The sequence below is a fragment of the Candidatus Baltobacteraceae bacterium genome (genome assembly GCA_036488875.1).
GTDB lineage: Bacteria > Vulcanimicrobiota > Vulcanimicrobiia > Vulcanimicrobiales > Vulcanimicrobiaceae > JAFAHZ01.
Genome location: DASXGW010000003.1, coordinates 1 through 57,281, shown reverse-complemented (window position 1 = coordinate 57,281; position 57,281 = coordinate 1). Strand labels below are relative to the sequence as shown.

The following is a 57,281-nucleotide window of genomic DNA, read 5'->3' as shown; positions in this document are numbered from 1 at the left end:
CGTACGCCGGGAATCCCCGCGAAATCTTGCAATTGCGTGATGCTTCCCTCGACCGTCGCGTCGATCTCGTGCGTCCGCATTTCGACGAGCTCGGTGGTTTGCGACGCGAGGATCTTCAGAACGATTTCGCGCAACTCCGGCGTGCCGCCGAAGTACCGATCGAAACGTTGCAGCGTAATGTGGTCGGCACGCGTCCACTGCACGACGCGAAACGGCCCGCTGCCCACCGGCATCGCGTTGAACGCCGCGTGATTGAGATCGCTGTATCCCCGCAGCAGGTGCTCGGGCAAAATCGGATAGTTGCCGTCCGGTCCGAAGAAGTACGAAAGCACAGCCGAGTTGGGCGCCCGCAGACGTATCCGAACCGTCTGCGGATCGGGCGTATCGATCGACGCGATGCGATCCCAGACGTCGCGCGTCGGAACGTCGTTGCGTGGATTCATCACCTGTCGATACGTAAACGCGACGTCGGCCGAGGTCAACGGCTTGCCGTCTTGCCACAGCACGTTTTTGCGCAGCCGGTAAACGATCGTCTTGCCGTCCGGCGAAACACCGCCGTTTCGTAGCGACGGTACTGCGACGGCAACGTCGGGCGCAAGCGAACCGCCCGGCCCCGCGCCGAGCAGATATGAAAAGACGAGCGGACCAATCGCTGCAGTATCGGCCCCTTGGAGCAGCAGCGGATTGAGGGACTGCACGTCGGCTATCCTGCCGACGACGAGCCGGTCGCGCGCCTGCGTTCCGTTAACGGTTTGGCTACACGCGTTCGCACAAGCAAGCACGAGAGCCAGCACCGCCGGCAGGCGAGAGGAATATTTTGGCATGCATGACAAAATACGCGCACTGCCGTGAAAATTCTTACCGGCGCGCTGATTACCGAGACAAATACCTTCTCCCCCATCCCGACGGGCTGGACGGCGTTCGAACGCTCGCGCATTCAACGCGGCGCCCAAGCGCCGTTCGAGATCTCGAGTTGGGAGTTCGCCCCGCTCGTCCGCTGGCGCGAACTAGCCGAGCGAGATGGCCATATCGTGGTCGAAAGCATCGCGGCGTTTGCCGAACCCGGAGGCCGCACGGTGCGGGCCGTCTACGAATCTCTGCGCGACGAACTCTTGGCTGCCGTCAAAAAAGCGCAGCCGCTCGACGTCGTATTGCTGTATCTGCACGGCGCGATGGCAGCGGACGGGTACGACGACTGCGACGGCGACGTGCTCGCTCGCTGCCGCCAACTCGTCGGGCCCGGCGTCGTGATCGGTACCGAACTCGATCTTCACGGCAACCTCAGCGATACGATGGTCTCGGCGGCGACGGCGATCGTCGCGTACAAAGAGTATCCGCACACCGACATGGTCGAGCGCGCCGAAGATCTCTACCGAATCTGTCTCGGCGCTGCAACCGGCAAGACCACTCCGGTTATGGTGATGGAAGACTGTCACATGATCGGGTTGTTCCCGACCGGCACGTCGCCGATGCGCGATCTCGTCGATGAGGCAGCCGAAGCCGAACGTAACGGCCTGCTGTCGGTCACGCTGATGCACGGCTTTCCATGGGCCGACGTCGCAGGTTGCGGCTCAAAGGTGCTCGCCATCGCCGACGGTGACGCGCAAGAGGCTAAGCGCGCCGCGCTGCACTTCGCCGAGAAGTTCCGCGACGTGCGTCAGGCGGCTACGCTGCACGCCGAATCGATCGACGACGCCATCGACGATGCGCTCGAAAGCGCCGAACGGCCGGTCGTTCTTGCCGACATCTCCGACAACGCCGGCGGCGGCGCGCCGGGCGACAGCACGTTCTTATTGCGCCGGCTGCTCGAGCGCAACGTTCGCGGCGTGATTACCGGTACGTACTACGATCCTATAGCCGTCGAGCTGTGCGCCGATGCAGGAGCTGGTGCTACGATCGACGTGCGGATCGGCGGAAAACTGGGGCCCGCCTCGGGCGATCCGCTCGACCTGCGCGTCACGGTTCGATCCGTCGTCAACAACCACTCGCAAACCGCGATGGATCGGAGCGGTCCGGCCGATCTGGGTCGGTCGGCGTGGGTCAGCGTCGACGGCATCGACATCGCACTCGCATCGGTTCGCTCGCAGGTCTTCTTCCCCGACGCGTTCACCGGCTTGGGAATCCCCCTCGATTCGTGCCGCATTATCGCCCTCAAGTCGACACACCACTTCTGGGCCGGATTTTCGACGATCGCAAAACGGGCAATCTACGTCAAAGCGCCGGGCGCGCTTCAAATCGACTTCGCCAACATGGGTTACAAAACGCGGGAGCTAGACTATTGGCCACGAGTATGACGACGTCTCTCGAAGCATCCATCGAGCGCGCAGTTGCCGATTGGCCGGTCGTGGGCCTCGGCTGCGGCATCATCGCCGGCGGCGAAACGCTGCTTTCGCGAGGCTTCGGCGTGCGGCGGCTGGGCGGCACGGAACCGGTCGACGATCGCACGCTGTTTGCGATCGGATCGGTATCGAAATCGTTCACGGGCGCCGCGGTCGCGATGCTTATCGACGAGGGCCGGATCTCTTGGGATAGCCGCGTCGTCGACCACCTTCCGTCATTCCGGATATTCGATCCGTGGGTGACGCGCGAAATGACCGTGCGCGATCTGCTGACGCACCGCAGCGGCCTCGAACGCGGCGATTTCATGTGGTATAAAAGCGGCTATGACGCCGCCGAAGTGATGCGCCGCGTCGCGCATTTGCAGCCGTCGTGGAGCTTCCGCACGACCTTCGGTTATCAGAACATCATGTACCTCGCGGCGGGCGAGCTCATTACCGCGCTCACGGGCAAATCCTGGGACGATTTCATTCGCGAGCGCATCCTTACCCCACTGCGCATGTCCGATAGTCACGCGTCGGTCGCATCGGTCGATCCCAAAGGAAACCTCGCGCAGCCGCACGCACGCATCGACAACGAGCTCGTGAAAATCACCTCGCACGAAGGATTCAACATGAATCCGGCCGGCTCGATCTACTCCAACGCACGCGACATGCTGGCGTGGCTGCGCCTCGCCATCGACGGCGGAGTTTACGACGGTCGACGTCTGCTTTCAACGGGGGCGTCGCGCATGACGCAAACCCCGCAAATGCTCATCGCACAATCGGCGTGGAGCGAGCTCTTTCCCGAAGCGGAGTTTTTGAGCTACGCGACCGGGTGGTTCGTCTGTTCGTACCGCGGACTCACGGTCGTCACCCATGGCGGGAATATCGACGGCATGAGCGCCGTTGCGGCCGTCGTGCCGGAAAAACGCTTCGGCGTTACTGCGCTGGCGAACGTCAATAGCTGCCGTCTGCCGCAAGCTCTCGTCTATCACACGATCGATAGCGTGATCTTCGATCGGCCGAGGACCTGGCTAGTCGAGTTTCGCGAGCGAGAAGTCTTCGGGCGCGAACGTCTCGACTACGCCGAGGAGGACCGCAAGCGCTCGACGATTCCGGGAACGGCGGCGTCGCGGCCGCTCGAAGCCTACGCCGGCACCTACGGCGATGACTTCTACGGAACGGCGGCAGTCGCGCACCGCGACGGCGGACTGCATTTCGCCTTCATCGGCTTCGAGGGCGCGCTGGAGCACTGGCAGTTCGACAGTTTCACCGTTGCCATCGACGATCCGTATTTGCGTACCTACAAGTCCGTGGTGCGCTTCGAGCTCGACGACTTCGGCGAGCCGGTTGGATTGACGCTCGTCGTCGTTGGCGGCTTACGCATCGGTTTGCAGAAAACGCGTCCCGAACCAGAGCCCGCCGACGTGCCCGTGGACGCGTTGCGCGCGTTCGTCGGAACCTACGTTTCGAAGCCCGCGTCGCTCGCCATCGCGATCGATCTGCTCGGCGACACGCTCAAGGCGACCGTTCCGGGCAGCATCGGCGGCAGCAGCGAAGACTTCGTGGTGAAATCGCTCGTGCCGATCGCCAAGGACCGCCTCGCCATCGCCTCCACGCAAGCCACGCTGCTGCGGCGCGACGGCGGTACGCTGCTCCTGGAGGTGCCGCACCAGCTACCGGTAACATTCGCCCGGGTATGAGAAAGCGGGCCGCCACGAAGAAACCTGACGACGCCTCCCTCCTCACGCCCGACGTCGGAAAGATTCTCGAGCGCGTCCGCACGCAGCGCGGAATGACGGTCCGCGAACTCGCCGATAAAAGCGGACTCTCGGCGTCGTTCATTCGCGCGGTCGAGCGCGGCGACTCCGACATCGCAATCGGCCGCCTCGCCAAGCTGGCGAGCGTCTTTCACTACGATCTCGGCTCGTTTCTCGGGTTCACCGCGCAGCTGACGCGACCGACGTTCGTTACCGCCGGCGATCGTAAGCGCGTCAATCGCGGAAAAGGCGTGGATTACGAAGTGCTGCACCTGCCGGCGCTCGACCTCGACCTGGTCGACGTGCGTTTCGCTCCCGGGACGTCCTTCAAGAACGAGCAGTCACATGAAGGCATCGACGTCGTGTACGTGACGAAAGGCCAGCTGGTCCTCGAAGTCAATCACATCGACTACCCGATGACCGAGGGCGAATGCTGCGTGTTTGCGGCCGGGTTTCCGCACCGGCTCCGTAACGACTCGAAAGCGGCGGCCGCGGCCCTTTCAATTACGACCGGACGGATGTAGCCGGTACCAGTTCGCGACGAAGTTGAACGGCGAGAGCAGCGGCGGCGTATAGCCGCCGAGGTTCGACGGAATCACGTCGACCTCGCTGATCTGGCACAGAAAATCGTATGGCAGATCGTGCGCGATCGTACGCTGCACCGCACGATACGCCGCTGACCGCGTTCCGCGATCGTACGAAGCGGCGGCCTTATGCAGCAGGGCGTCCACCGCCGGATTGCAGTAGCGCGATAAATCGAAGCCGCGCGGCGAACGCTGGTCGCACGCCAGTAACCACGATGCGTCCGGATCGTAGCTGCCCTGATAGTCGTAGAGGGCGAGCTGCGTGCGGCCCTGCATCCACGGCCCTTGGAGCGAGACGAACTGGTTGCGGTCGTACTGCCGCAAGCTCATGTCGACGCCGATCTCCCGTTCGGCCGCCTCAATTGCCGTCGCCATCGACGTCGTCACGTTTGACCCCGTTGGAAAGGCGAGCTGCAAGCTCAGGCGCTTTCCGGCTTTGGTACGAATGCCGTCGCTTCCGGGAAGCCAACCGTCGCGCGTCAGCAGTGCCTTTGCCGCCGCCGGATCGTACGGCACCAGCTTTACTTGCCGATCGTACGCCCACGTGAACAATCCGCGCATCGCGTTGCTCGAGTCGTCGACGCCGAGCGTAATCTTTCGCACGAGCGAGTCGCGATCGATGGCCTGTGAGACCGCCGTGCGTACGCTGAGATCGGCCAGCACCGGAACGTCCAGGTTGAACGAGATCGCATAGAAGTACGGAACCGGCGTCACGATGACGCGGTGGCCGGGAATAGCGCGCAACTCCTCGACGCGCGACGTGTCCGGGAAGAACGCGGCGTCGAGCTCCCCCGTCCGAAGCTGATTGATGACGGTCGAATCGTCGGGGACGAATGGAAGCACCAGGCGTTCGATCTTCGGCTTACCGTGCACGTACGACGGGTTGGCGTCGAGCTCGATGCGATCGCCCCGATTCCATCGGTCCAGGCGATAGGGTCCCGATCCAACCGGCGAGAGATTGAACGGCACCGCGTTGATATTGGGATACCGCGCGAGCTTGTGCGCCGGCAGTACCGGGTAGTTACTGTCGCCGCCGAAAAAGAACGTGAGGATTGGTGAGAAGGCGCGCTTGAGCCGAACGACGACGGTATACCGGTCGGGCGTCTCGAGGCGCGAAACCACGTCGTAGCCGTAGCGCTCTTGAACGTTGTTGGCCGGATTCATTATCGCCGAGTACGTGAACGCGACGTCGCGCGAGGTCACCGGCACACCGTCTTGCCAGCGCGCGTCGGACCGCAGATGGTAGGTTATGGTCCGGCCGTCCGCGGAGACTCCGCCGTTAGCAAGCGACGGCACCTCGCGTGCGAGGTCCGGCGCCACCGCGCCGTTACGATCGTAGGTCGTCAAATACGAGTACAGCAACTCGCTGAAGATGTAGGCATTGATGCCTTCGAGCAGCAGCGGATTGAGCGACTCGGGTTCTTTTCGCACCGCGACCACGAGCGTATTCGGCGCCGCGCGGTTTGGGGCGCCGCTAGCGTGGCAGTGCGAGAGCCCTACGGCCGCCACGCAGACGGCGGCCACGCGCAGGCTCGCTAAAATATTGTGCCTCACGATGGTTTTTTGGCCATCCCGAGAAATACGCCAAAATGCTGGCTATTCTTCTGGCTCTTGCCGGACAAGCGGCTTCCGGCCCCTCGCTAACGCCGCCGCTTCATCCGGCCGCTCAGGCCGCGGCTCCCATTCCGGCTGCCCGCGGCACCGCCGCCCCGATGACGCCCGAAGATTTGAGCGCCTTTTTCGACGGCATTATGCCGTACGCGATCCATCGCGACGGCATCGCGGGAACCGTGGTGGTCGTCGTCCGCGGCGATCGCGTCCTGTTCGCGAAGGGGTACGGCTACTCGAATCTTGAGAAGCGAACGCCCGTCGTTGCCGATCAGACCATGTTCCGGCCGGGGTCGGTTTCCAAGCTGTTCACGTGGACGGCCCTGATGCAGCTCGTTGCGGCCGGCAAGATCAACCTCGACGCCGACGTCAACACCTATCTGGATTTCAAGATTCCGCCGAAGTTCGGAAAGCCGATTACGGTGCGCAACCTGATGACGCACACGCCCGGCTTCGAAGAGACGATTCTGGATCTCTTCGTGGATAAGCCGGACCAGCTCTATCCGCTCCGCGACTATTTGATCAAGCGGATGCCCAATCGGATCTATCCGCCCGGAACGGTCGTTGCCTACTCGAACTACGGCGCCGCGTTGGCCGGCTACATCGTGCAGCGCGTCTCCGGCGAGCCGTTTGCCGAGTACGTCCAACGCCACATCTTCAACCCGCTGCGCATGACGCGCGCGACGTTCGCGCAGCCGCTGCCCGAGCAGTACGAACCTTTCATGTCGCTTGGATATCATACGACGGCCAGCGACAAGCCGACGCCGTTCGAGTTGGTCGAAGCCGCGCCGGCGGGCGCGCTATCCGCGACGGGCACCGACATGGGGCGCTTCATGCTCGCATATCTCAACGGGGGCGCCTATCAGGGCGGCAACATTCTCAAGCCCGCAACCGTCGCGCAGATGTGGACGCTGCAGGTTCGTCCCGCGCCGAATATTTTGGGGTTCGATCTCGGGTTCTATCAGGAGAATCGCAACGGGCTCGAGATCGTCGGGCACGGCGGCGACACCGGCGTCTTCCACAGCGATCTGCACCTGCTTCCGGCGCAGCGCGTCGGCTTCTTCATGTCGGTCAACAGCCTGGGCTTACCCGGATCGAGCGAAGCCGTTCGCCAGCAAATCTTCCGCGGCTTTCTCGATCGCTACTATCCTTACACCGCGCCCCAGCCGCCGACGCTACCGACGGCAAAGGCGGACTCCGCGCGGGCGGCGGGTTGGTACACGAGCAGTCGCCGTGCCGAACGCGCACTGCGCATCTTCTACGCGTTAGGCCAATCCGGCATCACCGCCAATCCCGATGGAACGATCGAAGCCGGCGGGCTCGTCGATCCGGCCGGCAATCCGGTGAAGTGGCGCGAGATCAAGCCGTTTTTCTACCAGGAAGTCGGCGGCCAAACGCACCTCGGCTTCGCGCTTGCATCCGACGGCACTCCGGTGTCGTGGGCGGTCGACGACATCAACGTCTTTAGCTTCCAACGCGTCACCGGCCTGACGGCGCTCGGAACGCTCAAAGTCATGCTGCTCTGCTTCATCGCGATCCTGATCGTCTCGCTGCTCATTCGACTGGTTGCGTGGATCGCGCGCCGAGCGCTCAAGCTGCGGCTCGAGCTCTCGCCGGCGGAACGATGGGTGCATCTCGCGGCACGCATCGGTGCCATCGCGTTTCTCGTCGCGCTCGCCGGGTGGGTCGTCGCATTGTCGAACGAAGAGGTTCTCCTCTCACCGTCGCTTCTACCGATCATGATCGTGCTCTACGTCATCGGGATCGTCGCCGTGCTCGGCGCGATTGCCATGGTTGCCGAAGCCGTCATGCGCGCTCGCGGCGGACCGGGAGGCTGGCTCGTGCGCGGCGGCGAGATCGTCGTCGCACTCGCCGCGATCTACGGCATTTGGTTGCTCGTCACGTTCGGTCTAGTCAGCTTCGTCACGAACTTCTAAGAGCCGCTTGGGCGCTACTATTCTTTAGGTCAGCGGGACGCGCAACGCAAGGACGTCCGAGACGATAACGAGGACGGTCGCGATAACGTAAGCGACGAAGGCGCACCGCAGAAATACCGTCTGCTGCCACCAGTTTCTCGTCTTGAACAGCCACAGAAGGAGGATGCCTACACCCAAGGCCGCGGCTACAATAAACGGGACTCGTGACGCCGGCAGTAGCGCGTGTGCGTCGACCATCGCCAACAAGACAAGCAATCCGATCAACAGCGTCTGAGTGGCGACGTAGAACGGATGCATTCCTCGCGGCGCACGATTGACGTCGGCCTCGCGCGTTTCTAGTGCCGCTACGGAGATCGAGAGCAGCGCTACATAGAGAATGCAGACGGCAAAGGCGAGTGGTAGAAACGGTGGCGTAGGAAACGTGCCGCTCACCGTGCGTTCCGTAGGGTCGACGTCGCGCTGCAGCGCATTCATCGCCCTAGCTAAGGGCGCAAACGTGACCGAGCGAAGGTCGACAATCTGGTCGGCAACGTAGACGTGGCTATCTTGCTCGTAATCAATCGGCCGCGGCGGCTCGGGCGCGATCTGCGCGTCTATGAAGCCTCGCTGTCTGAAAAACGCGACTGCAAGAGACCGGGCTCGATCGCGCTTAGCTTCGGCCCCTGTGCCGGTCCGAGCGACCCCCGTTACCCAGACGTTCGTCTGCAGCGACGGGCTGACTGGATCGGTTGCGAAGATCGCCCCGCGGTGCAAGACGACGACCAAAACTCCCGCGATCATCACGATGCCGGCGATCACGACCGCGATAGGAACGACGCGCGAAACTTGGTTCAACTCTAGGGTCGGTCTCCCCCGCGCGCGCCGCGGTGACGGTCGAGCCGCGAGTTTACGGCCACAAAACCGTCACGCACCTCCCGCTCGATCCGATCGAATCGCTCGTCATGAACGGCAAATCCGTCACGCATCTGCCGCTCTAGCCGGTCGAAGCGCGTGTCTTGAGCAGAAAGGCGAGCGTCGAAACTCGCCTCGATGGAGGCACACCGTGCCTCTATCGAATTGAAACCCATCTCCGTGGCTTCACGCAGGGAGAGTACCGCCTTGAGGACCTCGTCATGCCCGTGCATTAGCGCAGCGTAGTGCTTGGACGTCACCGGCATGTTTCCTAGAGATAACCTCCATTTGGCAGGACCACAAGGCGACGGCAGAGGAGCCCCTTGTAAACGTCATTCTACGGAGGCGCTTCTATGGGTACCCCTCCCGTTGCGTTGAATATCGGCAACACCGGTTTCATGTTATTGTGTGCGAGCCTCGTCATGCTTATGACGCCGGGGCTCGCGTTCTTTTACGGCGGGCTCGTAGCTCGGAAGAACACCCTAACGATCATGATGCAGAGCTTCATGTCGCTGGGCTGGACCACCGTGCTGTGGGTCGCCTTCGGCTACTCGATGTGCTTCGGACCCGATATCCACGGCATCATCGGCAATCCGTTCACGTACTTTTTCTTGCGGGGCGTCACGCTCGCGACGATGTTTACCGGCAACGACGCCGGCATTCCGTTGGTCGTGCACATCGCGTATCAGATGATGTTCGCGATCATTACCCCGGCTTTGATCACCGGTGCGTTTGCAAACCGCGTGACCTTCAAGGCCTACTTCTGGTTTCTGACCGCCTGGCTGATCTTCGTCTACTTCCCGTTCGTGCACATGATCTGGAGTCCGGACGGTGCGCTCGCAAAGTGGGGCGTCGAGGATTTTGCAGGCGGTATCGTCGTTCACGCCTCGGCGGGCTTCGCCGCACTTGCGTCGGTGCTGTACGTCGGCAAACGCTACGTCATCGAGAACAAGCCGCATAACGTTCCGCTCATCGCACTCGGCACGGGCTTGCTCTGGTTCGGATGGTACGGTTTCAACGCCGGATCCGAGCTGCGCGTCGATGCGGTGACCGCATCGGCGTTTCTGAACACCGACGTGGCGGCGTCGTTCGCCGCGATCGCGTGGCTGCTCATCGAATGGATCAACGGACATCAACCGAAGTTCGTTGGGCTGCTCACTGGCGCAGTCGCAGGACTTGCGACGATCACGCCAGCGGCGGGTTACGTGTCACCAGTGACGGCGATTATCATCGGTATCGCAGCCGGCATCGTCTGTTACTTTGCGGTTGCACTGAAGAACCGCCTGGGATGGGACGACGCGCTCGACGTGTGGGGCGTTCACGGCGTCGGCGGATGCCTCGGCATCATTTTGCTGGGCGTGTTCGGTGCAACGGCGTGGAACGCCGCCGGTTCGAACGGGCTGTTGCTCGGGAATCCCTCGTTCTTCTTCAAGCAGGTCTCGGCGGCGGTCGTCTGCAGCGCGTGGGCGTTCTGCTTCACGTTTGCAAGCCTGTACTTGATCAACCTCATCACACCCGTCAGAGTCGGCAGTGAAGGTGAGGAACGCGGCCTCGACGCGCAACTGCACGGAGAGGAAGCGTACGTTTGAACTGTAGCCGCACGCTTGCGGCTCTTACCGTCGCGCTGCTCGCATGCAGCGCGACGGTGGGGGCACAAACCACTTCGACTCCGGCTCCGCCACCCGCACCTTCGGCAACACCGGCTCCACCCTCGGATCCATGCTCCTCGATTCTTTCGATCGTAAATCGACCGACGATCGGTACCGGCGTATGTACGGTACGAGCCGGCCACGTATTGGTCGAGACGGGTTACTTGAATACCGTAACGACGGGTGCCGGTGGGGGGAACTCGAGCGCTTGGGGAGCTTCGCTCTTGCGCTTCGGCACCGACGACTCGCACGTAGATATCGAAATCGCGCCGCCAAACCGAAGCTATTCGTCGCTGGGCGGAACGTCTGCCAACGGCTGGAGCGACGCCGGCTTCATCGCGAAATACGAAGGCGGATATAACGCCAACGCACTTTGGGGCGTCAACGCGCAGGTAACGGTGCCCAGCGGCAACCGGGCTTTCAGTGCCGGCGGTCCGCAGTATACCGGAAACTTCAACTGGGGATACACGCTCTCGCCTGAGTTCGCCGCAAGCGGAACGCTCGGGTTCAACGCGCTCAACGGATACAACGCCGCGGGCACGACGCAAGGCTACTTCGCGTTCATCCCGACCCTCGAGCTGACGGCGGCGATTCCCGGTTCCGGACAACTTTTCGGCGAGTACGCGTACTTCTCGCAAGCCGGCCTCGGCCTCGGCAGCAAGAACGAGTTCGACTTCGGCCTCGAACACCAGCTCGGCTCGCACGTGCTCTTCGACGTGGAATACGGCTTTACGCCCACCGTTCTCGGCGGACAGCAGCAGCATTACTTTGGCGCCGGACTATCCTTTATGAACTAGACCCTGGGCGAGCTAGGGGTGCGGCGAGTTGCAAACCTTGACGACGGCCATGATCGCGATTCCGGCGCTATCTTCGAGCGCGCCGATCTGCGTTCGCGCAATCTGTAGCAAGGTCGCCGGACTTCCGACCGGCGTTTCGATGGTAGCCTTGGCCGGGTCGTTTTTGTCGCGAAAGTCGCCCGGCGCGTTGCGATCCGGGCTGAAGTACGACTCGCCGTTGGCTTGGGCCAGATCTTGAGCCTGGATGTATCCCTCGATCACGTTGAGCGCGTTGACTTGATGCGACGCGACGGCCTGCAGGCGCGATTTCATGAGCTCTTCGGAAGCGACCGTCGCCGGATCGTCATTTTGCGGAAATTTCTGTCCGAGCAACTGCGTGACCGCGTTCAAGTTCACCGCTATGGATTCGGTAAGGCTGCGCAGCGTAACGCGGTCGCTTTCGTTGGCAATGAGCGCGCGATTTGCCCGTTCGAGCAAGTTGTCGTTCTTCATCAGCCCCGTGAGTGCGGGCTGCACGGCTTGGTGCAGCGACTGACAGAGCACGGTGGATGCCGGGTGAGCCGCGGAATCGGCCATCGCGGCGCACGGTAAAACCCCGAGCAAGCCGGCGGAGAGCATGGCGGCAGCGAGCTGGCGACGCCTCACACCCGTTCAACGCACCGGGTTGGGGGACTGTGACGGTGCCGGAGACGAGGGCGCGGGCAATGAGCCGTGCACTTGCGCGCGGCTCCAAACGTTGATGAGCTCTCGGGAATAGTCGAGGGCGTTAGGGACCGGCGTTGCAAACGGCCCCGGCGTCGCCGCGACCGCGGGATTCTGCCAGGTCGTCCCGTCGGCGTACGTGACGCTCACTACGGCACAGGCCGACGGATCGTCGAAGCTGCTGTACACCGTCGCGTGCGCGTCCGCCGGTATATTGGCATGAATTGCATGTTCGATCTTCACGTTCGGCGTGAACGCACCGGAATCGGTAAAGTCGACGCCGCCTCCTCGATACGGCGCACGGAACACGATTTGCCGGACGACTTGCTGACCGGTATTGCGAAAGTCCACGCCCATCGTGGCTCTTCCCCAGAGCCGATAGCTGCAGCTGGAGACCTCGATGCCGCCGGTAGCGACCGGCGCCGGCTTGAGTGCTTTGGCTCCGAGGCCATACGAAGCGGCGACCGGTATGCGAGCGTGCGGCGGCGTGACGTTCGGATTCGTCCACGTATTGCCGTTGGCGTCGGCGGCCGAGACGATCGTGCAGTTCTCGGGATCCTCACTGCCGGCATAGGTCGTGAACTGATTCGGCGATACCATCGGATCGGGCGCACTCGGATTGCCGAACCGCAAGGCGATCAAATCCGCCAACACGTTGCCGGCGCTGACGTGATCTTTGCTGGCTTTGTAAAGAACGAAGTTGTCGACCGGCACGTCGGGCGAAAACGTGCCGTTGTCGACGAAGTCGACGTAACCGTCGCCGTAGGCAGCGCGCCAAACGACGGTCTTGTAGACGTTCTCCGAGGTATTGCTAAAACGCACGGCGAGGCCAACCTCGTTTGTCTGCGGGACGAATACCGTTCCCGAAAAGGTCTGGCACGAATACACGTGGATGAGCGGAGCTAAGACGACGGCGAGCATAGCGGTTCGCGGCTAACGCGGGCAGAGGGAGCGGATGGCATGTATGGCGTCGGCGTCGTCCGATTGGTTAGCGGGCCGGCTGTACAGCGCGAAATACCCTTTGCCATCCTTCACGGTAACGGCGCCCGCGACGTCGACCGGTCTTTTATCGCGTAAACCGTGCACTTCGATCGACACGCCGTCGAGCGTTCCGCCACACAACGAAAGCGGCGCGCGGCGCAGCACCGTTGGATCGGCCAGCATCTTGCTCAAATAATACGTGACGCCGTACGAGAGCCCGCGGTGCTGCTGCATCGGGAGCTCCATCACCCAAATGACTTGCGTCGGGATGGAGTTGGCTTTCGGAAACAGCAGCCATGAGGCGTATCCGCGCTGCGGCGGTTCGAGGTAGCCGACGTCCTGTGCCGCCCAGTTTGCGGGCGCATCCATCGGCGGCGACGCAACGCGTCCGGCGGGATCGCGCGGCGGGCAAAGAGTCGCGATGGATGCGCGGCCTTCCGGTGACGCACCCGGGTAGCCGGGATACGAATACGCTGCAACGTACGCCCGCGCCACCGTTACGCCGTACACGATCGTGAGGCCGCCCCCGCCGGCGTCGTTGTAAGACTGCGTCCAACCCGCGACTCCATCGCAGAGCGGCTGCGCGCCGCTCGACAGCAGCGAGAAACCGGATCCGCGCGAAAATCCGCGGCCATAGTATCGCACGAAGTCGTGGAGCGATAGGCCGTAACTCGGCATCATATCGACGGTCACTTCTTCGCCCGCACTTCCGCCGTGCGTCCAATCGCCGAGGCGCCGAAACGATAGGTTTGATTCGATCCTGTGCAGCTGCCACGTTTTGGGAACCGCGATGAATCCATAGTCCCGTACCGGAATCGCCGTAGCGACGGGTACCGGCGACGGCAGGGTCGAGGGCGATGGGCTTGCAACGAGCTGTGCGAGCAGCAGCGATGCGATCACGATCCAGGCTCCACGATGACGCGCAAGAAGTGGTCCGGGCGCAGCAGGGTGCGCATCGCCGCTTGCACCTGCTGCGGCGTCGTCGCCTGCAGTTGCTTCCAGAAGAGGTCGGATTGTTTGGCCGTCACCTCGTACTCTTGATCGTCGACCAACTGCCTTGCGATGCCCCCGTAGCTGGCCAGCGGCAGCACGCGGTCGGCTAAGAGCACCGCCTTCGCGCGCTCGAGCTCGACGTTAGCCAACGGTGCATTCTGCATGCGCCTGATGACGCCGGCGGCCGCGGCCTGTGCGCGATCGACGTTCTTGGGATCGCTGGCGTACGAGATCGAAAACGTCGCGCCGTCATCGTCGACGCTGACGTCGGAATCAACCGAGTAGACGAAGCCGTCGTGCGTTCGCAACTCGCGAAAGAGCAGCGAACCGGTGCCTTCGCCCGAGAGCATCGTGTTGGCCAAGAGCAGCGGCACGTATTGCGCGTCGGCCTTGTGCAAGGCAACGACTTGCTTGAGCGTCACTTCCGACTGCACCGAGCTCGGCGACTTGACGGTGATCGTCTCGCGCGGAGCGGTTCGTTGGTGCAGCTTGGGATACTGGAAATCCGGCCGCTTGCCAAACGCCTTCCAGTCGCCGAAGTATTTCTTGGCCACCGCGACTGCCCGATCGGGCGTCACGTCGCCGACGATTGCGATCGTCGTCAGGTCGGGCCGGTACGCAAACGCATACCAGCGCTCGACGTCGCCGCGCGAGATCGTTTCCATCGATGCCACCGTCGCACGCCGGCGCCGCGGATCGCCCGGCGGATAAAGCGCGTTCTTTTCGGCGATAGCAGCCTGGCTTGACGGAAGCCGTTCGGCCGCCGCGAGCACCGCTGCCGTGCGGCTTTTCTCAACGTCGAATCCGGATTGCGGAAAGGCCGGGTGCATCGTGCCGTCGGCGAGCAGCTGCATGCCGCGATCGAAGTCCTGCGACGCGACCGACAGCGAGAACGACGTTCCCAACGAGACGTTGGCGGCAATTGTGTCGGCCTGCGCCTCGTACGCTTTGCGATCGTAGCTCGTGGTTCCCCACGGCATCAGCCCGCTGGTGAGATCCGCAACGCCCTCGCGTCCGGCGGGCTCGTAGAGCGAGGCGTCGGTTTGGATATCGCCTTCGACCACGACGGTGCTCGAAACCGACTCGGGTCGAACGACAACGGTCAGGCCGTTGGGGAGGTGCGCGGTCGTCACCGATCCGGTTTGCGGAAAACGCAGCGGTGCGGCGAGCGCCGACGACGCCCACGCGGGCAGCGGCTGCTCGGCAATCGATGCGTAACGCACGTTTTCGGATCCCGCGTTTCGATCGACCTGTGCGGCAGCCTTAAATCCCTTGGGCGACAGCAGCGCCGTAATCTGGTGATCCGGCGAATAGTAGGTTCGCAGCGCACGGTTCACATCGTCGTCGGTGGCTTTGGTAATCGCGTCGTACGCAACGTCGGGGCTATCGCGATGCAAGCCGATGGCGTTCGTCCACAAGAACGCCAGACCCGAGATCGATGCACCGCTATAGAGCTGATCGTTGAGCAGGCGCAGCTTGGCCCCGGCAACGAGATCGGGCGGCAATCCCTTCGTGCGATATCCGTCGAGAACACCGGCAATGAGCGCGGAGGCGTCTTTGGCCGACGAGCCCGGTGCGGGAATGCCGATCAGCGACGAAAAGCCGGCCTCGGGGAGGATTGTCGAAATGTCGCCTCCGGCGAGCAGCTTTCCGGACGCGGAGAGATCGGCAAGCTCCGTTCTTCCGCTATTAAAGACCTGATCGATGATCCGCACCGCGCCGTGATCGGCCTCATTGGCTCCCGGGGTGCGATACATGAGCGCCGCAATCGGCACCGGCAGATCGGCCGAGTCGGACACGGTCGTCGCAGCTAACGGCGCGAGCGTAAACGGCGTTCGCGCGGGGAGCGTGACGCTTGGGATCGCGTCGAACTGGCCGCGGACTTGCGCCACGACGGCGTCGGGATCGACGTCGCCCGCGACGATGAGCGTGGCGTTATTGGGATGATACCACGCGCGATAGAACTGCAGGATGTCGCCGGCCGTCATCTTTTCGAACGAGTCGACGCTACCGACCGTGTCTTGCGCGATGGGGCTATCGCCGTAAAAGAGCGTGCGGAGCTTTCGACCGATCGCATAGCCCGGAAGACTCTCGTGAGCGCGCACTTCTTGCTCGATCGCCTTGCGCTCGGTGGTCCATTCCGACTCGCGCATCGACGCGCCGGTCATGCGGTCGGCTTCGAGATGCAACGCAACGCCGACGTACGATGACGGCAGCGTGAAATAATAATAGGTGAACTCGTTCTCGGTCGCCGCGTTGTACTGCGCGCCCACGCGATCGGCGATCTCGGCAAACTGCGCCGCCGAAACGCCGGACGTTCCGCGATACATCATGTGCTCGGTGGCGTGCGCCAAGCCCGGAATCGTGTCGTCGTTGGAGCCGACGCCATATTCCATGACGACGGTCGCGACGGGAGCGAGCTTGTTGGGAAGCACAACGACGCGCATGCCGTTGGCAAGCACTGTAGAAAGTGCCGCGGCGAGAAGAAACATGGAGACCTTCCTAGGAAAGCAGTCGAGCGTTCCCAGCTTTGTACGAGAGGACGACCTTTTTCCTCGGTACGAAGGTCCCGGCTTACTCCGGTGCGCGCACGATGCGCCGCCCGTTAAACGTAAAATACGCTACGCTGTCGCCGGTCTGCATCATGATACGGCCGTGCTGCAAGCGCACGGTCACGCGACCGGACCCCTGACCGCGGATGAGCCCAACGAAGCGCGGCTCCTCCACATCGCCGGTGCGGACGTAGAGCAAGCCGTACTTGACGTCGCCGACGTCTTCGGTCGTACTTACGGGTACGACGAGCACGGTGCCGCGGCCGTTGGCTAGCGGACCGGTGCTATCGGCATCAAAGACCGTGCACCCCTTCGGATAACCGCGCACTTCGACCGTTCGGTCGAGACCGCCGCAACTGCCTTTTACGCCGACTTTTAACTGCTTGTTGCTCGTCACGAGCAAAAACGCGTTGTGAATGACGGCGACTGCGGACGGAACCGGCGACGGCGACGCGCTTGCGGTCGGCGCGCTGGTCGCAGAGGCGGTCGCAGCAGGCGACGGCGTCGCGGTCGGTTCGGGCGATGGCGTCGCGGTCGGGTGTTTGGTCGGCTTCGGCGTCGGTGGAGGCGGTGTTCGCGGCGGCGGCGTGTTCGGCGGCGGCGTGTGCTTCGGTGCTTTGTACGGCGGCAGCGTCACCACCGCAAAGGCCGACGGCAAGGCCTGCGGCTGCTGCGTCTCCGTTTTAATCTGCGTTGCCGATCGCCACTGCGCGATCATCGCTCCCGCAAAAGCAAGAATAACGAGCGCGCAGCCGGCGATCGCAACGTAGAACGCCCGCTTTGCTTGCGGCGACTTTTGGCGACGAGCATGCGTCGGACCGGTCGCATACGTGTCCGCCATCGCGTCCTTGAGCGCTTCGAACCGCTCTCGGTCATCTTCGGAAGGTGGCATCCTCGCTTCGTTTTCCCATCAGGGCGTGCGAATCTATTCGAGGGCCCGGTCGCTCGAGCTTGAGATGAGTAGATCCTGAGCGCCCTCCCACAACGTCAGCCTTCCAAGCTCGGCGAGGTGGTTCGTTCCGCTTGTCACCGTCATGAAGTGATTCCCCGCCAGCTGTCCCATTTTGCTAGCAAAGTGCACGGCTCCGTAGGCCAGAAGTAACTCCGCTTCGCTCAATCCGCCGGGGTAGAACATCAGCTGTCCCGGGGCCGGATAGCTCGTCGCGTTTTCGACGAGCAGGTTCGACGGCAGATCGCCCAGAGGTACCCAACAACCCTCGCCGCTCCAACGGCAATGAACGAGCTTCCGCGCAAACGGCAACAGGGATTCAAAGAAGCCGCACGTCAGCGGTGCCTTCTCGATTTCGAGCCGGGCCGTGAAGACGAACGGGCCGGCCTCGATCTTAACGTTTTTCATCGACGAGGTTGCGTTTTACCAGCCAGTCGAGCATGACCTCGGGATAGCCGCGGGTATAGCGCACGGGCCGCGCGTTGTCGAAGCCGTTCGCAGTCACCTTCATCGCGTGTCCGGCATCGGCGAACCAATGCACCGTCAGATCGCGCATTCCGGCCGTGCGGAAGTCGGCGACAAGGATCGGAACGTCGTGCCGCGTGTCGACTTTCGTGTCGCGCCTGCCGTAGAGTGCGAGCGTCGGCGTTTGCACCTTCACGAGCGTTGCTGCCGGGTCGTAGGTCACATAGCGGCGCCACCCGCTGAGCGCGGGCTCGGTAAAGCCGGTTTGAATCGGAAATATCGGCAGCAGCGAGTCGTTGAACCACGTCTTTTGCTTGGCTTGCGCGTAGAGCTTCTTGGCGGTTGAGACCGCAACGTGTCCGTCGACCGCGCCGATAACGGCTTGCCACGTCGCGATCGCTCGAGCGATGTCGGCGTCGTTATGCCCTGCGGAGACCATCGCTTGCCGCACTTCGTACAACGTGTTTTCCTCGACGCTCTCGGCGGCGGCACTCTGCAGAATCATAAATGCCAACGGGCGATCGACGGCCACAATCGGCGCGGTCCAGCCGCCGTTGCTGAAACCCCAGACGCCAATGCGCCGGGGATCGACGTGTGCGTCCCCGCGGAACGCGTCGTAGATCGCGTCGACGTCGCGCGCCCGGTCGGGCGGCCCGTTTGCCAACCAGTTTCCCGTCGATTCACCGGTACCGCGCTGATCGTAGCTGATAACGTTGACGCCGTTGCACGCGAAGTACGGTACGATCCAGCCCATCTGTCGCGTCTCCGCATCGGCGCCATGAATGAGGATGACGGTCGTGCGAGGCGCATTGCCGGCGTAATACAACGAGACGCCGAGAACGCCGTCGTAGCGGACGACCCGGCGCTCTTCTTCCACTTTACAGGGCTGCATCGGCTGGGGCGATTTCAACGCACCGGTGGCGCCCGTCCGCGTATCGAGATATTGCGGGAACGGCGGATCGGGCAGCTCGTGCTGCGTTCCAACGTAGACGACGCCGAGGAGGGCGGCTGCAGTGAGTATCACGTTAATGCTACGCTCCTGCAGCAGCTAGGGTTTCAGCGCTACTCCTCGCCGTCGAGATAGTCAAGGCTTTCCGAGCGTACGATGCGCCGGTCGGGATGACGCACCGCGTATTTCTCGCTGTCGGGATAGTACGTCGAGCTGCCGATCGGGTTGTCGGCGATGAGGTACATGACGAGATCCTCCGAGCCGTCGTTGATGATCTGGTGCGGCTCGTTGGGCGCGAAGATGAACGCAGCGCCGGGCTGAATGTCGTCCGTACCATCCGCGTGGCGGACTTTCCCCGTTCCCGACATGACGTGGTAGAACTCCCACTGCCCGCTGTGCGCGTGATAGGGCCAGTTCTTGCGACCGCGCGGTACGCGCACGATCGACACGTCGAACGGATGGCGCTCGAGGAGATCGGTCGAGTCCGCTTTTCGCCCGAGCGCTCCGGAGATTTCGATCGAAGAACATGCAAACGTGCCCTTGGGCGACGACCAGCCGCCCTCGGCAAGTTCGTTAGTATTGGTTTTCTGCATAGTTTACGTATCGGACGTAGTCCGGTGCCGCCGAGCGCAATTGCGCGAAGACGATCGCGTGGCCGATCAGGTATGCCGGCACGAGCACCAGCGGAATGAGCGCCCAGGGCAACGTCGTCATTGCCGACGACCCGACCCCGGCGTGAATGAACTGAATCGGCGAGCCGTTCGAGGACATCACGCCCAAGGTCACGGCGACGACGAGATCGATCGCGCCGAAGACGTTCCACTCCCAGACGCGGACGTCACGAGGATTCTTCGCCGCTAAGCGTGCGACGGGAAGTGCGAAGACGCCGGTGATGATGTCGCCGATGCCGGCCGCATAAGGGAAAGGCCCGTTCATCCGGCACGCAATGCCGTCGAGCAGCATGAAGACACCAAGCACGCGCATGCCGTTGAGCGCGACGATGAGCGGCATCGGAATCGCCAGTACTGCCGAGCGAAACGCCGGAATCGTCGCACCGATACTGGCCGCAAGCAGCGGTAGCGCGAACAGGACGGGCAGCGCAAACGGTTCCTTGTTCACCACGCCCGCGCCGGCGAGGGCGACGACTATTGTAATCCAGCCGCCAATGACGGCGCCGAGAATCAGGCGCGAACCGAGTTTGATCGGCAGCGTCGCGAGTAGTGCGCCGAACAGCGTTCCGGCCGTTACGCCGAGAGTTAAGGTCCGAAGCATCTCCATGACGATCTCGCTTTCCACTGTATGTATCTACATCTATTAGGGCAAAAAAACGTTAGCGTTCCAACGCGGTGATCCGGCGAAGGTCCGCGTCGAGCTCGTCCCAGCTTCGCCCGAGCGCCTTTTTCAAGCGGGTCTGCGCGCGCCGCCACGCCGGCGACGTATCTTCGAGCTTGCGGCGCCCCGACGGCGTCAGGGCTAAGTAGCGTTCCCGGCGATCGTCGCCGCGCGTCTCCTTCACCCAGCCCTCGTTGACGAGCGCTTGCAGCGAGCGCGTGAGCGTCGTGCTGTCGATCGAGAGCACCGAGCCGAGCTGCCCCTGCGTGATCTCGCCCGCGAACTCGAGCGCTTGCAGAAGCGTGAACTGCGTCGAGCGCAGGCCCGAGCCGCGAAGCTCCCGCTCGTACAGGCGTGTCGCGGCCCGCGCGGCGCGGCGCAGACTGCTTCCGACGCACGGCAGCTGAGGAACGGATTCCGGATCGAACATATCCATGTATATACATCTTTCTGTACGACGCGTCAAATTTCCCGAAAGTCGCAAGCAAGCTGGTAGACTGATTGCGGGAGGGATGACGCTATGCTACGAGTGGTTTACGCCGGGGCGGCGGCTCTGGCACTTCTCACGCCGGTGAGCAAGCCGCTGCCGCCGGTTTTAGACGTGACGACCGGTGATCTGCCCAAGACGCCAACGTCGGCCGTCGAGATTCGCAAAGGCACGATCGTACCGGGCGGTACGACGATCTGGCACACGCATCCGTCGCCTACGTTTAACTACGTCGAGAGCGGCAGCGGCACGTGGGAGTTTCGCGGCGCGCCGACACAGACGCGAAGCGCGGGCCAGGCCATAGAAGAACCGGCCAACGCCGTAACGCGGATCGTCAACCATGGGTCGACGCCGCTCGATCTCGTCATCTTCCAAGTGTCGAAACCCGGTGCACCGCTGCTCGTGCCTGCGCACTAGCGCGCTGCGTCAGTTTCCGATTAACTGGCCCAAATGACGGACCAACGCGATGTCAAACGCCGTCAAACGCGAGAGCGGATGCCAAATCAGTTCGCTGATTAGAAGAAGCAGATTGAGGGCAAGATATCCTGTTGCGCCGGCGGATGCAGCTTTTAACGGGTGTAACATCGCAATAATGTTGTACCCTTTTTCGACTTTTCGTTCGCTCGTTTAAAAGCGCCGGGTTAGCGCGCGCTTGTTTTAACATGCGACGATTCGGGTAGCGACACGCGCGGGCGGTAGCGAGGAGGCCGACTACGGCGAGTTCGGAAGGCCGCCGATAAACGCGTTGACGGCACGTAACACATCGGCTTCGTTCGAGAGAAAGACGAAGTGATTGGCGTGCGGCAAAATGATGACTCGCGCCGCCGGCAGGGCATGCTTGAAATAGCTGACCTGTGCGGCAGTATCCGCGTCGAAGGCGGCCGCTGCGGCGGCGCGTTTCTTCGGATCCGCCCCCGAGAGGATCGACAAGTCGTGCGGTAGGGCGAAGATCGCCAGAATCGGACGATCGATCGGCGGCTGGAAGATCTGTTCCCCATGCAGCACGGCTAGCTCCGTTGCCTCGTTGGGATCCTTGGGAAGATCGGCCGGCAGCGCGTCCGCTAACGTCTTTTCCGATTGCAGGCCGCGCTGCAACCGCGGCAATTGAATACCGAGCAGATCGTCGAGTTGCGCCTTTTCCCGCGGTGGCCCGAACGCGAGATTTGCCAGCGCGTGTTGCACGGCCATGGCGTCCAAATATAAGAAGCCGTGCTTTGGATCGTAGAGTGAGTAGCCGTAGCCGGCCTCAAGATACACGAGCGCGGCGACTTTCTGCGGGTATCGTTTCCCGATATCGCTGAGCTCTTCGCCGGCGATCGAGTGTCCGACGAGCACCGGCTTGTCGATCTTCAGCGCATCGATAACGGCGATGACGTCGTCGGCGAGCCGGTCGACGGAGTAATTCCCGGCCGTCGGCACCGGCTTGCTCGATGCCCCAAAACCGCGGCGCGTGATGCCGTAAACCCGATATTTCGCTTTCAGGTCGTTCGCGAACTTGTAGAAGGCGTGCGCGGTGTTTCCGAGTCCAGCTAAGAGCACCACCGGACGGCCGGTGCCGCCCCAATCGAGCGTTTCGAGCTTGACGTTGGGCTGCACCGTCACAAAATGTTGGATCGGTACCGATGGAATTCGCCACAGCGCGGCGGTGTTGGTCACGCGCCGAAAGTTCATCTGACCCGGCGCAAGTCCGGGCGTATACCACCTACCCGTTAGCGTCTGGCCATCGGCGCTCATCGTCGCACGGTAGGTGCGGTGATAATCGAGCCAGGGGTCGGAGTTCATGTCGATCTGAATCGTCAACTGCGATCCGTCCAGCCTAATCGATCTCGGGTGAATCGGAGCGTCGGTTTCATCGGGGCTGTACATGATACCGCGCAACGTGCCGCCTGCATCGCGACTGATTTTCAGCACGCGGTGAACCGGCGGCGGTTCACCCATGAGAACGCCCTGCCACGTTCCGACGATGTCGTTCCTCGTTGCAAACGCCGGCACGTTCGCGGCAACAAGGATCGCTGCCGCGATGACAGCCGTCACCATAAGCCGCAGCATCAGTTGCGATACCACTCAACTGCGCGCGGGAGCGTCGATCGGATCGGCGCGGGCTCAAAGCCGAGCTCGCGCTTCGCCTTCGATGCGTCGGCGTACATCCGGTCGCGCGACATGCGGACGCCCTCAAGCGGTGCGAGGGGGGTCGCGGCGGGATTGAGCCGGCAACGCACTTCGTCGACATAGGCCGCGGTTAGCGCGAGCGCGTATGGTGCCCGCCACGTCGGCATCGGTTTGCCGGTGACTTCTGATAGCATTTGCCAGATCTCGTCCATACTGAGATTCTCGCCGCCGATGACGTAGCGTTCGCCGGACCGGCCCTTCGTGAGTGCGGCGGCGTGCATCTTCGCAACGTCCTCGACGGCTACAAGATTTAAACCGCCGTGACCGGGTGCTTTCGCCGTGATCTTCCCCTGCATGAAGTCGAGCACCATCTTCCCGGTCGGCGTTGGTTTCCAGTCGCCGGGGCCAACCGGTGCGGTCGGCAGCACCGCGACGACGGGGACGCGGCCGGCGAAAGCGGCGCGCTCTTGTTCCAGCTTCGAGTTGTGATAATCGCCGCGCAGCGACTTCAGCGTGATGACGTGATCGGGGTAGGTCGTTTCGTCGGCGGGATTGCCGTTGCGTTCGTGGCCGATCGTAGCCGAGCTCGACGTCAGCACGACGCGTTCGACGCCGGCGACGTACGCGGCGGTCATAAGGCCTTCGGTTCCGACAACGTTCACCGCGTGGATGTGCGCGCGATCGCGCGGAGCGAATGAGTACAGCGCAGCGGTGTGCACGACGTAGCGGCAACCGTCGATCGCGCGCACGAGCTTGCCGGTCGCAAGCATGTCGCCGTCGACGAGCTCGAGGCCCGGTTCGTCGTTCTTCACAATCCAGTTGACTTGCGGTGGAAGTGTACCGCCGCGCACCATCGCGCGTACATGGTAGCCGGCGTCGAGCAACGCGCGCAGTACGTGCGATCCGACGAAGCCGGAGGCGCCGGTCATGAAGATGCGATCAGCCATGACCGTATCTTTAGCGGGCGTGTACCTGACGCTTCTTTCGAACGCGCAGCGATGGAGTGGAGCTGCTGAGCGCGTTAGCGATCGGGCCAGTTGTTGCCGATGCGTTCACGGTGCCCGCGAAGTTAAACACCGGCGTGCTGTCGGCGGTGCCGCCCGACGCGCCAGGGCCGCAAAGCGTTCCTCCGCTTCCCACCGTTGCGGTTGAACCACTCGCGCCGCTGTTCGTCGTGGTGAGCGTGCCGGCGTTCACGAAGATTGCGGGACCAGCGGCCGCACCGCCGCCACCGCCTTGCGAACCACCGCCGCCGCCGGAGACGCTGCCGAGGCCGCCGCCCGAAGTCGAGCCTGCGCCTCCGCCGCCGCCGGGACCGCCGTTCGCGCCGGCGCCACCACCGCCGCCAAAACCGCCGGCGGCGCCGTTTCCGCCGTTCCCGCCACCACCGCCACCGCCGCCAAACGCGCCGGCACCGCCGTTGCCGGTTCCGTCACTCCCAGCGGCGTTGGTTCCGTAACCGGCGCCGCCCGCGCCGTCCCCGATATTCGAATCGCCGCCGCCACCGCCGCCACCGCCGGCGCCGCCGCTGCCTGCGTTTGTATCACCCTGGCCGCTGCCACTGCCTAAGGCGCCGCCGCCGCCTCCGCCGCCATCGGGAGCCGAGCCTCCGCCACCGCTGCCTCCGAGGCCGCCGCCGCCGCTGCTGCTGCCGGAACCGCCGCAGTTGCCACCGTTACCGCCGTGAGCGGCGTCGCTCGAGAAATAGTCGTTAGTAACGGTTACGTTTGCGCTCGCGTTGTTGACGAAGAGACCGGCGCCCAGACCGGCTCCGCCTCCGCCGGCACCGCCGCCCGTCCCGCCATTACCGCCTTGAGCGTTCGCGTTCTGAATCTGCACGTTGGCAATGGTAATGGTTCCGGTGTCGGCAAAAAATGCACGATACGCGCTCGCGCCGTCGATCGTGACGCGTCCGAAGGTGCCACCGTCGATCGTTTGGTTCTGTACGATCGGCGGAAGCGGACCGCCAAGCGTGATCGTGCACTGCGCGGCACCGCACATCGACTGCGTGTCGAACACGATCGTGTCGCCGGCGTTCGCATTGCTCATCGCGTACCGCAGATCGCCGCTGTTTCCGCCGGCGCCCGCATTGCTGTCGGTATTGAGGGTCACAACCTTGGCGCCCGTGCTGGAAATCGTGAACGTCTGCTGCCCGCTGGTTGCAGCCGAGGTGTTTGCCGTAACGTTTCGCGGCCCGGTGTCTGCCGACGCGTCGATGAAGAATGTTGCGGTGATCTTTGATGCGGTCGCGACGACGTTATTCGCGGTGACCCCGGTGCCGCTCACGTTGACGGTCGTGGCGCCCGGCAGGAAGTGTCCGTTGAGCGTTTCGCTGACGCCGGTGCCGATGAGTCCGCTCGACTTCGTGATCGACGTAATGGCGGGCGACGGTGCAAAGGTGGCCTGCCCGCCGGGTGCTCCGGTAGCGCTCGCCGATATCGTCGCGGAGAGAATCGCTGCTCCGGTGTAGCTTAGCTTCGGCGTGTCGCTCGAGCTGATAAGCGTACCCGCCGGCGGGCTGTCGCTGCCGCTAGTGCTAACGGCCGTCGCTCCGCTGGTGTCGCTCGTCGCAACGGTTATCGGGTTGTCGTAGCTTCCGACGATGAGATCGTCGTCGGCATCGTAGGCAACCACGTGAAACGCTTGGGCGGAGAACGCCGTGCCGAGCGTGCCGCTATATAAAAAGCCGACCGATAGAGACGCCACGACGCCGCCCAGCGTCACGTCGATGCTGTTGGCCTTCCCGCTCTTGACCGAAAACGGCGCATCCTTGGCTTCCGAGAGCAGATGCGCACCGCTCGGAATGACGCACGATGACCCGGCGCACGAAACGGCGTCGTAGGTATCGATGGTCGCGGTATATTTGCCGGCGGACAGCGTCACGGTTACCGTGCACTTCGTCGCATCGCCGGTGCCCGAACATCCCGGCGACGATGGCGTCAGCCCAACCGTTTCGGCAAGCGGCGTGGGGCCGGAGAGCAGCAAGGTCATGCCTTTGGTTGCGCTGGAAATGTACTTGGGACGGCGATGATGGCGACGCGGCACGCGAATACTGATCGTCAGCGTCCCGTGTTTGACGTGCCGAGCGTGCTGAGTCCGCGGCGCGATGCCGTCGTTCGTCGCCGACGGCAGCGAGTTACTGGCACTGCCGCCGCCACAGCCGGCGAGCAAGGTGACCGCGCACGCTATGCTCGTCAATTGACGTAAGCGCACGCCTGATGATAAGCGCATCGTCGAGTCGCTTCGGCGCTGCATCAGGAATCCATGCAAGTTGCCGATTCATTGCCTATGGGACGATTGCGGGTTTCCGCGGTCCTGGTCATCTTCGCGCTTTACGCATGCGGTGGGCCGTTTTCGCGGACGCTCTTGCCCGAGGCGTTTGTGCCGAGCGCGAGGAGCGCGTCGGTCCGGCTCGTCGGTTATTGGGACGGCTGGTCGAGAAACAATCTCGTGCGGACGCCGGCCGGCGTGACCGAGATTCCGATCGCGTTCGGGTTCCTGCGCGGTCACACGATCGTCATGACGAACGGAAACTTGACTCGGGGCTACGTGACGGCGGCGGATATTCGGGCGCTGCATGCGCGCGGCGTCGCGGTGACGCTCTCGCTGGGAGGATGGAGTCCGAAAACGTCGTTCAAGTTTGACGGGGACGTGGCGGGATACGAAGCGAGCCTTGCCACGGTGCTGGCGACGCTGCCGTTCGACGGAGTGGATTTTGATCTCGAGCACGGCTCGGCTGCCGGCCGCGTGAAGACCTTAAGCACCTTGATCGTCGCAACACGCGCGTATTTCAACTCGATAGGCAAGCCCGATGCGGTGATCACGTATCCGGCATGGAACCGTCCCACCGATTACGGCGACAACGAGATTCTAACGAACCCCAAGGTCGCCGCGGCGCTGTCGTGGGTCAACGTCATGTCGTATGAAAAAGCCGACGTCGCGAAAGCCGAGAGCGATGTTGCAGCATATGGGGCGATCTTCGATAAATCGCGACTGAACTTAGGCGTCGACATCGATGACAACCCGCACGCGAGCATCGCGCAACTCGGTGCGCTGTCGCAATGGGTTCGCGCAAACGGCTACGGCGGCGTGATGGTGTGGACGGTCAACTCGATGACGCGTCAACAGATGAAAGCGTTGAGGGGAAGCTAAAACGCAGAAGGGCGCCTGCTTACCGACGGTACGGACAACGTGCGTCACGAAAAAGTGGAAAGATCGAGTCGTGAGACTCGACCTGTCCACTAATAGTATTCCCGTCCGTGACGGTTCTAAACTACGTAGCTCCTACTTGACGTTCGGATTTTTGTCGGCAAACGCGCCTTTCGGATTCGGAACCGTCCACATCGCCAGATCCCAGACGGCCGGATGATACATCGCCCAGTCGAGCTTGGCATCCTTGGGCAGTCTGGCGCCATTCGCGCGCAGCTCGCCGGCCGTGATCGTTCCGGTCCGCAGCGCCGGCGTCGCCTTTGCCACACCGTATTTCATTTTGCCGTCGAGCGTATACGCGTAGTGGACGTGCTCGGGAATCTTGACCCAGCGCGCGGGCGCGACGGGAAACGCCGCGAGCTTCGGCGCCGGCGCGCTTCCGGTCGTCGGAAACTCCCAATCGACGCCGGCGAGATTGCCGTGCCGATCGTACCATAAGAAGTTCGGGTGATCCGGCGTAACGCCGGCGAAGCTCATGTTCGTCCAATTGTAGGTGTTGTCGTCACCGATCGTATCGAAGAGCATCGTGAAGCCGGCGGTTTTCGCGGCTGACGTCGTTGGATACGCCGCGTTGAGCGACGCCGACGCTTTAGCGACGAACGCCTTTTCAGAAGACGTGAGGGACGGAATTGCAGCGGCATACGCCGCGCCGGTTAGAGCGAAAGCGAAAGCGGCGATGAGCAATGCGTAGCGCACGTCAGTACCTCCAGGCGAAGCAAAGCGTCCATACGCCTGCCCTTCGACTTCGGCGCTAACGCGCCTACGCTCAGGATGACAACGCCGCCTACGCTCAGGATGACAGCGCCGCCTACGCTCAGGATAACGGAGGCATAAAAAGGCGGAAAGATCGAGTCTTGCGACTCGACCTTCTCCACCAACATTATTCCCGGTCGCAGCGCCTTTAAACTAGTTGCCGAAGGCGGCTCTGATCGATTGCTTGATCGAGCCGGTCGTTTGCAACACGGCGGTTGGTTCGTAGCCGCAGTGCGCCATACAGTTTTCGCACGATTCGTGCTTGCCGCGGCCGTACTTCGACCAATCGGTTTCGTCGAGCAGCTCTTTGTAGGTTTTTGCGTAGCTTTCTTTGCTCATTAGGTAACAGGGCCGCTGCCAGCCGAATACGGTGTAGCACGGAATGCCCCACGGCGTACACTCGAAGTCGGTCTTGCCTTCGAGGAAGTCGAGATAAAGCGGGCTGTGGTTGAGGCGCCACTTCTTGCGCTTATCACCGGCGAACGCTTCCTTGAAGATCTCGCGCGTGCGCTTGACGCCCAGGAAGTGCTCCTGGTCGGGTGCTTTCTCGTAGGCGTAGGCCGGCGAGATCTGCATCATGTCGACTTTGAGGTCGTCATTGAGGTAGTCGAGCACTTCGCGGATCGACTTGGCGTCGTCTTGCGTGAAGAACGTCGTGTTGGTGAAGACGCGGAAGCCCTTCTCCTTAGCGACCTTGATGGCGCTGATCGCTTTTTCGAACACACCATCGCGACAGACGGACTGGTCGTGGCGATCTTTCATGCCGTCGAGATGGATCATCCACGCGAAATGCACGCTGGGTTTGAAGAGATCGATCTTCTTCTCCAGCAGCAGCGCGTTGGTGCACAGGAACACCCACTTCTTACGTTTGACCAGCTCGTCTACGATCTGGGGCATCTCGTTGTGGACCAGCGGCTCGCCGCCGGCGATCGACACCATCGGAGCGCCGCACTCTTCGACCGCAGCGATGCATTCCTCGACGCTCAGGCGCTTGCGTAGGATGTCGTCGGGATGGTCGATTTTGCCGCACCCGGCACAGGCCAGGTTACATTGCAGGAGCGGCTCGAGCTCGAGGACGAGCGGATACTTCTTCTCGCCTCTCAGGCTCTTGCCGGCGATGTACTTGGCGACGGCGAATTTTTGTTGCCAGGGCATGCTCATACGCTCAGGGTTTCCTCTTTGGAGTTGGTTTTTCCGGTTCGGGTGACGTCGGCGGCCAGGGCCATGACCGGGAAGACGTGCCGATACAGGTGGTAGTTAATGTAAAAGTCTCGTGGGAACCCCGTGCCCGTGCACTCGGGCTCATCCCACGTACCGTCCGCTCGCTGACGGCCGCATAACCACTCGAGGCCACGCTGGGTTGCCGCGTGCTGACCGTGGCCGGCAATCTGCAATGCGTTGACGGCCCACGCCGTCTGCGACGCCGTGCTTTTCCCCACGCCCGCGAACGACTCGTCGACGTAGCTGTGGCACGTTTCGCCCCAGCCGCCGTCGGGGTTCTGCACCGTCAGGAGCCATTGCGCGCCGCGCTCGATCATTCCCGTGACACCGGCTTCTTCAGCGAAATGCTGCAGCGCGCTGATGACGCACCACGTGCCGTAAATGTGGTTGACGCCCCAGCGGCCGTACCACGAGCCCCACGGCTTCTGCGTTCCCTTTAAATATGCGAGGCCGCGCGCGACGGACGGATCGGTGCGATCGTAGCCCAGCGCCGCCATCATTTCGAGCACGTGCGCCGTAACGTCTTCGGTCGGCGGATCGATCATCGCGCCGAAATCGCTAAACGGCATGCGGTAGAGCAGTTCGCGCGTGTTGTCGCGGTCGAACGCCGCCCACGCGCCGTTCTTGCTGCGCATCGCAAGCGTCCAGCGCGTCGCACGTTCGATGGCGTCGTTGACGTCGTTTCGATGGCCACCTTCGAGCAGCGCCAGCACGACAATGGTGGTGTCGTCGATGTCGGGATACGCGTCGTTGTCGAACTCGAACGCCCAGCCGTTGCCGTCTTTGAGCGCGCACTTTTCGCGCCAGTCGCCGGGCGCGTTGTCGGGAATCTGCTCTTTGAGCATCCACTGGATCGCGCGTTGCATCGCCGGATGCGTTTTGTCGAAGCCGGCCCACGCAAGTGCACGCACTGCCCATGCGGTGTCCCACACCGGCGACATGCACGCTTGGAACTGCCAGCCGCGATCGTCGTGAATCGAGAAGCGCTTCATGCCTTCGAGGCCCTTTTGCACGACCGGGTGATCGAGCTTGTAGCCCATGAGGTCGAGCGCGATCAGCGAGTACACCCACGGTGGTTGAATGCCGCCCCAACTCCCGTCGAGTTCTTGGCGCTCGATGACCCAATCGATGACTTCGTGCTGCGCGTGCGTGCGGAACGGCTGCAACGGCAGCTTCTCGTAGAGTTTCTGCAGCTTCTCAACCCACATCAGCCAGCCGGTACCGCGCACGTTGTGCATCTCGGCTTCGGTGCCGGGCAGCACGATCTCGCTCACGTCGACGCCGAGCGGCCGCACCGGACGTTTGCTCACGACGATCGTGAGCGGTGCGACGGTGCCGCGCGCCCAGCACGCAAAGTCGTAGAGATTAAACGGCAGCCACTTCGGAAAGTACACGAGCTCTGGCGGCAGCGACGGCACGCCTTTCCACGGATAGACGCCGAAGAGCGCGAGCCAGATCTTCGTGAAGACGCGCGCGTTGGCGACGCCGCCGGCGCGGTGAATCACCTTGAGGGCGTTGCGCATTTCGTCGCGCTGCGGATCGACACCGAGCACTTTGAGCGCGACGTAGGCTTCGATGGTCGTGCTCAAGTCGGCGGGGCCGTCGACGTAGAGAGCCCAGCTGCCGTCACTGCGCTGCGTGTAGAGAATCTGTTTGATGGCGCCGTCGCGGACGTCGTCGAGGGGAACGCCCAAGAAGCGGCAGAGCAGCACGTGCTCGGCCGTCATGGTCACGTTGGTCTCGAGTTCGCCCGACCACCAGCCTTCGGCGTCCTGATTCTTCAGAAGCCAATCGGTGGCGCGATCGAGGCTTGCTTGGGTCGCGGTCATCCGGTGAATTATGCCATGCGTGTCAACCGCAGGCGCGAGCTTTAGTACGTGACGAGCACGTACCCGTTGCCGGCCCGGCCGCCCTGAGTGTTCACGACGATCGTCCCCGTCGCTTCAACAAACGACGATCCCCCGCCACCGCCGCCGGCAAAATATACGCTGCCGAGGCCGCTTCCGCTGCCGCCGCCGTAATAACCGCCCCCGCCTCCGCCGGCGCCGCTGCTTGTCGAAGCCAGCCCGCCGACGCCGAGCGTACCGTTCGTTCCGCCGCCGCTCGTGCCGCCGCTTCCGCCGCCGCTGGGGGTTCCGCCCCCTCCGCCGTCGCCGCCCGTGCAGTAGTTACCGCCGCACCCACCGGCTCCCCCGGTGGCGCCGCCGCCCGAGCCGCCGTTTCCGTACTCACCGCCCGACCCGCCGCCGCCGCCCGCAATAAGGATGCGGTAATCGGTCGGGGTGATCGTCGTGCCCCCCTCGCGAACGTCGGACGCTCCGCCGCCTCCGCCGGCTGCACCGTAGGTGGTCGGGTAGGTGATGTACGTACCGGCCGCGCCACCGTTGAAGCCTCCGCCTCCGGCGGTCGTCGTGGTTCCCGGGCCGCCCACTCCGCCGACGTCCACTTGGAGCGACTCGCCGGCCGTCACCGGAACGGTTGCCTCGATCGAGCCGCCCGTGCCACCTGTCGCGCCCGGTTCGCTTGGGCTGGCGTTGCCGCCGGCTGCACCAGCGGCAAACACGGTCAGTTGTGCGATGGCCGCCGGAACCACGAACGTTTGCGCGCTGCCGTTATACGTAAACGACTGGTAGCCGATCGGTACGACGAGCTGTTGCCCAAACGGATCGCTGAACGTCACCGTGCACGAACCACTGGTCGTCGCGCCCGCGACGAGCTCTGCGATAAACTGCGAGTTGGTGTATCCGGTCGGGTTGATGGTCGCGATGCTGTCGCATCCCGAGGGCGTCACGGTAAGGCTCTGATTGTAGGGCGAGTTCGTCCAGCCGGGTTCCGATACGGTAAACGACGTCGGATTGAACTCAGCATTCGTATTCACGACGACGCCGTTGGCCGCCGACGCGGGACCGATCGGACTGAGCGCCGGCGCGAACGTGGCGTGGCCGCTCGTCGCTCCCGTCGCAGTCGCCGCAATCGTTACGGCGTTCATCGCAATGCCGGTGTACGCGATAGACACCGCGTCTTTTGAGCTCGCTAACGTACCGGCCGGGTCGCCGGTAACGGGCGTCGACGAAAGCGTGGTCGCGCCCGACGTGTCGCTGTCGGAAACCATGACCAGCGTCGTGTAGGTGCCGACGATGACGTTACCGTCGGCATCTTTTGCGGTGACGGTGAACTTCTGTGGCGTGCTGATTGCCGTACCAGCGGTTGCACCAGGAAGACCGCTGACCGACAGAGACTTCGGAACGCCGTCGAGCGTGACGCCCAACACGTTGGCCTTTCCGACCGCCGCGGTAAACGGAACGTTTGCGGCTTTAGAAAGCAGCTTCGCGCTCGTGGGAATTGCGCCGCTCACCGGCGCTAGATCGTAGGCGTTCAGCGAGACCGTATAGGCCCCGGCAACCAGGTCGATGACGATTCTGCATTCCAACGGTGAACCCGTGCAGCGTGGATCGCCGGGCGTGAGCGCGACGGCTTGCGTGAGCGTCGAGGTTCCCGAAAAAGCCAGCGTCATGCCCTTGGTCGCGGCCGAAATATAATGCGATCTACGCGCGTGGTGGTGATGCTTCGGAATGCGGATGCGAATCGTAAGCTTGACCCTGTGTCTCGCGCTCGGCGCACTGCCGGTCGTGGGCGCCGTCGCGACGGGGCTCGGCAACCCCGGTGCGCTTGGGGCACTGGCGCAGCCGCACAATAATGCGACGATACAAAGCAACGCAGCGATTCGATAACGCAAACCAACGGAGTTCATACAAGCCCCCATCATTAACGTAGGATTGTACGAGCGAACGAGCGCTACCTTTTAGGGAGCAACCAGCCTCGCGGCGGCAACGCCGCTGCGAACGGCGGATTCCATCGTGTCGGGCCATCCCGTGTCGGTCCACGATCCGGCGATGGCGGCGTTCGGGCGGTTGGTTTGCGATTGCGTGCGCGAACGGCCTATTTTAGGAACCCAAGTCGCTTCGGGATTACGTGTGACCGCGCTGCGAACGAGCCTCGCGCTTTGCAGCTGCGGGACGAATGTTTGCACCTCAAGCCAAGCGAGCGCTTCGAGATCGGCAGTCGGCATGGACATCAAGTCGCCGGCGGCGCTGAAGCTGCAGCTCAAATATCCGGGACCTTTCTCGAAGATCCACTGCAGCGGCGATTCTAAAGCGGCTGCAAAATCGAAGCCGATGCTACCGCCGTCGTGCCAGAGGTGGACGTCGAGAATCGGGTACGCGACGTACGCGTCGAGGTTTTCGACACCGTACTTTGCGGCGTCGCCCAAGAGTTTTGCAGTGGTTTTTGGTGCGGTTGCGATGACGACGGCGTCGAACGTCAGAGGCGCCTGCCCTTCGACTTCGCGCCCTGCGGGCGCTACGCTCAGGATGACACCGTTATCAGGCTGCATCTCTAATGCAGTGATGCCGGTTTGTAAGTGGACGGCGTCAAGGCGTTCTGCAGCTTTCGCGGCGAGGTGGGCGAGCGGCACTTTCGCGTAGCCGAAGCGCGCGTTCATCACGTTGCCCAGGAACGCGGTGCGTAACGTGAACAGCGCATCGTCGACGCCGATTTGATCGAACGGTGCGTTCAGCGCCGGAATAAAGAACGGATCCCAAAATGCGCGGCGCGTTTCGGGTGTTTGGCCTAGCTGCTGCAGCCATTGCTCAAACGTGCCGCGGCCGGCGCGCTTACTCAGCTGCGCCTCCAATATAGCCCGAGCTATCAAGAGCTTCCCATTAAACGAGAGATGCGGGTAGCTCATGAACGACGGCATCAGGTGAAGCGGCGGCGGTAGCGGCGACGCGGCGAGACGGCCGCGCTTGCCGTCGCGCGAGAGCACCAGCGCGTCGAACTTCTTTTGAATGTACAGCTCGTTCTCGAAGCCGACGCGTTCGGTGAAACCGAGAAACGCTTTGCAGCAAAATAAAAAGACGTGCTGGCCGTTATCGACCTCGATGCCGTCGATTTCGAACGACGTCGCGCGCCCGCCGAGGAGCCGGCTGCGTTCGAAGAGCTCGACGTGATGGCCGAGCTCTTTAAGTTCTACTCCTGCTGCGAGCCCCGCGAGCCCGGCTCCGATAACGGCAACGCGCACTATCCGCTGCTAAGCCAGGACTTCACTACCACGCGGAGCTTTTCGGTTTTCGAGAGCGCGGCGCGCTCGCGCAGGGGGAGTGCCGGTTCGCGCTCGATCTTCTTGAGCAGCTCTTCGTAGATGCCGGCCATCGTTCCGACGCACGCGGAGGGGCGGCGCGGAATATACTTGAGCACTTGCAGGCCGGTTTCGTAGTATTTGCGCGCGCGATCGACGTGCTGCTGTACGAAATCATTCCAGCCCGGGACGATCTCGCCGGTGGAGAGCGCTTCGATCGGAATCTCGAAGCGTTCCAGATCTTCTTGCGGCAGGTACACGCGCTTCATGTCGACGGCGTCTTCGCGCACGTCGCGCAAAATATTGGTTAGTTGCAGCGCCATGCCGAGATCGTCGGCGCGCTCGAGCGCGATCGGATCGCTGAATCCGAAGATGCGCACGCACATTCTCCCAACGACCGATGCGACGAGATTGCAGTAGGCTTTGAGATCCTCGTACGTGCGGTAGCTCGAATGCGTGAAATCCATCTCGCAGCCGTCGACGAGCATCTCGAGCTCGCGCGTGGGAATTTCGTAGCGCTCGATCGCTTCGGCGAGCACTCGCAAGATCGGATCGTCCCCGTAGTCGCCGCGCGCGGCGCGGTGGATGCGTTCGCGGTGCACGGCCAGGCGCGCCGGGAGGTCGGCCGTATTGGCGCCCAGGCTGTCGGCTTCGTCGTCGACCTGGCGCGCGAAGTTGTAGAGCGCGTAGATCGCCATGCGCTCGTGGTAGCCCAGCGAGATGAAGCCCCAATAGAAATTACCGGCCTCACGCTTGGCCATTTCCTTATTGAAGCGTTCGGCGCGATGCTGGTCGGTCTCGGGCGGCGTGATGCCGCGTAGGGCTCTCTGAATATTGATCATTTAAGCAAGCCCCTCTAATGCGGCACGCAGTACCAGCGATACCTTCGTCGCCGTCGATACGTGGGGCCGGTGGCTTTCGGTTTTATACCCAACCGCTTCGATCGAGCGGCAGATCGCCAGCCCTCCCAGACGGTAGAGCGCCAGTTGAAGGCGCAGGGCCAGAGGGGCGTGCTTTTCGAGGGCCTTACCGGAAGCCAGCAATGCCCGAGCCCGCTCCACCATGGCGCGGACGGCGCCGTCGTTGCCGCCCTGAGTCAGATCGGTGTCGACCAAATAGCAGCGGCCCACTTGGGCGTCGCGGCTGACGTCTTGGGCGTGATTGGCGAGCTGGAGACCGATGCAAACGTCGTCGGAGAGCTGCTCGAGCTCGGCGCCTTCCAGGCCGAACACCCGCAGCACCATACGGCCGACCGGCGCAGCGGAGAGCGTACAATAATGAATGAGCTCGGGCCAGGTCGCATACGACTTGACGGTTTGATCCATGACGTTGGCCTCGATGAGGTCGAGGAACGGTTGGGCCGGCATGCGGCGATGCCCGATCGTCTGCTGGAGCGCGAGGAGCACCGGATGGTTGGGCGGTGCCCCTTGCAGCATCGCTGCCGTCTCGTCCTTCCAGCGCGCCAGGCGCTGCAGCGCGATGGTCTCGGTCGGACTCTCGTCGCCGAGGTCATCGGTCGAACGGCAAAAGGCGTAGATGCGAGCGAGGTCGCGACGCTTTTCGGCGTCGACGAAGGACGAGGCGACGCTGAAGTTTTCGTAGTGACGGCCGGTGAGGAATCGGCAGTACGCGTCGGCCGCCTCGAGGTTCAGGCGGTCCGCACCGGGAGTGACGGGCATTATGTAGCCGTTTTTACTCCTGAATGCAAGCAACCTTCGTCTTTATTTAGCGGAAAGCAACTTCAGGTCGACGGAGATCGATCCGAAGACGCTTGCCGACGTGCCGGTCTGAACGCTGTGGACGAACACCGGGAGCTGTCTCGCCGGATCGTAGGTAATGGTCGTTCGATCGTGGAGCGTACGCGTCGCGCGACATGGGATAATGGAGTTACCGTCGGCGTCGATCGTCAGCGTTGCTGCGTCGTGCGCACGCGGCGTCGTGTAGACGACGGTCGTATCGACGATGCACACGGCGTACCCGGTATAGCCGCTGTCGTTGGGCGAGCCGCCGCTGTTCGGAACGGGTGAGATGGTGTCGAACAGAGCGGCGACGGCGTTGTTGGGGACGGCCTCGGGAATGCTGTAATGCGCCGTACGAATCGTTCCCGGATCGAAGATTTGCTCCAGCAGCGGGAGCAGTGCGAGCTGGGCGGTTGAAAGAACGTCATCGCGTCCGCAGATGATGCTGCCGTCGCGATAGACCTCGCACTGCACCATGGGTCGCGGACGAACGGCATTCCACCATAGGTCCTGTGCCTGAATGTTGAAGCCGCCGTCGGGCGCACGGCCGAAGATGGTGACCGTCATGGTACCGGTTCCAGTGCCGCTAAAATTGGTGACCGGCTTCGCGTACGAGGAAGTCGGTGTCACCGCGTAGGCGTACGTCAGCACCACGAGCGCGAGTGCAATGGCCGTCATACCACAAGTGTAGCGCGGAATGTCTGCGCTGTCCTTAGATGGGTCTTGGAACCGAGCGCCTAAGTGGTTCCGGCCGGCTCGCACATCTCGGAGCACCAGGCGTCGACACGCGCCCCGATTGTATCGCGAATCTCACGCGTTTGCGCTAACCGTTCGTCCCAGGTGCCCTCAGTCGCACCGGGGTCTGCGAAGCTCCAATGCAGCCGGCGCGCGCCGCCGGGGAAGACCGGGCATCGTTCGGCGCTCGTCTCATCGCAGACCGTAATCACGTACGCGTACTGCTTACCGCTTCTAAACACGTCGAAAGCGCTCTTCGTCTGGTTGCCCGAGATGTCGATGCCGATTTCGCGCATCGCGGAAACCGCGAGCGGATTGAGCCGGCCCGGCTCGAGTCCGGCGCTTTCGGCGACGAACTCACCGGCGCAACGCGCGTTGAGCAATGCCTCGGCCATTTGGCTTCGCGCCGAGTTGTGAATGCAAACAAAGAGAACGGAACGTTTCATGGTAGCGACGACTCCTTCCATCGACTCACGCGGCGAAGCAAAGAGTGCCGTTGCGGCAAACGCGCCAAGGAGTTCGGCAACGATAAATGCCGGGACGTCGCGCGGGGCGATGCCGGCGAACGTGTTGCTGAGCGAACGCGCGATCGTAACGGCCGGGTTGGCAAACGAGGTCGAGGCGGTGAACCAGTAGGCGCCGACGATATAAGCTGCGACGGCGAATGCAGTGAGGTGCGATTGATGTCGCGTACAACCCCAAATCACCGCGAGCAACCCAAACGTCGCAACGAACTCGGCGAGCAAGACCGGAGCGCCGTTCCGAGCGTGGTGCGAGAAAAAGACCGCGGGCTCCCCGAACATGACGTTGGCAACGACCACGCCGGCGACGGCGCCACCGGTCTGCGCCGCGAGATACGCGGGCACGTCGCGCCACGGCAGTCCGCCGTTGGCGGCATCGACCAGCGTAACTGCGGGATTGAAGTGTGCGCCGCTGATCGGCCCAAACGCGAGGATGATGGCTACCAGTACGCCGCCGGTCGCAAGCGCGTTGGCGAGCAGCGCCAGCGCGACGTTCCCACCGGCGAGTCGCTCGGCCATGATCCCCGAGCCGACGACGCCCGCGAGCAGCAGCGCGCTACCGACGGCTTCGGCGGTCGCGCGTCGAGCGAGCGTCACGCGCGACATTCACGTTCGGCGGCATCGCTAGAGCAGCACGTCGTTTCGGCGTTGTCGCGGTCGCTGGTCTCTTCGTGCACGGTATAGACCTCCCAGCGTCGGCCTTCAGGATCGGTTGCCCACACTTTGGTTTGATTGGCGTAGCAGCACGTTTCTTCGCGCTCGATCGACGACACGAGCCCGGCTGCTTCTAACCGCCCGATGGCAGTGTCGACGTCGTCTGCAGACTCCACGTAGACGCCATAGTGCGAGTCCGTTCCGGTTTGCACGTGCGTGCGCACATCTAACGCAAGCTCGAGGCCCGGATCGTCAGTAATAAACAGCGCGTAGTCGGCGAGTACTTTCGCCGGCTCGGCGCCAAGCAGCGCTGAGTAGAACGCGACGCTTTTATTGAGATCCTTGGTGGCGAGGTTGAGGTGCGTTTTCATGCGAGCACTTTCTGTTCGAAGACGTTGCCGACGGCGGCGTTGACACGGGCGAGCGCGTCGGGTGCGAGCTCGTAGTACACCCACGTGCCGCGACGCTCGCACGTGACGAGCCCGGCTTCACGCAGGATCCGCAGATGATGCGATACGGTCGGCTGATTAAGGGGCAGCGCGTCGGTGAAGTCGCAAACGCAGACTTCCGCCGATGCGCGCGCGAGTGTGGCGAGCATTCGGAGACGATATGGGTCCGCGACGGCTTTGAAGAGCCGACTCTCGCTCTCGAAAGCCTCGCCGGCTACCCGTGCAGGCTGACAGCATCGCTGCATCGACATTCTTCGATATTACTAGCAGCATCGATATCTGTCAATATAGGGCGTAAACGGATCAAAACTCATCACTAGCTTACCGTTAGTGGGCTCGATGACACGAATCGAAGCCGGGCAGGCAACGGTTCCGAGCCCATTATGGCTGCTAGGAACTGCAGCTCTCCCGGATCGAGGGCTTTGCTGAAAAGCTCGCCGCTGTCGTCTATCGGCGATTCCAAGGTTGCCGTCTCGATGAGACGACCATCGATATAGGTTCCGAGCACCTGGTTTAGGTGCTCGCTTGTGAACGCACTAAACGCCTTCGGATCTGCGAGCGTAAAGACTAATACCGTCCGATCAGCAGGGTCCTTGTCGACGTGCGCGCTGCTTATCGGTCGTCGGGATTCGTAACGTGCTCCACGTGGATAGATTCTGAAGCTCACGTTTCCCGGTGATGTAAGCATTTTCGAAACGTACGGTGTCGGAGACGTCGACCGTATCGTCACCTGGATATAGCCGTTCGAGCCCGATTTCACGAGGGCGCGTATCTTGGCGAGATTCAAACGCTGCTTCGTGATCGCCACGACCTTCGACATCGTATTTTGCGAGATGTCGGGTATGGTACGAAACGTCAACGTCTTGAACTGCGCAGCAACTGCGCTGGGCGCGACCGCGGGTGGCGGCGATTTGTGCGGAGAGCAGGCCGTCACCAGCAGCAGGCAGATGATGCCAAAAATCCGGATAGTCATATGCAGGCAAGCCCTGGCTTCCGTCACATTCGCTCAACGCCTCTCGTCAGAGGTTTGAGTCGCCTGCCCTTCGACTTCGCGCCCTTCGGGCGCTACGCTCAGGATGACATAGGAGGACCATGACGGATTGGCTCGCGGATCGGTTCGAAGAGAACCGGCCGCACTTGCGAGGCGTGGCGTACCGGATGCTCGGGTCGCTCGACGATGCCGAGGATGCGGTGCAGGAAGCGTGGCTGCGGCTCAGCCGGCAGCCCAGTGACGGCATCGAAAATATCGGCGGTTGGCTGACGACGGTGGTGTCGCGCATTTGCGTGGACATGCTGCGCGCGCGTCAGGCCAAGCGCGAAGAATCGCTCGAGCTCAACATTCCGGATTTCGTCATCAGCCGCGACGAGAGCCCCGAAGAGCAAGCGCTCATGGCGGATTCCGTAGGCTTGGCATTGCTCGTCGTGCTCGACAGCCTTTCGCCCGCAGAACGCCTCGCATTCGTTCTGCACGATATGTTTGCGATGCCGTTCGACGACATCGCGCCGATCGTCGGCAAGTCACCTGAGGCCGCTCGGCAGCTCGCTAGCCGCGCACGCCGCCGCGTGCAACGCGCGACGCCGCCGGACACGGGATTGGCGCAGCGACGGACGGTCGTCGACGCGTTCGTCGCGGCGGCGCGCGAAGGCGATTTCGAAGGACTCGTCGCGGTGCTGCATCCAGACGTCCTGCTGCGCGCCGATCGCGAACCCGCTTTGCGCGGCATTCGCGGCGCACACGAAGTCGCTTCACTCGCCGCCGCGTTCTCCAAGGTGGTTGCGCGCATGGAGCTCGTAATGGTCAACGGAACGCCGGGAATCGTTTCTTATCTTCCCAATGGCGAGCCGCTGTCGGTGATGGGCTTCGTCATCGCCGGCAATCGCATTAGCGAAATGTACGTGATCTCCCAAGGAGAGCGCGTACAACAACTCATCGGCACCCTTTCTTGACGGAGGAGACCAGTGAATAACGTTAACCTCATTATCTATCCGGCCGCGGACGTGGCCAAGGCCAAAGCGTTCTACACGACGTTGCTTGGTACGCAGCCGTACGCCGACAGCCCATATTACGTCGGCTTCAAAGCCGGCGAGACCGAGATCGGGCTCGTGCAAAAGAAGCCGGGGATGGACGGGGCGCTCGCGTACGTGAACGTTGACGACATCAATGCGGCGCTAGCGGCGCTGGTTGCGGCCGGCGCCGAAAAGGTGCAGGATCCAACCGACGTCGCTCAGGGACTACTCGTCGCAACCGTTAAAAATCTCGACGGAACGCCCGTCGGACTGCGTCAGTTCCCGAAATCATGAGTAAGTCACCATCAAAGTTGATCGACGAGCAGATTGCCGAGCTGGGAGACTGGCGCGGCAAGACGCTCGCCAAGGTCCGCGCGTTGATCAAATCCGCCGATCCCGACGTCGTCGAGGAGTGGAAGTGGCGCGGGGTGCCGACGTGGTATCACGACGGCAAAATCATCTGCACGGGCGAGTCCTATAAAGCTGCAATCAAGACCACGTTCGCCAACGGCGCCAAGCTCAAGGATCCGTCCAAACTCTTCAACTCGAGCCTCGAGGGGAACGTGCGCCGCGCAATCGATTTCGCCGAAGGTGAAAAGATCGACGAGAAGGCGTTCAAGGCGCTCGTTCGTGAGGCGGTGGACCTCATCGAATTGGGCGCTAAGCCTAAGAAAGTCGCCGCTAAAGCGCGTCCCAAGCGAGCTTGATTTAAAGCCGCTACCCCGGGAAAGTACGAGGCCTCTACGCTAGGAGGCGCCATGTTTAATGAGGTTGAGGGGCTCGTTCAAAAATTCACGACCGGCGAAATCGATCAGGGCTCGGTCAGCCAAGCCGCATCGGAGCAAGTCAACACGATGCCGCACGAGGAAGTCGCGCAGCACGTTCAAACGGCGGCGCAGAACGCGCAGCAGAACGGCGATCCGGATATGGCACAGCAACTCATGCAAATAGTTGCGCAGCATGGATCGGATCCTCAAGCGCTCAAGCAAGACGTCGTATCGCTGATCTCGAGCAATCCGCAAGTGATCCAGCACTTCGCGCCGGAGTTTGCCCAAAAGATTCTAGGAGCTTTGTAGCGCTAACGATCGTTCGAGGGTGGCGGCGCGCTCGCGCCACTGCCGCGCCTCGACCGCACCGTAAGCGTTTCCGGCAGCCGAACAGAGTTGCGCGAGTAGCCCGATCTCTTCTGGATCGGGCAGCGCGCCGTCGCTGCGGCTGCCGAAGAGCGCGAAGCCGATAAGCTCGTGCTGCGTAACGATCGGAATCGCAATCGCCGGACGTGCTGCGCCGTCCGGAGCGTTGTCGACGGCGATCGCCACGTCGTCGAGTACCACCGGGCGCTCGAGCGAGCGCAGCGTGCGAACCAGGAGCGAATCGTCGATAATCGCCGAAGTGGATCCGTCGTTCCAACCGAAGGACGCCTTGCGCGTGAACGGCTCGTTCTCCGCGAGACGGCCGAAGACAGCGGCAGACGACAGATCCAGTATCCGCGGGGCGTCGTCCGCCAGCGCTTCATCGATCGCCGACGCCGACGATGAAAATCCCAACGCGCCGATGCGATACTCGATGCGCTTTTCGGCAAGGTGACGCGCGCGAAAGACGATGCGGTCGACGAGACGCTCGGTTTTGCCGTGAATGTAGTTCAGTGCAAAGCCGAAGCCAATGGTAATCACGGCCTCGAAAGCGAGCGCCCAGCGCTGTTCGCTGATCAGGCGGCTGCTGAGCCAGTCGACGAGGCTGACCACGACGACGACCATCGCGGTAATTACACCGTAGACCATCGTGCGATTGAGAGCGAAGCCTATGTCGAGCACGCGATGGCGCAGCACGGCGTACCCAAGCGCGAGCGGCAACGCGCATTGCAGCAGCTGCGTCGCAGCTATTGCCGCGAACGGAGCGATCCAGCCGCCGACCATGAACGTATCCATCGTGTTGAATGCCGTGTATCCCGCGGCACTGATGATTAGACCAGTGAGGACCCAGCCGATACGCCGGCGGTCTTCGCCGCCTGCATCGCGATAAGCCATCACCGCAAACGCCAGTACGAGCGCCATCAGACCCATCGTCATGGCCGTGTCGAACGCGAACCAGCTAGCATATAAGACCGGCTCGTACAGCGCCTCAAATAGGCAGAGGACCGCGGCCGCCCAAAACAGGCCGTCCGCGACACGCAAGCGGATTCGCCCTGGGTGTGTTTCGGGCGGACGAGGAAACCTCACGATGAACGGCAGGAGCGCCGCAACGGGCAAAGTCGAGAACGCCGTGACGACGAATATTGCGACAATCGCATACCAGGGGTCGCGGAGCCACGAAAACTGCGCGACCACGCCGCCCGTCGTGCACGAGCCCATGCCGTAGAGCACGAGCGCTGCCGTGGCGGTGGAAGGCTTTCGCCACGCAATAAGGGCGACGATCAGCAGTGCTATGGAACCGCCTAGGAGGAAAGACCATCCAGACAGGCGCGACGTGCCCGCGCGCGGCCCTGCAACGATCGTTACGAGTTGCCGCTGTCCGTTCCGAACGATCGGCAAGGTGATCTGCGTACCGATTGGGCTAAAAGCCGATCGTAGGCGCATGCGATCGCCGAGCGGCATGGACATGACGTCGATCTGATCGCCGACGCGAACGCCGGCTTTGTATGCTGCGCTACTCGGCAAAACGCGAGCTACGGCAGCGCGGTCGCCCGACGGAGCCATTCCCACGCCCCAGGTGGTATGCGTCAGCGGCGACCATGCCTCGCCAAAGATCAGCGCCAACATGGCGATGGCGACGAACGCTAAGATATAGCCCACGATTGGTTTATTCATCGCGGAGTTCATTGGCGGCCACCCTTCGGTCTTCGGGGTTCAAACGCCCGCTAGCGGAGGCGGACACGCCAGACGTGCTCTGCGGGCCAGTTTCGCGCCCACTCGTACGTGACGAAGTCGTTGTAGGTTGTTTGCGCATTGGGCGGCGGACGCAACTCGATGAGGGCTTCGACTTCGAAACCGTTGTCGCGAAAGAGCTCGATCCATTTGCCGTACGGGAGCGTGAACACCACACTCGATCCGTCGTCGTCGCGGCGAAGGTCGAAATAGTTTTCCCGGAGGGTCGTCCCGATCCGGTCGGCGGATTTGTTCCAGCAGACGAACAGTACCGGGGTTCCGATTGAAAATGCGAACAGACCGGCCGGGCGCAACAGGCGCGCTGCTTCGGGCACCGTGCGGAACGGGTCGGCGAACGTCATTGCCCCGTGGTCGCAAAACACGATGTCGAACGACGCGCCGGGCAACGGGACGTTTTCGGCGGAAGCGTGGATCAGCGGAAAGTCCACACCGGCCGCTCGTTGGTTTGCCCGCGCGTGTTCTAACTGGCGTTCGGAGTTGTCGAGCCCGACGCAGCGCGCGCCGCCTTTGGTGAGCGCGATCGACCATTGTGCGGCGCCGCAGCCGAACTCCAGAACGTCTTTGCCTACGACGTCGCCGAGAATATTTAGTTCGCTTTCCGGAATCGACCAGGCGCCCCACGCCATCGGATGCGCCGCGAGCTGCTCGCCATGCGCCGATTGATACTCGTCGCTTTTGCGATCCCAGTAGGCGCGATTAGCTGCGGCGTGCTCGCTGAGGTCCATGCTGTGCTACAATCGAGGCGATGCGATGGTTTTCCCGGGTCTTCCGCGGCCGGCGACGGGAACTCGTCACCGACTCGTCGCGGATGCCATACCAAAGTCCAGTGCGCGCTCCGCGCGTTACGGACGACGACGATGACGGCTTAGCCGGAGCGATGGTTCCGCGCAAACCGCTGCCGCAAAATCTTTCCGGCGGCGTCGCGCTCGCACTTCCCGAAGACAAGCTAGCCAGCTAGTACCAAAGGTCGATGTCCGGGGGGACGTGCGGGTTCGTATCGAGCCTTTTCTCTGTCGACATGCGGACGAGCTTGCGCAAGTCATCGAGAAGCCGATTGGTTTGAGCATCACTGGGCGAGGCTTGTGGTTCGCTGTAGATCTTGAGGCTCACTGTTGTCGCGCATCGGTGAACCGTTACCGTGGCCAAGGCTGTATCGGTTGGTACCTGTTGCGCCGGTGGATTGAGCTCGAAGAACCGGTCGGCAGCGAGGACCTTCCGAGCATCTTCGACCGACGCGGATAGGTGAAAGTCGCCCACGCCGTTTTCAAGATTGAATTGCGAGTATTCTGTTCCATCAGGCTTTCCGAACTCTACCCAAAACTTAGAACATCGCAGCGCGTCGGGCGTTCCGGGCGTTAACGTGCTTCCGCAGCCCGTCTGCGTGACGATCACTTCGTCAATGTCAGAATAGCTCGGAGGAATGCCGAATCCGCATGCAGCGCGCGCGGAAATGGGGAGCACAAAAAGCGTGAGTGCCGCAGCTCGACTTAAAGAGCGTAACAACCTCACGAGGGCGCTCGCAGTTCGCGTTCCAGGGTTTGGCGGTCGTGCCAGTGTCGCTCGATTTCCGTGTCGGCTTTGAGCAGAACCGCTCTGTCGTTCGGCGACACGATGCTCGCGAGGAACGCTTCGAGCGTCTTCGGGCTCGCGGCGGGCCAGAGCGCGTTGGCAACGCCGCTGCAAATGGCGTAGGCCTGTTGCGACGGAGGAAGCGTTGCACGAACCGAGCGCAGGTGCGCGCGCAGATACTCGTACGCGACGTCCGGGTGCATGGAGCCGACGTCAAAGAGAAACTCGCTGAACGAGTCGCCCGCGATGTGGCGATCGCGAATCGCGTCGTCGAGAATCTCGGCCAACAGGGTCTTATCCGAGACGTGCGTTAAAAACACTTGCCCCAACTCTTGAAACTGCCCGGCGCGCAACATCGACTCGACGCGTTCGACGTCAGCTTGGCCTGCCGTCACGCCGCCTGCAGCGGCCGCCGACCACGCCATTCCCGAACGGCCCATCGGCCACCCCGACGCCGCGCGCTCGAGCGTCACCTCGCGGGCCTGCGTCGAGAAGCGCGCATCGCCGACGTCGGCCAGTGCCATCAAGGCGCTGCTTTGCGCTTGCGCGGACCAAAAGTCGGTAATGCCGTCGAGCGCGCCGGGAATCACCGGACGCAGAACTCGCTCGTCGATGTTCGCGATGGTCGCGAACGAGGCTGAGCCGCGCACCGCGCCGGCGATGTCAGAGAATCTCGAGGCGATGGAGCGGACGGTGAGCCCGTCGATGTCGTTGAGTGAACCCGCGGCGCTGATGATGGCTTCGTAGTCGCCGCCGGTCACGTACCCGTATTGCTGCGCCGCGCTGTAGTCTTGCAGTAGCCGGTTTCGTTCGCGTGGAGCGCGCGCGGCGATGTCGCGCAATGCGTCGCCGCGGTACAGCAGTCGCATATAGGGCCGGAAATCGTCATCGACCGCCGAGACGCCGCAGCCGGGTACTTCGAACCGGCTGTACGGCTGCGCAGGAACCGACAGCACGCGCTCCCGACCCGCCACGCGAAGCACGAGCGGAAACGGCCAGAGCTGCCTACGATATGCGGCGCCCACCGTGGCATCGGCAACGAACGCGCGCTGCGAGACCGATACGTGCGACGTTCCCCCGATACACGACGCGTCGAGCGTGACGATGGGATAGCCGGGATGCTCGAACCACGCACTGGCATACGCCCGTGCGTTGGGCTCGGGAAACGCGCTCCAAAACTGTTCGAACGTCGCGCTTCCGTAGGCGTGCGCCCGCAGATAACCGGCGATCGCGCGCGCAAACGCCTCGTCGCCGACGAGCCGCTGCCACTGTCGCACGATCGCGGCGCCCTTATCGTAGGTCGCCAGGTCGAATGCCTGAAAGTCGTCGTCGTTGAGGTCGGTGGCGATGCGCGCGCCAATCAAAGGCTTCGTGCCCGGCTTGATCGGGCGGTTCAGGATGGCCCCCACGTCGCTATCGTCGTCTATCCAGGAGGTGACGCCGGAGAAAACGTGCGCGACGGCTTGCCGTTCGGCGAACTCGGCAAGCCCCTCGGCGACAAACGTGTCGCGCCACCACGCCATGTCGACGAGATCGCCGACCCACTGGTGCGCGATCTCGTGGGCGAGCAGTTCTTCTCGGCCCAGCTGGTCGCCGAAAACTTCATTTTCGTCGTAGACGTTGATCGCGCCCCACCCCTCGAGCGCTGAGTCAAAGCCGCCCTTAACGACGACGACGTCGAGCTTCGGTAAGGGATACGGGGTCGAGAAAAACTTCGTGTAGAACGGCACGATCGCTTCGGTATCGCTCAGCACCGCGCGCTCTTGCGCCTCTCGGCCGGGCGCCGCAAAGATGCGAACCGGCTTGCCGTCGACTTCGCCGTCGGCGTGCGTGAACTTGCCGATATCGTACGTCACGAGATACGTGGGCATCGGCGGCGTCGGCTGGAAATCGTGCACGGACATCCCGTCGGAGTCCGGGGTGACGCGCGTCTCGGGCATATTCGAGATGACCGTCGCGGCCGCCGGCGCTTTCACGTGCAAGGTGAAGCGCGCGCGAAACTGCGGCTCGTCGAAACACGGAAACGAGGCACGCGCCTGTGACGGCTCAAATGCGGTGGCGTAATACAAGTTAGCGGGCGTTCCCGTGACTTGGAATCCGGGGAACGACGGGTGGCTTACGAAGTCGAGGTGCAGCGAATGTTCGCCGGCGCTCAACCTTCGGGATGCAACGAGTGTCAGCTGCTGCAGCTTGTCGGATAGTGCGGGACGGACCGGTTGGCCGTCGATGGTCGCCTCGCGAACGTTGACCTGCAGTTGATTAAGGGTAACGGCGCCCAGATCGTGCCCGAGGCGCACGACGATCGTTTCGGAGCCTTCCACGGTCGGTCCGGGCGCGAACGGGTGAACGCTCAAGTCGTACGATACCGGAACGACGTCGTTGGAAAGCTTTGCCGTGGCCGCGCGCGCGCCGGTACCGGCCGCCGCGACAAGGACGGCAATCAGGAGCAACGTCGTTCTGACGTTCACGGGGGGCTTCATTCTTGACCGCGTATTAGTAGCCATGCCGACCTACGAGCACCGGCAGTTCTCGCCTGGGATCTTGCTGGTTGTAGCCGTTACCTTCTACGCCTTGTATCGCGCGGGTCTCACAGGCCCCGATAGCACGGCACACCTCGCCGCATTTGCCGTCGTCGCGGCAATGTGCATCGGATTCGTGCAGCTCACGACGCGCGTCGATTCTCGGGGCGTCGCATGGTCGTTCACCATCGGCATTCCGGGCGGCGTCATTGCGTTCGAGGATATCGACGAGGTGCAGACCACGACGATGCGGTTTTGGGAAGGCTGGGGGATTCACTGGACGATCCTGCATGGATGGCTTTGGAACGTCGCCGGTTATCAAGGCGTGATGATCACGAAGAAAAACGGCCGGCGCGTCACGCTCGGCACCGATGACCCGCAGGGTCTTTACGAGGCAATTCTCAGCAAGACTAGCTAGCCTGGTAACCTCGCCGCGAGGTTCCGATTGCCGAAGCTGTATTTTCAGGGCGTTACCAAAATCTACGGACGCCGCGTCGTCGTCGATTGCGCGTGCCTTGCCGTTGCCGGCGGCACCATTCATGCATTGGAGGGCCCCAACGGCAGCGGCAAGAGTACCCTATTCGAAATCGCGGCCGGCTTTCTAAAAGCGGACAAGGGCATTGTGGTTCTCGAGCGCGACGACGGCAGATCGCTCATCCTCGACGTTCGCCCGCCGAGTGGACGCGCCGCCGATGGCCTAGCGTACGTTCCACAAACGCCGCATTTCTTGGCCGGTTTATCGACGTTGGATAATCTCAAGCTTGCCGCGCCCAAATCCGTACCTGCAATCTTCGCCGGCTTAGAAAGCCTGCGCCTCACGCGGCTGCTCGACCAACGCCCGTGCGATATGGCGGGATCGGATCGGGTGTTTCTCGCCCTCGCGCTGGCCTACGTGCAAGAGCCGCAGTTCCTGATCGTCGACGAGCCGTTCCCTGGTCTTTCGGCTTTTGACTTGGTGCATTGTGTGGCGATTCTTCGGCGGTTTCGCGAGCGCGGTACGGGGATTTTGCTGACTGACCATAACGCCCACGCTATTCTCGAGATAGCCGACACCATCAGCATCATTCGAGACGGCTCGATCGTGTTTTCGAGCTCGGCCCAGGAGGCGCGTGCCTCCGCTGAAGCCACAAAGCTCTACTTTCGAGTCAATGCTTAGCGTACTCGACCGGTACGTTGCCGCGACGTACCTCAAGTATTATGCGCTTAGTATCGCGGTGCTCTGTCTTCCGATGCTTCCGCTGCTTCTGCGCTTCTCTCTGTCGGCGGCCTACGTGCTGGCGGTGCTGTCGATCGCCGGATCCGGCGCGCTGTGCGCGGCGCTGCTCGAGTTGGGATACCGCCGGGAGATGACGACGCTCCAGCGCTACGGCGTCGGCCACGGGCAGATGTTTCGCCCGCTGCTCGGCGCAGCGCTCGCACCTTTAGCGGCGGTGTCCGCGTTTGCCGTCCTGGTTTCCGCCGCTCGAGCACCGGCGCTGTACTGGTCGGTCGCGGGTTTGTGCGCCGTGACCCTTTGCGCCGTCGTGGCGTTTCGCGGCGCCTGGGCGAAGCGCGAATCCGGCACCGGCAAGGCGTGCATCGGCGGATTCGCCTGCCACTTGGGAGTGCTTGCCGGCGCACTGGCGTGGACTATTCGCTGACGTTACCGGAAGTGCTGGGCGATGTAGTCTAGCCAATAGTGGTAGACGTCGGCCTGACGAACCGGATCGGACGGGAAGTGGCCGTAGACCGGCCACACGCGCAACGTCGCGTCCTTATGATTGTCGCGCAGCGCGCGCCAATACATCGACGACGTGGCAAAAGAGTCGCGATTGTCGCCGACGTCGGAGAGAATCAACACCGGCGTCGTCACATCCTTCGCATACGATATCGCCGAGGTGCGCCGAAACTCGGCGGCATTATTTCCGACAAACGGCGACCCGTGGAACAGATCGACGTCCGATAAGCTGTCGTCGGCCGTTCCGTAGTCGGTAACCCAATCGTTGACCGACGCGCCGGAGACGGCCGCCTTCCAGATGTGATATTTCGAAATCATCCACGCCGTCATGATGCCGCCGTACGACCATCCCGACACGGCGATGCGCGAATCGTCGACGATGCCGCGCGCGCGAACGGTGTCGACGGCGGACATGATGTCTTTGCCGGGGCCGGCATCGAGATCGTAGAGCACGGCGCGCTGGTACTTGATGCCGAGATCGTCGCTGCCGCGATAGTTCGGACGGAGCACGAGCCAGCCGCGCGCCGCCATCACCTGCGCCCAAAAGTCGAAGCCCAAGGTCGACGAGCTGGTCGGGCCGCCGTGAATGAAGACGCTCAGCGGATATTTTTTGCCGGCGGTAAATCCGGGCGGCGTGTAGAGCACGCCGTCGCCGGTGATGCCGGTGCCGGTCGGAAACTCGATGCGCTCGGCCGACGCGAGGTCGAGGCGCGCGATCGCCGCATTGAAATCGGTGAGCTTGGTCGTTGTGCCCGAGGCGGAGCGGTAAAATAACTCCGACGGCTGTTTGGTCTGCGTACCGACGAAGACGAAGCTTCCGTCGGGCGCGATCGCATCAACCAGCGACGACGCGTGCTGGAGCAACGTTGTGTCCACCATTCGTTGCGGCTCGCCCCCGAGCTCAAGCCGGTAGAACGACTGCGACGAGCGATCGGGCACCCCGAAATACAACGTTTTTGAATCGGGCGCCCACGCGGCGTCGAAGACGTCGCGATCGAGCGACGCCGTTACGGACTTGCCCACACCGCCGTCGGGTGTCGTGACGTACAACTCTTGCAGATTGACCTGATTGTCGCCGTCCGAATAGGTGTACGCGATGTGCGTTCCGTCGGGTGAGAAGAGCGGCGTGCTCTCCCACATCGTGCGTCCGGTCAGCGACCGCACCTTCTTGCTCTCGACGTCGATCAGCGCGACGTGCGAATAGCTCTCGTCGTTGAGAATGGCGTTGGGACAGAGGACGAAGGCGATCGTCTTACCGTCGTGCGACCACGAGATCGACGACTGCGCTTCGCCGGTGGCAACGCTCTGGGGACCGAACGTCAACTGCGTGGCCGGCCCGCCGTCGAGCGATTGAGCGAACAAGTGCCGCGGCTCGGGACGGCTGCGCGCGACGATCGGCTCGGTGGTGAAGATAAAGCTGTCGCGGAACTTATCGGCGCCTTTGCGTTCGGGCTGGGGATCTTCTGCAGCGTAAGCCATGGCGCGACCGTCGGGACGCCACGCGTACTGCTCGACGCCTTCTTTGGCTTTGGTGACCGGGCGCGCGTCGCCGCCGTCGAGCGGCATGACGAACACTTGCGAGTGCGCGTCGTCGCCGTCGCCGTCGTCGGCGATGAAGGCAAGCCGCGATCCGTCGGGTGAGAACGACGGATCGGAGAGCCCTTTGCGGTCGTACGTCAGCACGCGCTGACCGTGCGTGGCGACGTCGATGAGGACGAGCTCGCCGTCGCGGCGATCTTCGTTCCAGTTCACCCTCGACACCACGACGACGGCGCGTTTACCGTCGGGTGAGATCGCGGGCGAGTTGAGTGCAACGCCGTGCTGGAAGTCGTTCTCAGTCAGTATGGCCGCGTTGGCCAATGCCGGGACCGTTGCCAAAAGCGTGCCGAGTAGAGCCGCAAAAAGCCGAGTAAGCATGCCCGAGGTTACCACGCTACGGCCGGTGAGGCCTCGCTTTCTAGCCGAAAGCGCGCAGCGCCAGGGCCATGGCGAGTTTGTGATCGTTGCTCCATGGCGCTCCGACCTTCTTACGGAGGTCGAGATGCTTCGCGTTGAGCTCGAGCTTCTTGGCGTCATACCAATGGACGGCCCATGCGCGCCCCGCGGCGGCGGACGCGAGGGCGTTGCGGTACATCACCCAGTCGGCGACGTTTCGCGCGCGGACGTCTTCGATGCGCTCGGCAATTGTCGGCGGTAACGGCGGGCACGCCCGCAGCGCGATCCCTTGAATGTCCGGCACCGCCTTTACCACTTCGTCCAGCGCGAGCGCGGCGTGTTTTTCTGCCGACGCGCGAACGCGTTCCACTAATGCGACGCCTTGGTCGACCGGAAGCATCTGCGCTTCGTGGTGATGCGGGATCGCGGGCAGGCTCGCGTCGACGAGCTCGACGCGCCGGCGATCGAGGAGCTTTCCGTCGCGTGCGACCGTTACGAAGATCGCCCAACCGCCGTGATCCGATACGCCGACGATGGCGCTCATTGGACGCCCGTAAGCCGCGTGGCGGTTCTCAGTTCGGCGACGGTACGGGCACCGGTACAGAACATGGCGATACGCAACGTTTCGATCAGTTCGCGCGCGTAATCGCGCGCTTCGTCGATCGCAGCCTCGGCGGCGCGTAGAAACGGACCGGCGATACCGGCGGCGTCAGCGCCGAGGGCGATGGCTTTGGCGACGTCGATTCCGTTGCGAATGCCGCCGCTGGCAATGATCGTTTCGCTGGGCGCGACCGATCGCGCATTGACGATACATTCGGTCGTGGGGATGCCCCAGCCGGCGAACGCCCCGGCGACGCGAGCGCGCCACGTTTCGTCGATGCGATACCGCTCGACTTCGCTCCACGAGGTTCCCCCTGCGCCTGCGAGATCGATCCCGGCGACGCCCGCATCGAGCAGCGCGCGCACGGTCGTCGGACCGATGCCCCAGCCGACTTCCTTGACCACGACCGGAGCTCCGAGCGTTTTGCACAGCGTTGCGATCTGGGCGAGGAGGCCGCGAAAGTTCGTGTCGCCTTCGGGTTGAAGCGCCTCCTGCAATGCGTTGAGATGCAGCACGAGCGCGTCGGCCTGCAGCAGCTCCATCAGGCGGCGGCAGTGGTCGACGCCGTAGCCCTTGTTCAGCTGCACGGCGCCGAGATTTGCGAGCAGCAAAACGTTGGGCGCGAACGGGCGCACGTCAAACGTCGGCAAGGTCCCGGGATTTTCAATCAGTGCACGCCCCGAGCCAAGGCCCATCGCGAGCCCGAACGCCTCGGCGACCTGTGCGAGCGTCGCGTTGATGCGTTGGGCTTCCGGCGTTCCGCCCGTCATGCACGACACGAGCAGAGGCGCGTTGAGCTTCTTGCCGAGTAGCTCGCACGAAGTGTCGACCTCGTCCAGGTCGATTTCGGGCAGAGCTTGATGCTCGAAGGCATAAGCGTCGAAACCGGCACTCACGCCTTTCGCACCGACGTCTTCTTCAACGTTAATGCGTAGGTGGTCGGCTTTGCGGGATCCGGTTGGATCGGGCATTTACGTGACGTAGGCAACGACGGTTTCGAAGCCGTTGCGATACTCTAGCTCCACGCCGCAACGGGCGACCGCCTCGCGGGCTTTGGCACCAACGCGCTGCGCGAGTTTTGCTTCCTCGACCGTCGCGGCGACGGCAAGCAGATAGCCGGCGCGAATGAATCCGCGCACGATACGTTCGCTGGCTCCCGCGATGATTGCGCCCGATCCGAGCGCGGCGCCGGTGAGCGCGGCAACGCGACGCCGTACCGAGCGTACTTGCGGCAGAAGACCGTCGCTTTCAGGACGTTCGATGTCGACGTTGCGGCCCTCGATCGACTCCAAAACGGCGCGCGCGACGAGTCCGGCAACCGCGAGACGCCGCTGCGCGTCGAGGACGCCGTCGGCAAGGGTCCGGAAGGCCAGCGCGTAGAGCGCGTCGCCGGCGTTGAGGCTTTGGCCCAGGCCCCAGTGCTCGACCGAGCCGTCGACCAGCTCGTCGTGCAGGCGTACGAAGCGGTCGAAGAGATGGAACGAGGCTGCCACGGGCAGGGCGTCGCGGAGGTCACCGCCGCAGGCCGCGCAGGCCCACAGCACCAGGCTCGAACGCAGGAGATCCTCGTCGTCCTCGGTAGCCAATCGCTCTCGCACGATCGTTCCGGCGACCGACTCGAAGGGGAGATCGATCCCCCGCAAGTACTCGCGCACGTTGGCGCGATGTTCGCCCAGGGGCGGTTGGGGTGTAGATACCGTGGTCATCGGGCGTGGGGATTCTACGTAGGAAAGGAAACGCATGCGCATCGGTTCCGAAGAACACAAAGAGCTTTTCTGCCGGACGTTTATCGAAGGGCACAAGCCCTACGACCCGCCCGACCTGCCGTGGCCGGATCTCGACGAGATTTCGCTTGCACGGTTGCGCGCGATTCCGGTGTGGACGATGGCGCTGGAAGTCGAGAACAGCGCGGGCGTGATGCTCGACGGGTTTTCGCGGATGGAGCGCGATCCGCTGGTGCGTCAGGCGCTCGAGTTGCAGGGTTTCGAGGAAGCGCGCCACGGGCGCATTCTCGCCCACATGGTGAAGAAATACGACCTGAACGTCAGTCCCCGCGACGTCAGCGAGGCGCCGTCGCGCGCGGCGTTCGTCAACTTCGGCTATAACGAGTGCGTGGATTCTTTTGGCGGCTTCGGCATTTTCAAATTGGCAACCGAAGCGAAGATTCTGCCGGATGCCCTGACTTCGCTGCTGTCGCGCATCTTGATCGAGGAAGCGCGGCACATCGTCTTCTTCGTCAACTGGGTTGCATGGGATCGCCAGCGTCGCGGGTTACCGTATCCGCTGCTGCAGATTCTGCCGGCGCTGGTGCAATATCTGTCGGCGATCGTGCGCCGCGTCAAAGGCGGTCAGGAAATGGCCGGCGGCGCGGAATCGAATGCCAGTACGAACGGCCAGCAAGATGGTCCGATTCTCGACCTGTTCACCGACGTGATGGAAGGCCTGACGCCGGCGAAGTTCGTGCGCGCGTGCGTCGACGAGAACGACCGCTTGATGAGCGAGTTCGATCCGCGCCTGCTGCGTCCGACGTTCATTCCGACCTTGGCGCGCATCGCGCTCGCGATTCTCGAGTTCTTCGAGTGGATCAAGGGCGATAAGAAGACCTCGCGCGAGGCGCGGGCTTAATCATCCCATGCGGGCGGCCGCCGTTGCGTTATTTCTGCTCGCCTACTTTGCGTGCGCGCTGCAAGCGATCCGCGCGGCGGCGCCGACCGCTCGGGCTCGCCTCGTTGCCTTCAAGACGCGGCGCGCCTGCACTGCTCGCTAGCTAGCGACGGCGATACGACGCTCGACGTCGACGATCTGAGCCTCAAGGACTTCCTCGTCGTCCTCCTCGTCGTCGTCTTCTTCTTCCTCGTCGCCGGGCAGCTCGTCCGACAGCTCGTCGAGCACGAGGCGGATCTCGCGATACATCGCGCCGATCTGCTTGCCGACCTCTTCGCCGTCGTCAGAGGGCGAGACGTTTGCGATCCAGCGATCGAGCGCCGCAATCGTGAGGTTCATCGCTATGATGTCGTTGGCGGGAGCGTCGATTTCGTATTGCATACGATTTACGCTAGCCGAGCTTACGTTAAGACGGCTTTAGCTCTGGATTATCCGTTCTTGGAGCATCGCGATGCGATCGGGCGAGGGGAGCAGCACGTTCGATAGGCCGGTCATTTCGAGAATGCGCAGGATGTTGCTGTTGCCGACGAGCAGTTCGAAGCGCTGCCCCTGTTCGGTGACGCGTTTGAAGAACGTCACGAACTCGCTAAGCGCCGACGAATCGAAGAAACTGGCGCGACGAGCGTCGATGACGACGTCGTTTCTCGATCCGGTGCACGAGAGCGCGTCGTGCAAGGCATCGCGGGCGTAGACGTCCCAATCGCCGGAGAGGGAGACGACAATCGTCCCCTCGGCCTTGGTCACCTTGACACTAAAGTCGGAATATCCGTCGTGCATGGGGCTCGCCTCGCTGTTGTGAACACCATAGCATAGGTCGGAGTGCCTTGGACTGGGAAATCACGGTGAAATGCCCAATCCGTTCCGCCATCGCGAGCATGCCCCCGTCGGCTTGATCACCATTACGGTCATGCTCGGACTGATCATGGCGATCATCGACACGACGATCGTCAACGTCGCGATCAACACGATCGGCGGCAACCTGGGAGCGACGGTCGACGAAGTAGCGTGGGTAGCAACCGGCTACATTCTGGCCAGTGTCGTGATCATGCCGCTCAACGGCTGGCTGACGGCGCTGCTGGGACGCAAAGTCTTTTACGCAACGTCGCTGGCGGTGTTTACGGTCGCGTCGTTCCTATGCGGAACGGCCCATTCGATTTGGATGCTCGTCTTCTATCGCGTGCTGCAAGGTCTCGGCGGCGGCGCGCTGCAGCCCACCGCACAGGCAATTATGTTCGAGACCTATCCTCCCGAGAAGCGCGGGGCGGCGATGGCGATCTTCGGATTGGGCGCGATGGTGGGTCCGGCAATCGGGCCGACGCTCGGCGGATGGATCGTCGATAACGCGAGCTGGCCGCTCATCTTCTACATCAACGTGCCGATCGGGATCGCGGCGTTCATGATGACCTTGGCCTTCATTCCGAATCCGAAGTACATCGCCAAACCCAAGGGCGGCATCGATTGGACGGGTTTGTCGCTGCTGACCGTCGGGCTGGCGTCACTGCAGTACGTGCTGGAGCAGGGCGAGCGCGACGACTGGTTCTCGTCGGACACGATCCTGATCATGTCGGTAGTCTCGGTGGCCGCGTTAATCATCTTCGTCGTCAAGGCGCTGCGCGACCGGCATCCGGTCGTGGATTTGCGCGTCTTTAAGTTCCGAAGTTTCTCGATCGGCTCGTTTCTAGGGATTATTATGGGCTTTGGCCTGTTCGGGACGGCCTTGATCTTGCCGCTGTTCTTCCAAACCATGCTCGGATTTACGGCGTTCGACACCGGCTTGGCGCTGATGCCGGGCGCTTTGTCGACGGCGGTCTCGATGCTGATCATCGGTCGGGTGCTCAATAAAATCGATGGCCGATGGTCGATCTTAGGCGGAATACTCATCTTCGCGTGGTCGACGTGGCTGATGGGTGATATGACCGCGCAGGCCGGCTATTGGGACGTGTTCTGGCCGCGCCTCATTCAGGGGTTCGCGCTCGGCTTTTTGTTCGTGCCGCTGACGACGATGACGCTCAACGACGTGCCGATCTCCGACATGGCCGGCGCGACCGGCGTGTTCACGTTGCTGCGTCAGCTTGGCGGCAGCCTCGGTATCGCGATTCTCACGACCTTGCTCTCGCATCGAACGGCGATTGCGTGGAACGATCTTGCGGCGGGCGTGACCAACCTTCAGGGCATGTCGAGCGGCGTGGTGACCAACCTCGTCGCGCAGCAATCGACGATGATCGCGTACGACTATTTGTTCCGGCTAACCGCGATCGTGTTCGTTATCAGCGCGCCGCTAGTCTTCTTCATGCACGCGCAGAAACGCGGCCAGCCTTCCGCCCGAGTCGCGATGGCGGAGTAGTTACTCGCCAACGGCGATCCGCGAGGGATCAAAACTCGAAACAATATCAAATAAATCGTTGCTGCGATTGACTTTTACATATCCTTGATAAGAAGGACGGATTTCGAATATTGAAGCATTGCGTGCATCTTGCGGCATTTGTCGCATATTCCACTGATAAGACGGAGGATGCACATGCGAAGTTCACGCTCCTTCCGTCGACCGTTGGTCGCCGTACTGGTGTTGGTGACTATGCTTGTCCAGGGAACATGGGCACTGGCAGGCGTCACCGGCAACATGTCCGGCACCGTGCGCGACAACACTGGGGCACCCGTAGCAGGAGCTAAGGTGCAGGCGGTGTCGCCGTCGCAATCGGCAACAACGACGACGGATACAACCGGTCATTTCATTATGCTCTCGCTGGCCCCCGACACGTATGCGGTCAGCGTTTCAAAGGACGGCTATCAGCAGACGTCCTTCCCCGGCGAAGTCGTCTTCGCCGACCAAACACAGCAAGCGACGTACACGATCGGCAAAGCGCTGAAGACGATCGCGCACGTCACGTCCGCCAGTGCCGGAA

General features: G+C 62.7%; 58 protein-coding genes (1 of these 58 running past the window's edge). 20 read left to right on the top strand and 38 right to left on the bottom strand.

Annotated elements, in window-relative coordinates; translation table 11 throughout:
- Positions 1–782 carry the 5' end (the start) of a peptide ABC transporter substrate-binding protein gene (locus VGG89_04675; protein HEY1975810.1) on the bottom strand. The gene continues 808 nt to the left of window position 1, outside the view, so 782 of the gene's 1,590 nt are visible here — the first part of the coding sequence; it begins with the start codon at positions 780–782; its stop codon lies off the left edge, out of view.
- 66 nt (positions 783–848) lie between these two features.
- On the opposite strand from VGG89_04675, the gene VGG89_04670 reads away from it, so the two are divergent.
- Genes VGG89_04670 through VGG89_04660 form a run of 3 tightly spaced genes read left to right on the top strand, consistent with a single transcriptional unit; the run spans position 849 to position 4,602 of the window.
- Entirely contained in the window at positions 849–2,294 is a 1,446-nt protein-coding gene (locus VGG89_04670; protein HEY1975809.1) for a M81 family metallopeptidase, read from the top strand.
- A complete protein-coding gene (locus tag VGG89_04665) occupies positions 2,291–4,021 on the top strand; it encodes a serine hydrolase (protein HEY1975808.1) in 1,731 nt (576 codons plus the stop codon). The genes VGG89_04670 and VGG89_04665 overlap by 4 nt, the downstream gene beginning before the upstream one ends.
- On the top strand, positions 4,018–4,602 hold the full coding sequence (locus tag VGG89_04660; protein ID HEY1975807.1) for a cupin domain-containing protein: 585 nt from the start codon (positions 4,018–4,020) through the stop codon (positions 4,600–4,602). Before VGG89_04665 ends, VGG89_04660 begins: the two co-directional genes overlap by 4 nt.
- Here the strand turns inward: VGG89_04660 and VGG89_04655 are convergent.
- Positions 4,579–6,216, bottom strand: a complete 1,638-nt coding sequence (locus tag VGG89_04655; GenBank protein HEY1975806.1) for a peptide ABC transporter substrate-binding protein — start codon at positions 6,214–6,216, stop codon at positions 4,579–4,581. The two genes, VGG89_04660 and VGG89_04655, sit on opposite strands and share 24 nt — an antisense overlap.
- A 35-nt stretch (positions 6,217–6,251) precedes the next feature.
- Here VGG89_04655 and VGG89_04650 point away from each other — a divergent pair, with 35 nt between their 5' ends.
- On the top strand, positions 6,252–8,207 hold the full coding sequence (locus VGG89_04650; protein ID HEY1975805.1) for a serine hydrolase domain-containing protein: 1,956 nt from the start codon (positions 6,252–6,254) through the stop codon (positions 8,205–8,207).
- Between the two features lie 24 nt (positions 8,208–8,231).
- Here VGG89_04650 and VGG89_04645 read toward each other — a convergent pair whose 3' ends face one another.
- Positions 8,232–9,041: a hypothetical protein gene (locus VGG89_04645; protein HEY1975804.1), complete on the bottom strand. Its 810-nt coding sequence runs from the start codon at positions 9,039–9,041 to the stop codon at positions 8,232–8,234.
- Between the two features lie 410 nt (positions 9,042–9,451).
- Between VGG89_04645 and VGG89_04640 the strand changes: the two genes are divergently transcribed.
- Positions 9,452–10,687 (top strand): ammonium transporter, encoded by a 1,236-nt coding sequence (locus VGG89_04640; GenBank protein HEY1975803.1) that lies wholly within the window; start codon positions 9,452–9,454, stop codon positions 10,685–10,687.
- Between the two features lie 224 nt (positions 10,688–10,911).
- Positions 10,912–11,544, top strand: coding sequence for a hypothetical protein (locus VGG89_04635; protein ID HEY1975802.1), 633 nt, complete (start codon positions 10,912–10,914; stop codon positions 11,542–11,544).
- 12 nt (positions 11,545–11,556) lie between these two features.
- Here the strand turns inward: VGG89_04635 and VGG89_04630 are convergent, their stop codons facing one another.
- The 10 genes from VGG89_04630 to VGG89_04585 form a co-directional block, all read right to left on the bottom strand.
- Complete coding sequence (locus tag VGG89_04630) at positions 11,557–12,189, bottom strand: hypothetical protein (protein HEY1975801.1); 633 nt, start codon at positions 12,187–12,189, stop codon at positions 11,557–11,559.
- Positions 12,190–12,195: 6 nt separating this feature from the next.
- The gene (locus tag VGG89_04625; protein ID HEY1975800.1) at positions 12,196–13,167 is read right to left on the bottom strand and encodes a hypothetical protein; all 972 of its coding nucleotides are present in this window, start codon (positions 13,165–13,167) and stop codon (positions 12,196–12,198) included.
- A 12-nt stretch (positions 13,168–13,179) separates the two neighbouring features.
- On the bottom strand, positions 13,180–14,127 hold the full coding sequence (locus VGG89_04620; GenBank protein HEY1975799.1) for a hypothetical protein: 948 nt from the start codon (positions 14,125–14,127) through the stop codon (positions 13,180–13,182).
- Complete coding sequence (locus tag VGG89_04615) at positions 14,124–16,712, bottom strand: pitrilysin family protein (protein ID HEY1975798.1); 2,589 nt, start codon at positions 16,710–16,712, stop codon at positions 14,124–14,126. Before VGG89_04615 ends, VGG89_04620 begins: the two co-directional genes overlap by 4 nt.
- A gap of 82 nt (positions 16,713–16,794) precedes the next feature.
- On the bottom strand, positions 16,795–17,664 hold the full coding sequence (locus tag VGG89_04610) for a hypothetical protein (GenBank protein ID HEY1975797.1): 870 nt from the start codon (positions 17,662–17,664) through the stop codon (positions 16,795–16,797).
- Positions 17,665–17,697: 33 nt separating this feature from the next.
- The gene (locus VGG89_04605; protein ID HEY1975796.1) at positions 17,698–18,129 is read right to left on the bottom strand and encodes a DUF3830 family protein; all 432 of its coding nucleotides are present in this window, start codon (positions 18,127–18,129) and stop codon (positions 17,698–17,700) included.
- On the bottom strand, positions 18,116–19,210 hold the full coding sequence (locus tag VGG89_04600; protein HEY1975795.1) for an alpha/beta hydrolase: 1,095 nt from the start codon (positions 19,208–19,210) through the stop codon (positions 18,116–18,118). Before VGG89_04600 ends, VGG89_04605 begins: the two co-directional genes overlap by 14 nt.
- 38 nt (positions 19,211–19,248) lie before the next feature.
- Positions 19,249–19,728, bottom strand: a complete 480-nt coding sequence (locus VGG89_04595) for a cupin domain-containing protein (GenBank protein HEY1975794.1) — start codon at positions 19,726–19,728, stop codon at positions 19,249–19,251.
- A complete protein-coding gene (locus VGG89_04590) occupies positions 19,709–20,431 on the bottom strand; it encodes a hypothetical protein (GenBank protein ID HEY1975793.1) in 723 nt (240 codons plus the stop codon). The genes VGG89_04595 and VGG89_04590 overlap by 20 nt, the downstream gene beginning before the upstream one ends.
- A 34-nt stretch (positions 20,432–20,465) precedes the next feature.
- Positions 20,466–20,903 carry a MarR family transcriptional regulator gene (locus VGG89_04585; GenBank protein ID HEY1975792.1) on the bottom strand — a complete coding sequence of 146 codons (438 nt, stop codon included), beginning with the start codon at positions 20,901–20,903 and terminating at the stop codon, positions 20,466–20,468.
- An 84-nt stretch (positions 20,904–20,987) separates the two neighbouring features.
- Between VGG89_04585 and VGG89_04580 the strand changes: the two genes are divergently transcribed.
- Positions 20,988–21,371, top strand: a complete 384-nt coding sequence (locus VGG89_04580; protein HEY1975791.1) for a cupin domain-containing protein — start codon at positions 20,988–20,990, stop codon at positions 21,369–21,371.
- 294 nt (positions 21,372–21,665) lie between these two features.
- Here VGG89_04580 and VGG89_04575 read toward each other — a convergent pair whose 3' ends face one another.
- The 3 genes from VGG89_04575 to VGG89_04565 are packed head-to-tail and all read right to left on the bottom strand — an operon-like array spanning position 21,666 to position 26,294.
- Positions 21,666–23,003, bottom strand: coding sequence for an alpha/beta hydrolase (locus VGG89_04575; GenBank protein HEY1975790.1), 1,338 nt, complete (start codon positions 23,001–23,003; stop codon positions 21,666–21,668).
- Positions 23,003–24,010 carry an NAD-dependent epimerase/dehydratase family protein gene (locus tag VGG89_04570; protein ID HEY1975789.1) on the bottom strand — a complete coding sequence of 336 codons (1,008 nt, stop codon included), beginning with the start codon at positions 24,008–24,010 and terminating at the stop codon, positions 23,003–23,005. Before VGG89_04570 ends, VGG89_04575 begins: the two co-directional genes overlap by 1 nt.
- Positions 24,011–24,020: 10 nt before the next feature.
- Entirely contained in the window at positions 24,021–26,294 is a 2,274-nt protein-coding gene (locus VGG89_04565; protein HEY1975788.1) for a hypothetical protein, read from the bottom strand.
- Positions 26,295–26,351: 57 nt separating this feature from the next.
- On the opposite strand from VGG89_04565, the gene VGG89_04560 reads away from it, so the two are divergent.
- Positions 26,352–27,215 (top strand): glycoside hydrolase family 18 protein, encoded by an 864-nt coding sequence (locus VGG89_04560; GenBank protein HEY1975787.1) that lies wholly within the window; start codon positions 26,352–26,354, stop codon positions 27,213–27,215.
- A gap of 132 nt (positions 27,216–27,347) precedes the next feature.
- On the opposite strand, the gene VGG89_04555 is transcribed toward VGG89_04560, so the two are convergent.
- From VGG89_04555 to VGG89_04540, 4 genes are all read right to left on the bottom strand, one after another.
- Positions 27,348–27,968, bottom strand: a complete 621-nt coding sequence (locus VGG89_04555) for a hypothetical protein (protein ID HEY1975786.1) — start codon at positions 27,966–27,968, stop codon at positions 27,348–27,350.
- A gap of 210 nt (positions 27,969–28,178) precedes the next feature.
- On the bottom strand, positions 28,179–29,180 hold the full coding sequence (hpnH, locus tag VGG89_04550) for an adenosyl-hopene transferase HpnH (GenBank protein ID HEY1975785.1): 1,002 nt from the start codon (positions 29,178–29,180) through the stop codon (positions 28,179–28,181).
- A 2-nt stretch (positions 29,181–29,182) separates the two neighbouring features.
- On the bottom strand, positions 29,183–31,075 hold the full coding sequence (gene shc / locus VGG89_04545; protein ID HEY1975784.1) for a squalene--hopene cyclase: 1,893 nt from the start codon (positions 31,073–31,075) through the stop codon (positions 29,183–29,185).
- Between the two features lie 41 nt (positions 31,076–31,116).
- Entirely contained in the window at positions 31,117–32,760 is a 1,644-nt protein-coding gene (locus tag VGG89_04540; GenBank protein ID HEY1975783.1) for a glycine-rich protein, read from the bottom strand.
- A 79-nt stretch (positions 32,761–32,839) separates the two neighbouring features.
- Here VGG89_04540 and VGG89_04535 point away from each other — a divergent pair, with 79 nt between their 5' ends.
- Positions 32,840–32,977 (top strand): hypothetical protein, encoded by a 138-nt coding sequence (locus VGG89_04535; protein HEY1975782.1) that lies wholly within the window; start codon positions 32,840–32,842, stop codon positions 32,975–32,977.
- 71 nt (positions 32,978–33,048) lie between these two features.
- On the opposite strand, the gene hpnE is transcribed toward VGG89_04535, so the two are convergent.
- The 8 genes from hpnE to VGG89_04495 all read right to left on the bottom strand — a co-directional run bounded on the left by hpnE (position 33,049) and on the right by VGG89_04495 (position 39,454).
- Positions 33,049–34,326: a hydroxysqualene dehydroxylase HpnE gene (hpnE, locus tag VGG89_04530; protein ID HEY1975781.1), complete on the bottom strand. Its 1,278-nt coding sequence runs from the start codon at positions 34,324–34,326 to the stop codon at positions 33,049–33,051.
- Positions 34,326–35,225 carry a squalene/phytoene synthase family protein gene (locus VGG89_04525; GenBank protein HEY1975780.1) on the bottom strand — a complete coding sequence of 300 codons (900 nt, stop codon included), beginning with the start codon at positions 35,223–35,225 and terminating at the stop codon, positions 34,326–34,328. Before VGG89_04525 ends, hpnE begins: the two co-directional genes overlap by 1 nt.
- Positions 35,226–36,062, bottom strand: coding sequence for a squalene/phytoene synthase family protein (locus VGG89_04520; protein HEY1975779.1), 837 nt, complete (start codon positions 36,060–36,062; stop codon positions 35,226–35,228).
- A 42-nt stretch (positions 36,063–36,104) separates the two neighbouring features.
- On the bottom strand, positions 36,105–36,800 hold the full coding sequence (locus tag VGG89_04515; protein ID HEY1975778.1) for a hypothetical protein: 696 nt from the start codon (positions 36,798–36,800) through the stop codon (positions 36,105–36,107).
- A gap of 59 nt (positions 36,801–36,859) precedes the next feature.
- Entirely contained in the window at positions 36,860–37,975 is a 1,116-nt protein-coding gene (locus VGG89_04510; protein HEY1975777.1) for an aquaporin, read from the bottom strand.
- Complete coding sequence (locus VGG89_04505) at positions 37,972–38,403, bottom strand: ArsI/CadI family heavy metal resistance metalloenzyme (protein ID HEY1975776.1); 432 nt, start codon at positions 38,401–38,403, stop codon at positions 37,972–37,974. Before VGG89_04505 ends, VGG89_04510 begins: the two co-directional genes overlap by 4 nt.
- Positions 38,400–38,726: a metalloregulator ArsR/SmtB family transcription factor gene (locus VGG89_04500; protein ID HEY1975775.1), complete on the bottom strand. Its 327-nt coding sequence runs from the start codon at positions 38,724–38,726 to the stop codon at positions 38,400–38,402. Before VGG89_04500 ends, VGG89_04505 begins: the two co-directional genes overlap by 4 nt.
- 71 nt (positions 38,727–38,797) lie before the next feature.
- Positions 38,798–39,454 (bottom strand): hypothetical protein, encoded by a 657-nt coding sequence (locus VGG89_04495; GenBank protein HEY1975774.1) that lies wholly within the window; start codon positions 39,452–39,454, stop codon positions 38,798–38,800.
- 119 nt (positions 39,455–39,573) lie between these two features.
- Between VGG89_04495 and VGG89_04490 the strand changes: the two genes are divergently transcribed.
- The 4 genes from VGG89_04490 to VGG89_04475 are packed head-to-tail and all read left to right on the top strand — an operon-like array spanning position 39,574 to position 41,564.
- Positions 39,574–40,428, top strand: coding sequence for a sigma-70 family RNA polymerase sigma factor (locus tag VGG89_04490; GenBank protein ID HEY1975773.1), 855 nt, complete (start codon positions 39,574–39,576; stop codon positions 40,426–40,428).
- 12 nt (positions 40,429–40,440) lie between these two features.
- Positions 40,441–40,782: a VOC family protein gene (locus tag VGG89_04485; GenBank protein ID HEY1975772.1), complete on the top strand. Its 342-nt coding sequence runs from the start codon at positions 40,441–40,443 to the stop codon at positions 40,780–40,782.
- Positions 40,779–41,195, top strand: a complete 417-nt coding sequence (locus tag VGG89_04480) for a DUF1801 domain-containing protein (protein HEY1975771.1) — start codon at positions 40,779–40,781, stop codon at positions 41,193–41,195. Before VGG89_04485 ends, VGG89_04480 begins: the two co-directional genes overlap by 4 nt.
- 51 nt (positions 41,196–41,246) lie before the next feature.
- On the top strand, positions 41,247–41,564 hold the full coding sequence (locus VGG89_04475) for a hypothetical protein (GenBank protein ID HEY1975770.1): 318 nt from the start codon (positions 41,247–41,249) through the stop codon (positions 41,562–41,564).
- On the opposite strand, the gene VGG89_04470 is transcribed toward VGG89_04475, so the two are convergent.
- Both VGG89_04470 and VGG89_04465 read right to left on the bottom strand, forming a co-directional pair.
- On the bottom strand, positions 41,550–43,307 hold the full coding sequence (locus VGG89_04470) for a GAF domain-containing protein (GenBank protein HEY1975769.1): 1,758 nt from the start codon (positions 43,305–43,307) through the stop codon (positions 41,550–41,552). The genes VGG89_04475 and VGG89_04470 overlap by 15 nt on opposite strands.
- Positions 43,308–43,345: 38 nt before the next feature.
- Positions 43,346–44,098 (bottom strand): class I SAM-dependent methyltransferase, encoded by a 753-nt coding sequence (locus VGG89_04465; protein HEY1975768.1) that lies wholly within the window; start codon positions 44,096–44,098, stop codon positions 43,346–43,348.
- Between the two features lie 20 nt (positions 44,099–44,118).
- Here VGG89_04465 and VGG89_04460 point away from each other — a divergent pair, with 20 nt between their 5' ends.
- Positions 44,119–44,331, top strand: a complete 213-nt coding sequence (locus VGG89_04460; protein HEY1975767.1) for a hypothetical protein — start codon at positions 44,119–44,121, stop codon at positions 44,329–44,331.
- Here the strand turns inward: VGG89_04460 and VGG89_04455 are convergent.
- Together VGG89_04455 and VGG89_04450 are read right to left on the bottom strand one after the other, a co-directional pair.
- Positions 44,328–44,765, bottom strand: coding sequence for a hypothetical protein (locus VGG89_04455; protein ID HEY1975766.1), 438 nt, complete (start codon positions 44,763–44,765; stop codon positions 44,328–44,330). The two genes, VGG89_04460 and VGG89_04455, sit on opposite strands and share 4 nt — an antisense overlap.
- Positions 44,766–44,878: 113 nt before the next feature.
- A complete protein-coding gene (locus VGG89_04450) occupies positions 44,879–47,410 on the bottom strand; it encodes a M1 family metallopeptidase (protein ID HEY1975765.1) in 2,532 nt (843 codons plus the stop codon).
- A gap of 34 nt (positions 47,411–47,444) precedes the next feature.
- Between VGG89_04450 and VGG89_04445 the strand changes: the two genes are divergently transcribed.
- Genes VGG89_04445 through VGG89_04435 form a run of 3 tightly spaced genes read left to right on the top strand, consistent with a single transcriptional unit; the run spans position 47,445 to position 49,101 of the window.
- Complete coding sequence (locus tag VGG89_04445; protein HEY1975764.1) at positions 47,445–47,879, top strand: hypothetical protein; 435 nt, start codon at positions 47,445–47,447, stop codon at positions 47,877–47,879.
- Between the two features lie 27 nt (positions 47,880–47,906).
- Entirely contained in the window at positions 47,907–48,617 is a 711-nt protein-coding gene (locus VGG89_04440; GenBank protein HEY1975763.1) for an ATP-binding cassette domain-containing protein, read from the top strand.
- Complete coding sequence (locus tag VGG89_04435; protein ID HEY1975762.1) at positions 48,610–49,101, top strand: hypothetical protein; 492 nt, start codon at positions 48,610–48,612, stop codon at positions 49,099–49,101. Before VGG89_04440 ends, VGG89_04435 begins: the two co-directional genes overlap by 8 nt.
- Positions 49,102–49,103: 2 nt before the next feature.
- Here the strand turns inward: VGG89_04435 and VGG89_04430 are convergent, their stop codons facing one another.
- From VGG89_04430 to VGG89_04415, 4 genes are read right to left on the bottom strand one after another with little or no spacing between them, the layout of a single operon-like run.
- Positions 49,104–51,095 (bottom strand): S9 family peptidase, encoded by a 1,992-nt coding sequence (locus VGG89_04430; protein HEY1975761.1) that lies wholly within the window; start codon positions 51,093–51,095, stop codon positions 49,104–49,106.
- 40 nt (positions 51,096–51,135) lie between these two features.
- Positions 51,136–51,657: a hypothetical protein gene (locus VGG89_04425; protein ID HEY1975760.1), complete on the bottom strand. Its 522-nt coding sequence runs from the start codon at positions 51,655–51,657 to the stop codon at positions 51,136–51,138.
- Positions 51,654–52,685: a type 2 isopentenyl-diphosphate Delta-isomerase gene (gene fni, locus VGG89_04420; protein HEY1975759.1), complete on the bottom strand. Its 1,032-nt coding sequence runs from the start codon at positions 52,683–52,685 to the stop codon at positions 51,654–51,656. Before fni ends, VGG89_04425 begins: the two co-directional genes overlap by 4 nt.
- Positions 52,686–53,420, bottom strand: a complete 735-nt coding sequence (locus VGG89_04415; protein HEY1975758.1) for a polyprenyl synthetase family protein — start codon at positions 53,418–53,420, stop codon at positions 52,686–52,688.
- Positions 53,421–53,454: 34 nt separating this feature from the next.
- Here VGG89_04415 and VGG89_04410 point away from each other — a divergent pair, with 34 nt between their 5' ends.
- Positions 53,455–54,339, top strand: coding sequence for a ferritin-like domain-containing protein (locus VGG89_04410; protein ID HEY1975757.1), 885 nt, complete (start codon positions 53,455–53,457; stop codon positions 54,337–54,339).
- Positions 54,340–54,477: 138 nt separating this feature from the next.
- Here the strand turns inward: VGG89_04410 and VGG89_04405 are convergent, their stop codons facing one another.
- Both VGG89_04405 and VGG89_04400 read right to left on the bottom strand, forming a co-directional pair.
- Positions 54,478–54,759 carry a hypothetical protein gene (locus tag VGG89_04405; protein HEY1975756.1) on the bottom strand — a complete coding sequence of 94 codons (282 nt, stop codon included), beginning with the start codon at positions 54,757–54,759 and terminating at the stop codon, positions 54,478–54,480.
- Positions 54,760–54,795: 36 nt separating this feature from the next.
- Positions 54,796–55,155, bottom strand: a complete 360-nt coding sequence (locus tag VGG89_04400; protein HEY1975755.1) for an STAS domain-containing protein — start codon at positions 55,153–55,155, stop codon at positions 54,796–54,798.
- A gap of 70 nt (positions 55,156–55,225) precedes the next feature.
- On the opposite strand from VGG89_04400, the gene VGG89_04395 reads away from it, so the two are divergent.
- Positions 55,226–56,722 carry a DHA2 family efflux MFS transporter permease subunit gene (locus tag VGG89_04395; protein ID HEY1975754.1) on the top strand — a complete coding sequence of 499 codons (1,497 nt, stop codon included), beginning with the start codon at positions 55,226–55,228 and terminating at the stop codon, positions 56,720–56,722.
- Positions 56,723–56,953: 231 nt separating this feature from the next.
- Positions 56,954–57,281 (top strand): carboxypeptidase-like regulatory domain-containing protein (locus tag VGG89_04390; GenBank protein HEY1975753.1); only part of this gene is annotated, 328 nt, incomplete at its 3' end.

Coding starts and splice junctions, on each gene's coding strand:
- VGG89_04435 (HEY1975762.1), top strand. CDS start 48,610: ATGCTTAGCGTACTCGACCGGTACGTTGCCGCGACGTACCTCAAGTAT.
- VGG89_04400 (HEY1975755.1), bottom strand. CDS start 55,155: ATGCACGACGGATATTCCGACTTTAGTGTCAAGGTGACCAAGGCCGAG.
- VGG89_04575 (HEY1975790.1), bottom strand. CDS start 23,003: ATGCTGCGGCTTATGGTGACGGCTGTCATCGCGGCAGCGATCCTTGTT.
- VGG89_04410 (HEY1975757.1), top strand. CDS start 53,455: ATGCGCATCGGTTCCGAAGAACACAAAGAGCTTTTCTGCCGGACGTTT.
- VGG89_04660 (HEY1975807.1), top strand. CDS start 4,018: ATGAGAAAGCGGGCCGCCACGAAGAAACCTGACGACGCCTCCCTCCTC.
- VGG89_04610 (HEY1975797.1), bottom strand. CDS start 17,664: ATGCCACCTTCCGAAGATGACCGAGAGCGGTTCGAAGCGCTCAAGGAC.
- fni (HEY1975759.1), bottom strand. CDS start 52,685: ATGCCCGATCCAACCGGATCCCGCAAAGCCGACCACCTACGCATTAAC.
- VGG89_04490 (HEY1975773.1), top strand. CDS start 39,574: ATGACGGATTGGCTCGCGGATCGGTTCGAAGAGAACCGGCCGCACTTG.
- VGG89_04595 (HEY1975794.1), bottom strand. CDS start 19,728: ATGCAGAAAACCAATACTAACGAACTTGCCGAGGGCGGCTGGTCGTCG.
- VGG89_04500 (HEY1975775.1), bottom strand. CDS start 38,726: ATGCAGCGATGCTGTCAGCCTGCACGGGTAGCCGGCGAGGCTTTCGAG.
- hpnH (HEY1975785.1), bottom strand. CDS start 29,180: ATGCCCTGGCAACAAAAATTCGCCGTCGCCAAGTACATCGCCGGCAAG.
- VGG89_04650 (HEY1975805.1), top strand. CDS start 6,252: ATGCTGGCTATTCTTCTGGCTCTTGCCGGACAAGCGGCTTCCGGCCCC.
- VGG89_04505 (HEY1975776.1), bottom strand. CDS start 38,403: ATGAAAACGCACCTCAACCTCGCCACCAAGGATCTCAATAAAAGCGTC.
- VGG89_04430 (HEY1975761.1), bottom strand. CDS start 51,095: ATGCTTACTCGGCTTTTTGCGGCTCTACTCGGCACGCTTTTGGCAACG.
- VGG89_04425 (HEY1975760.1), bottom strand. CDS start 51,657: ATGAGCGCCATCGTCGGCGTATCGGATCACGGCGGTTGGGCGATCTTC.
- VGG89_04625 (HEY1975800.1), bottom strand. CDS start 13,167: ATGCTCGCCGTCGTCTTAGCTCCGCTCATCCACGTGTATTCGTGCCAG.
- VGG89_04560 (HEY1975787.1), top strand. CDS start 26,352: ATGGGACGATTGCGGGTTTCCGCGGTCCTGGTCATCTTCGCGCTTTAC.
- VGG89_04540 (HEY1975783.1), bottom strand. CDS start 32,760: ATGACGCTGGCTTTTTCGGGAACCTCGACGCTCACGCAAGCCGTCGCG.
- VGG89_04395 (HEY1975754.1), top strand. CDS start 55,226: ATGCCCAATCCGTTCCGCCATCGCGAGCATGCCCCCGTCGGCTTGATC.
- VGG89_04475 (HEY1975770.1), top strand. CDS start 41,247: ATGTTTAATGAGGTTGAGGGGCTCGTTCAAAAATTCACGACCGGCGAA.
- VGG89_04445 (HEY1975764.1), top strand. CDS start 47,445: ATGCCGACCTACGAGCACCGGCAGTTCTCGCCTGGGATCTTGCTGGTT.
- VGG89_04570 (HEY1975789.1), bottom strand. CDS start 24,010: ATGGCTGATCGCATCTTCATGACCGGCGCCTCCGGCTTCGTCGGATCG.
- VGG89_04665 (HEY1975808.1), top strand. CDS start 2,291: ATGACGACGTCTCTCGAAGCATCCATCGAGCGCGCAGTTGCCGATTGG.
- VGG89_04585 (HEY1975792.1), bottom strand. CDS start 20,903: ATGGATATGTTCGATCCGGAATCCGTTCCTCAGCTGCCGTGCGTCGGA.
- VGG89_04580 (HEY1975791.1), top strand. CDS start 20,988: ATGCTACGAGTGGTTTACGCCGGGGCGGCGGCTCTGGCACTTCTCACG.
- VGG89_04495 (HEY1975774.1), bottom strand. CDS start 39,454: ATGACTATCCGGATTTTTGGCATCATCTGCCTGCTGCTGGTGACGGCC.
- VGG89_04515 (HEY1975778.1), bottom strand. CDS start 36,800: ATGACGGCCATTGCACTCGCGCTCGTGGTGCTGACGTACGCCTACGCG.
- VGG89_04415 (HEY1975758.1), bottom strand. CDS start 53,420: ATGACCACGGTATCTACACCCCAACCGCCCCTGGGCGAACATCGCGCC.
- VGG89_04480 (HEY1975771.1), top strand. CDS start 40,779: ATGAGTAAGTCACCATCAAAGTTGATCGACGAGCAGATTGCCGAGCTG.
- VGG89_04470 (HEY1975769.1), bottom strand. CDS start 43,307: ATGAACTCCGCGATGAATAAACCAATCGTGGGCTATATCTTAGCGTTC.
- VGG89_04525 (HEY1975780.1), bottom strand. CDS start 35,225: ATGATCAATATTCAGAGAGCCCTACGCGGCATCACGCCGCCCGAGACC.
- shc (HEY1975784.1), bottom strand. CDS start 31,075: ATGACCGCGACCCAAGCAAGCCTCGATCGCGCCACCGATTGGCTTCTG.
- VGG89_04605 (HEY1975796.1), bottom strand. CDS start 18,129: ATGAAAAACGTTAAGATCGAGGCCGGCCCGTTCGTCTTCACGGCCCGG.
- VGG89_04405 (HEY1975756.1), bottom strand. CDS start 54,759: ATGCAATACGAAATCGACGCTCCCGCCAACGACATCATAGCGATGAAC.
- VGG89_04565 (HEY1975788.1), bottom strand. CDS start 26,294: ATGCGCTTATCATCAGGCGTGCGCTTACGTCAATTGACGAGCATAGCG.
- VGG89_04465 (HEY1975768.1), bottom strand. CDS start 44,098: ATGGACCTCAGCGAGCACGCCGCAGCTAATCGCGCCTACTGGGATCGC.
- VGG89_04520 (HEY1975779.1), bottom strand. CDS start 36,062: ATGCCCGTCACTCCCGGTGCGGACCGCCTGAACCTCGAGGCGGCCGAC.
- VGG89_04615 (HEY1975798.1), bottom strand. CDS start 16,712: ATGTTTCTTCTCGCCGCGGCACTTTCTACAGTGCTTGCCAACGGCATG.
- VGG89_04460 (HEY1975767.1), top strand. CDS start 44,119: ATGCGATGGTTTTCCCGGGTCTTCCGCGGCCGGCGACGGGAACTCGTC.
- VGG89_04640 (HEY1975803.1), top strand. CDS start 9,452: ATGGGTACCCCTCCCGTTGCGTTGAATATCGGCAACACCGGTTTCATG.